Origin of the sequence: Halorubrum persicum, assembly GCF_002727125.1 — an archaeon.
Classification (GTDB): domain Archaea; phylum Halobacteriota; class Halobacteria; order Halobacteriales; family Haloferacaceae; genus Halorubrum; species Halorubrum persicum.
This window is the reverse complement of sequence record NZ_NHOA01000017.1, coordinates 56857-101266: the sequence shown is the minus strand read 5'-3', so window position 1 is coordinate 101266 and position 44410 is coordinate 56857. Positions and strand designations below refer to the sequence as shown.

Here is a 44410-nt window from a genome sequence, read left to right as displayed (position 1 = left end):
CCGTCAACGCTCCCCGACTCCCCCCGCCTCGAGTAGCCCCAAGGCCTGCCTCCACCCGTGCGCTCCCCCAGGGTTCCCTCCACTATCAACAATCTGGTAGTACCTCTATCGCTTTCGCTCCCGCTCCACCCCTCTCCGCCGCCTCCAACTCGGCTCTGCCTGAATCGCCCGCCACGCGACTACCCACTGGAACTTCAACTCCCCTGAACCCTAATTGTGTGAATTCGGCTGAACATCGACAAGGCGAACAGAGTCCCTTATAGACCCTATAAAGCAACCTGAGGGCGTGGCTGAACGTCGACGCTTGGTTTTCGGGTCGGTGAGTTAAACAGTATCCCCCGAAATCGTACCGCCGTATGGTAATTACGAGACGTGGCAGTTTGAATACATAAATAAACACAGATGCGCCGTATTCTACCGCCGTATGGTAATTATGTGAAAATAGAAGCCGGTCTAAGAGCTAAACACGGGCACGCTGAATCCCCACGCTGTCTGGTAATTACGGCGCTAAACACGCTCCCCTCGAATTCGGCCGCAGTCTGGTAATTAGAGTGGTGAGATAATTCTTTGAGAGTGCTGTGGATAGCTAAACACGACACCCCGTAATCCAGTTGCCGTCTGGTAATTACGCGATTAAACACATATGGCCCATATTACGACGCCATCTGGTAATTACGCGATTTGGCGGCTGCGGAGTGGCTGTGTTCTGTCAGTAAACACTCCACCCCTGAATTCGGCTGCCGTCTGGTAATTAAGGTACTAAACACTCACCCCTTAAAATCCGCTGGCGTCTAGTAATTATAGTCCGAGTCACCCGCCGTTAGTATAATTAGCGTGATATGGAGATGGTTATCTGGAGTGGAACAGTGCTTGAGCAACGGTCGGCGCTGGTTCAGTCTCATAATCACGCGAGGAGCGCGCCACCAGCTACGCCGTATCGAACCGGCCCTCGAGTCTGTCGTTTGTGTGCCGAAGCGGAGGCGTTTCCCAACCGTTGCGAACAAAATCTGCGAAGACTGCGAGGGAATCGCGGGCAGATTCTGCGAAGATTGCGAAAACGCCGGGGGTGGTAGGCACCAGCGGTCGCGTGCCGAGGCCGGGTTGACGGCTATGGCGGTGCGGTGGCTACCGGCACCCGAGTTCCTGGCGTGTCCGAAAAGAATGCCTGTTGTGGAGTGTCGCTGAGCTTCGCGTCCACAGAGTTCGAGCAGATGCTGGCCGAACTGTGGAGCCAGCGCAACGACTCTGGTTACGCTTCCGCTCCGTCAGCTTCCTCGTCTGCCCCGTCGTGCGCTACCGGAGAAATCCCGCCCTCTTGGTTGAGGTCAATGACGAGCGAGCCTGGGATTTTCTCGTTGCCGATGTCTTCGTCCCACTCAGGCGAGTACCGAATTGTCTGGTCTGGCGCAATACTGTTGTGCTTGAGGAACCCGCTTACTGCAATGGTGACGCGGTTTTCTGACCACTGGAGCGAATAGACATCCATCCGGTCGTAATCCTCCAGCGGGATGATCGCGATCTCGTTCGCGCCTTCGTTGTACGCGAGGATGACGGCCTTCTTCCCCTTGAGGAATTGCTTGGACACTGTGGAGTTCGCCGCCATCTGGCCGTTCTCTCGAAGCGAAGACGAACTCCCGCCCGTGGAAAACTCCGTAGCCTTCGTCACTATGCGTGTCCGAGATTTCGTCGATGAACTCGTTTCCCTGTTCAGAATCTTCGGGAGGCCTCTCGGGTTCACGTGGCTGTCGGAAAGACTCTGACTCCTTCGTTGGTTGCTCTATACGTTCACCGTCATCATCGCAACTTGCCCCTGTGTCTTCTACGATACTCACAGGAGACTAGCTTATGTTTTCCCGTACGCCAACGGCGTGAATAGCCTGCGTTAGAGTCTATCTGCCGGCGGTTTCGATATCTACTGGGAGAGTGTTGGGCCTCGGGCGAAGGAAAAGTGTGGGAACTGATGGAAAATCAGTAGCTCGAAAGCAAAGAAGCCCTTACTCAATCCGCTTTCGAAGCGAATTCAGCGTGTGGACTTCTGCGATGCCTTCATCGTTGAGTTGTTCGTTGATTTTCTCGAGGTTATCGCTTCGACCGGAGGGCAACCCGTCGACTTTCTCATCTAGCTTTTTGAGAAGTGTCTTGAGCGCGTCGTGGTTCTCCACGACCCAGACCACGTCACCGTAGCCCTCTTTGAGGGCCTCGTAGTCCTCGTGGACGTGGCCCTTCTTCTCTGGGCTGGTCTCGACTTCGACGAGCTGCTTGGACTTCGTGGGGGACTCTTTTGTATCATCTGCGAACACGTCGACCTTGTTTTGTCCATTGTTGATGTCGCCGTACAGTTCGACATCGTAGCCCTGTTGTTCGTAGTACGCACCTGCGAGCCGTGCTCCGAGATGGTGTTCTGGGCTTTCGTATCCTAGCTCTCCACCTTCGTCTGGGGAGAGAGATTTGTCGTCGGTGATGAATTCTCCTTTCTCCGTAGGGATGTAGTAGGTCTTGTTCTGTCCGATCGAGACCTTCTCAACGAATCCTGCGTCCTCGAGTTCACTTGCGTACTCGTTGTTGTGGAGCTTCGTCATCGGCATGCTGAGGTCGTACAACTCCACATCTCCACTAAGTGCGTCGAAGATTGTTTTCAGCAGCGTACGGTGCTCGTCTTCAAGCATACTGGTGTCGATGTCAGAGTCGTCCTTGTCGCTATCGTCATCACTGCTATTGTCGTCTGAGCTGAAGTCTGCCCCTGCTGTGGAGTTGATGTACTCGGACTCCCGGTTGAGCGTGTGGTGGGCGCGACTCTCTTCCCTAACCGATTCGGACATCGGGGACACGTCGAATGGTCCCTCGCTGTGCCCCGGCGGAATCGGGAGTGGTTTCAGCGTGAGAATCTCTGGCTTCTGTTTGTGGAAGCCCGTCGACGGCAGCTGCACCACCCATTCCCCACGCCGGAGACCCGCGATTCTGTCCTTGATCTCGTCCGTGTCGAGGTCTTCGTGGAACAGCGACTCTGCCAACATATCGTCGGTCGCGATGTTCCCGATGATCTTCGTGTTGACGTTGTTCAGGATCTCCTGGTACGCTCGCCGGTTGCCCTGTGGGTCTTCGCCCAGCACCTGCTCGGGATACTGCATGATGAGTCCCAGCGAGAGATTGAACTCGCGGCCTTTCGGCAGCAGTTCGTTGTAGACGATTTCGTTCCGTGCGATGTTCGCTGACTCCTCGATGATGACGTTCGCGATGTAGTCATCATCGTTAGGCGTCCACAGCGACTGCACGGACGTCCACAGGTGCGAGAGGAACAGCACAGCGAATATTTCGCTGCTTTCCCCGTGGAGATTCCCGGTGTCGAGCAGGAGAACCTTGTCGCCGTTGAGGATGTTCTTCAGGTCCAGCATCGGGACATCCGCTCGTTCGTACCAGCCTTTCTGGTCGTTCCAGTGCTCTTCAGGAATCTCGAACGACAGCATATCCCAGATGAAGTCCCGCTCCTTGAGCTTCCGAATCCGGTTCATGACTGCGTCCGTCGTGTTCATGAACTGCCGCTCTTCCTTCTCCAGGTGAGACTTCAGGAACCCGCGAACCTGCTCGTCCTCGACCGGCGGCAGTGCCTTGTCGATCTGTTCCTGGCTGGTTTCCTCGAGGTTTTCGATAGACCGCCCGTAGTGCTGGAAGTTCTGAGCAGCGTCGAGAAGGTCGCCGACCGTGAAGTAGTCCGAGCCGTTCTTCTCGTCGAACAGCGCCTTGATGAGGTTCGTGAGAATCTCGTTCGCGACGAACGCTTGGTCGACTGAATCCCGACCGAGGACGAACCGTAGCAGCTGGAAGTAGTGATCGATGATGTCTTGGATGGCTGTTTCACGCTCACGGCCAGCCGAGCGCACCAGCGGTCGTAGGTCGAAGAACGGAATGCCGGGAATGTTTCCACCTTCCTCAGGCACCTTCAGGTACTCGACGTCCTCGAGGTCTCCGAAGAGCGTGCGGTGACACCGCAGGTAGTTCCGACACATTTCCCCGCCCTTCGGGTCGATGAGGATGGTCGGCCCTTCCAGATTCTCGTGCGTCGTGAGCATATCGTTCAGGGTCGCGACCGTCTTCCCGCTCCCAGTTGTCGCGGCGCGGATGTAGTGGTGCGTTAGATCTCCAGCAGAGAGTGCCAGCGCGTCCCGCTTGTTGAGTTCAGTCCACCACTCGTTCACGCTCTCGATCGCGCTGATTTCTTCCGTATTCTCCGTGTCTTCGCGTAGGGCTGTGACAGCGTGGCCGATGGTCATCCCTTCCGAGAACTCACGGAACACTTCCTCGTTCGGTGAGGTCAGTGCGGACTGCGCCTTCGGCTTCCCGCCGGTCCCGCCTCGGCTGGCCTTCGGGAGCGCGTCGATAGATGGGACCGTGATGAAGCTGGCGAGCTCCTCGATGTTACAGACGAGCATTGGTTTCCGTCGAGTCACCATCTCCCAGCCGTTCGGGTACGTGATGCCGTGGTGCAGCATCCGCTCGTACTCGTTTTTGTTCTCGCCGAGGTATTTCCCGTCGACGGAGTAGAACTGCCCACTCATCTGGTTGAGTGAGTCCTGTAGATTTTCCGCGACTCGCTGGGACTGGGCTGCCGCGCGCAGTGACACGTTGTACGTGTGGCTCGGGTTCTTCAGGTCGATCTGAGCCATGCGACTCTGTCCGGCGCGTTGCCCATCGACCTGCGAGTCCATGATGGTGCCACCGACTTCCTCCGGCGTGTCTCCCCGATGCCGCTCACGTTTCTCTTCATCAGACACCCCCATTGCTGCGTCGAGGACACTCCGAATGACCATCCCGGCCGTTGTGTGAACACCGCGCTTGAGACGGCCTTTCTGCCGTTGGGCTTTCGGTGACCAGTCGGCACGCGGCTCGAACACGACCTGGAAGAGCACAGCGCCGTCAGCTTGGATAATCGTCTCAAGCAGGTTCGACAGCGGGGACCGGTCGATAGTCTCGGTGTCGAAGCGAGTGAGAACCGTCATCCAGTCCTTCCGACGTTCCTCGACGCCTTCGTACCGAACCATGTGCGGGACGTCGTCGAAGACTTCCGTGATGTCGAACTGCTTCCGGTCGAACTCGAAGTTCTCCGGGTACTGTGAGCGCGTCGTACTCTCGAGGCGGTCACAGTTCGCGTCACCGCGTTCACCCGGCCCGAGGAAGAACTTGAACTGAGCTGCATCCTCCGGCTTGTAGATGATGAACTCGAAGTTCGACACGCCTTCGATGCTGTCGATGTGGAGCTCCATGTCCAGCGGGAGTTTCCGCCCTGTGCCGTACTGGTGAAGACCGTACAGTTCTCGCGTAACTGTCTTCGAGTTTACCTGCTCTCGAACTGGCGTGATCTGGATATACTCCTGACTGGTTTCGATTTCTTCAATGACGTTCTCTGGGCATTCCGCCCCTCCATCTATATTTTTACCCCTGTCTGGGGGGCTTCCATCGGAGCCATCAGATTTATTTGTAGAATTTTGCATAACCACCGGTAAGAAATCCAAAGTAATGAAATTATCTTCGTTTTCAAATAAATATTGTAATTTATATTACGATATTGGAAATTTGGCGGCGTCATAGTGAGGACTTGTATAGCCCTATATTCAATTCGCCAACGCCGCTGGCCGTCTCCCACCGTGGCTGGGCGGCCGGCCGCGACGCCGACGCGGAGGCCGAGTGATGCAGCAGACCCTCGTCGGCTGTGCGTTCTGCGACGCCCCGCCCGGTACCGAGACTGGCGATGCCCACACCTGGGGGCAAGACGAGCGGGTCACTCACCCGATCTGCGTCGACTGCGCGATTCAGACGGAGCCGGATCCCGACGAGCGCGATCACGTCGCCTGTGACGGCTGTGGACTAGTCGTCGACACGCTCGCGGCACTCACCCGATTCCGGGTCGAACTCGGGCATCTGGAAGGCCCGTTGCAGCTCTGCGCCCGCTGCAGTCCGGGTGGGCTTGCGACGTACTGGACGCGCGACCTCGAGGAGCATCTCGTCGCGACGCCGGCGGAGTGACCCAAACACTCTTTACTGTTTCGCTGTAAATTGTAATCAAGAACGCCCGTGTCACGCACCTCAAACCGCGCCGACGGCGACATCGTCCAGGACTTCCTCTCGGTCGCCGATCTCCTCGAGGAGCCACAGCTCGCCCAGCTGTACGCGTACCTTGCTCGGGAGGGGGAGGCGACCGTCCAGGACGTGATGGACGACCTCGAACTCGCCCAGGGGACGGCCTACAGCTACGTCAACCGGCTCGTCGACGCCGGCGTCGTCGACGTCACCGACGACGAGCAGCCACGCCGGTACGCCGCCCGGGAGATTGACCTGACCGTGACGACGGCCGCCGGCGACCGCGAATACACGATCACGCCGGCGCTCATCGACGCCGTCGGCCGCCGCGAGACGGACGCCGACATCGACACGTACATCGACCGCCACGGCGTCGCCGGCCTCGCGACGGCGCTCACCTACGCCGTCGCTCGGGAGCGTGGGGAAGTAACCCACCGGCTGATGGCCGAGGACCTCGACATCTCGCCGCTGGCTGCGGAGATGATCCTCCAGGCGCTCCGGCCCGTCGTCCACGAGCACTACGACATCGAGGAGTCAGGGACGGGACTCGACGAGCTGGATATCGACGACGGCGACGGCGCTGACGACGCGTGAGCCGGCTCCACATCGCCGACACTGGCCTGTTCGTTGCGATGGGACAGCCCTCGAACAGCCGGTACCAGGCCGTTCGGCGGTTCGCTCGCCGAAACGACGTCACCTTCGTCCTGCCCGAACGGGTGTACGAGGAGCTGACCGTCGACGAACCCGACGTCGAGGCGCCACCCATCGACACCGCGATCGACGAGGGCTGGGTGACGGTTGCGACACCGTTGGAGTTCTCGGACCCGGTCGTCTCGCGGGTGATGGATGGCGTCCAGCGGTACATCGCGAACGCCGACGATCGACCCGCCGACGAGGTCGAACGCGCCGACGCTGCCCTCGCCGCCCTCGCTGCCCAACACCTCAGCGCGGGGACGACGACCGAGGTCTACATCTACACGACCGACATCGCTGCCGGCGAGGGGGCCGAAACCGTCCTCGCGAGTGAGGGGTACGGGGACTCGGTGACGTACGTGAACGGGTTTCGGTTCATCGAGGATCTAATTGCCGGTGACAGCTGACGCTATTCGGAATCGAGGTCACGAGCGTCGAGGTCGCCGGCGAGATACTGCTCTCCCGTTCGCGTGATATCGTAAACGCCGTTGCCGAGATGGACGAGGAGTCCGTATTCGACCAGTGTTTTGCAGCGGGCATTGATGTGTTGGCGGGAAAAGCGAACCCGATCGCTGTCCGCCATCTCCTTTGGGGTATCGGGGCCGGCTTCGGAGAGATGCTCTAGAATGCGGTCATCGGCGCGAGACATCCAGTCGGCGTCAAAGCGCATAATCGCTTGTGGTTGCGCCGACGCTATCCCGAACGCGCTAAGTCAAATGAAGAAGCGATAAGCTTCTGTAGTTGACTCCTAACGTTTTAAACGTCTGTCACCCAAAGCCCCGAGTGTTCAGATGCATACCCCTCCAGCGGACAGTTCGGGCGGACCGAATGACCTCGTCGTCGAGATCATCGAGACACTGGAGACATGCGGGCTCGAAGACGACGGCTATCAACTCCACGATTACGTGGACGTCGATGCGCTCGAACAGTTGCTTGCCTCATCCGATGGGGACATCGCCGTCCAGTTTACTATCGAAGGGATTCCACTCGAGGTCTCACCGGACGGTGTCGACGTCATCGTCGAGGATGAGTCCGAGTGCGTCAACGAATAACGACGTTCGTTGCGGAGACAGGGAGTGTTCTCGAAAGCCCTCGGCCGCTCGACGTCCCGCGACCGCGCGAGACTGCGTCTCGCTGGCCCTCGTTCGCTCCGCTCACGAGGACGCCGCTACGCGCCTCGTACCTGCGGTGCTTGCGGGGTCGGGGGGCGACCGAGACGGCCGCGCCCTTTCTGAGTCCGCCAGGGTAGCTGGGTCGCCGAGTGTCGCGGCCGGCTGGATAGGTGTGTACGTACTGGTCCGCGCCGACCACCGGTATCTAGCCTTGAACTGACACTCTATTGAGTAGTATTGGACGCCTATTCCATCTGTCCACATACTGTGGGGCTCCTGCATATGAGGGTGCGACTGGTTTGAGGGAAACGTTCTTTTTGTTCGTCTTAGAAGGCACATGACACTCAGATGGCGGGAGACACTCCACATTCCGTTGTTCAGGTCTCTAACCTCCAGAAAAAATACGGATCGACCACCGCCGTCGACGACGTTTCGTTCGAAATCCACACCGACGAGATCTTTGGTCTGCTCGGTCCAAACGGCGCTGGCAAGACGACGCTAGTCGAACTTCTCCAAGGTCTTCGCACACCCACAGCTGGTGCGGCAACCGTCCTCGGCTACGATATCCAAGACGACCTCTACGCTGTCAAAGACCGGATTGGAGTTGTCCCACAATCATTCCATACCTTCGAGCGACTATCCGTCCGCGAAAATATCGCTCTGATGCGTGATCTCTACTCCGATCCCCTAGCAGTTGAGACGGTCCTCGATCGATTGGATCTTGATGACTACGCGGACACGGCTTTTGGGTCGCTTTCGGGGGGATTTCAGCGCCGCACGGGCATCGCGATGGCGCTGGTGAGCGATCCCGACGTCCTCTTTTTAGATGAGCCGACTACAGGCCTTGACCCAGCCGCCAGACGTGGCACCTGGCAACAGATCGACCAGCTGCCCGCTCTGGGGACGACCGTCGTGTTGACAACTCACTATATGGACGAAATTGAGGCCCTCGCTGACCGCGTCGCACTCATGGTCGATGGTGGCATCAGGGCTATCGACACAGTTGCAGCGCTGGTCGAACGGTATGCAGGGACTGTCAAAATCAACGTCACTCTCCCCAAATCCACCGCCGACGGCGATGACCAGATCATGACGACCCTTCGCCAGCGGGCTCGGGAAACGCATCAACCGGACAGTCAGGAAATGGTTGGTATCTTCGACGACCAGCAAACCGCCCAAAAGACCTTCAGCGATCTTCACGGAATCGACCCCAACTACTCGATCGAACTGGTGAGCGCGGGGATGGAAGACGTCTTCCTCGAAGTCGCAGGGAGTACCCTCGATACAGCGGGGAATCGACGATGAAACGATTGGCGAGTCTCACGACGACGCTGCTCCGTGATTGGTTCCGGAATCGGGAGGCAGTCTTTTTCGCGTTGGTCTTTCCGCTAATCTTGCTGCTCATCTTTAGCACGGTCTTCGCGGGTGGCGCGGCCGAGTTCGACCTCGGCGTCCAGAACAACGATGTCAACGAAACTGGAGCTCCGACGCCACTGTCGGCGACATTCGTGGATGCGCTCGAGCGTGCGGAGCCCCTCAACGTTGCGCACATTGATTCGGATCAGGATCTCTCCAACGCTGACCAAATAGCGGAAGCGACCGGCCATCAGCGCGTGCTCGTTATCCCGAACGGATTTGCCGACCGGGTCCGGGCTCAAAGCGGACGGGTCCGTATGGCCGTAATTCGAGATACGATTACACGTACCAGGGGCAACTTGACTGACGACCAGCAAACGGCACTCGACCAGCTGCAAGCAAATATGACTGCACAGGCCGGGTCCGGGGACTCGGGCTCGGTTGAAGTGACCCTTTTGTTGACACCTGATGATGACGCTGCTGGCGCCGTCGAAAGCATTCTTGATAGCGTCGTTGGGACATTCAACGACCGCTCAATCGGTGTCGAGGAACCGACAACGAGGATTCAGACTGAGGAACGAGGGGCGGAGGGAATCAGTGCAGTGGGGTACTTTCTGCCAGCGTTCATCGTCGCCATGATTCTCATTAATGGGGTGATGACTGTCCCGTCGGCCGTCGCGTCGTTCAAACGGGACGGGACACTAAAACGACTCGCCGCAACGCCGTTACGGAAGCACGAGTGGATTCTGGCGAACGTAATCCAGCAATCGATTCTGGCCGTAGGGATTACGGGCGTGATGCTTGTCGTAGCCTGGGCCGTTTTCGGGGTTCGGGTCGTGCCGGGACCGTTGTCGATTGCGTTGATCGTCCTCGGGGCGATTGCATTCACCGCCCTCGGGATGATGATCGGTGGAATTATCCGTGACTCGGGCTCGGCGATCAGTCTTGGCGGGGCGATTGCGCTCCCACTTATGTTCATTTCAGGCATCTTTTGGGAACTGGATCTTATGCCAACGAAGCTTCAGCAGGTTGCCGAATTCAGTCCCGTGACACATTATCATCGCAGCCTCCGACAGCTGCTGATTTTGGACTCGACTGCTGGGGTGGCAGGCACGTTCGGTCTCCTCCTCGGTTTGGCAGTGATATTCTTTGTAGGCGCGCTCTTTGTGACCCGTTGGCAGGAATTCGATTGACGCTATCGATATATTGTCAACCATTCCTCAAACAGATTGAATCTCTCATCGTCCGTGCTGTCTGCTTGATTCACATTCTCGTGTTCAACGGCCCGCCCCGCTCGCCGCTGCCGCCCTCCGCGTCGCTCGCGACCGACCATTCCGGGCGTGCGGACGCTCTCCGCACCGCCCGCGCCCGTTCCGGGCTAAAGTAAATGTGCCCTCGACGCCAGCGCTTCACCCGTTCGGGTCCTGCGGACCTCGGCGAAGCCGACCGCGACGGACGTGGTTGCGTCGCGGCGAACGGGGAATGCGCTGGCCGCTCGCTCCGGGCGGGTCGGCGCGCGGTGCTGGTTGGGGCCACCTCATGCAGGCGCGCTCTCGCTCGCGCCCGGTAGGGCGCTCGCGAAGGCGCGAGCGAGAGCGCGCAGATGGGTCTGTCGGTCGGTGTCGTCGGAAAACCGCGATGTAGCAGCATCGCGGAGTCGGCGCGTGAGCGCCTTCGGAACTTGGTGAAGTTCCAATGTCAAGTAACAGCTCTAGTAGCAAGGTCGTTTCGGTCGATGAACAGGCATTCGAGAAAGCGGGCGGTCAGGCGGTCGATGAAGACGGCTTCCCGGTCGTCGACGAGACGCCGGAGTTCGAGGCGGCGGTCGAGCAGGAGACGCAGGCGAAGGTGGATGCAAACCACCCGGACGGGATCGCGGACACGAGCCAGGATCGGATTCACGGTGTCACCCTCGAACAGGAAGAGCGCATTCGGGCGCGGGAAGCCGAACTGGAGCGCATCAGTGCCCAGGCCGAGCTGGGAACGCAGGACGGTCGTGAGCAGCGCACGCGAGAGGTCGTCAGCGAGCAGTGTGGTCGTGACGAGCCGGCGCCGGCGGAGCGAACGGATCCCCGGGAGAAGCTGACGCAAGACGAACTCGCGGCGGTCAACGAGCAGGCGATGCGGATCAGCGACGAAGTGCAGGGCGGCTGGTCGAGAGCGGTCGTCGCGAAGCAGCTGGCTGAGAAGGTGCAGCGCGGGCGGGACGTCACGAAGGCGGTGCTGGAGACCCTCGAGGAGTTGAAGGCGGCGCCGGGGGCGATCGTGCCCATCGCGGACGTGCCGGACGTCCCGGTAGGTGAGGTGACGGTCGAGGGTGAAATCACGCAACTCTGGGATCCGTGTGACACGTCGATTTCTCAGGTCGGGTTGATCGAGGACGATAGCGGGAAGATCAAGTTCACCATCTGGGAGGCCTCTCGGAAGACGGTCGTGAGCGAAGGTGAGACGGTCCGGTTCCGGGCCGTCAAGAAGAACTGGTACCAGGGGCGGTGCAGCATCGCCATCACGGGCTGGAGCAGGATCGAATTCCCAGAGCGCGGCCGGTGGTGGGAAGAGTAGGCGAGCGCGTCGCCCTTCTTTTTTGGTGTGTGCCGGACCGACCCTGACCCCGCCGCCCCACCCTCCGCTCCGTGCTCGCTTCGCTGCGCGCGCAGCCACGACCTCACGCACCGGTCCAACAGTTATCCTACAAGCCGAGGGAGCGCGTGTGCGACCCGAGGAAGTTTATCGGCCCCCAGAGGGGTGTGGACGCGCGAGTGCTCCGGTGAAACCTTCCAGAAAGTGTCGGTCAGTCCCTATGGGTTTTGACCCACATCATCCCCATCGTTGAAAGGGACGTTTCGTGCCGATTTCCCTTTTCGTCGCGATCTAAGTACCCGCGCTCATCGAGATTTGACGCATTGTACTGAACGCGGCTGCGAAACGAGTCATTGTACTCCTCACCGAGGTCGGCCGCCAGCTGCTCTGCAAGCTGTGATGTGGACTCCATCGCCCCTTCTCGGTACAGGAATTCCAAGATAGATTCTTCAAAATCCTGCAGCTCGCGCCCAGGTGATGCTGGGAACTCAACGTACATGTCGCCGTCTTCGATCTCACGAACACCCTCTGTTACGCCCACACGGTCGATCTTTTCGCGGATCTCCTTGAGCTCGTGGAGACGTTCCGGCATCCGAATGTCCTCCAGTTTCTCCAAGAACTCGATCTGATTGTCGATCGCCTCGATCATGTCCAAGACCAGGTATTCATCCGGTGCGGCGTAGTACGTATGAACCTGGTCGCGGTATTTTGGGTCTTTTTCGGCAATGATCGAGTCGGCCGCAGTGGCGAACGCGAACGCCACTGTCCGCGGCATCGAAGAAATGTTCACGTACACTTCGTTTCCCTTCTGCAGCTCCGTCCAGAGGTAATCGTAGGCGCGTGGGTACAGGTTTTCGTAACTGTACAGCTGCTCGTACTCGATTTGCTCGTGGTCGACGTCGACGTCGATGAGTTCGAACGATTCCTCCAGTCGTTGCACCATATTCCCGGCAAGGTCTCCAGCCCGGCTGTCAACGTCATCAGTATCCGTGTCTATCAGGACAACGCGGTCCGCAGGTAGGTCGCCTTTTGAGATTGGGTAGATAAGCCGGTGAAAGTCAAACCCGACCGGGATGAAATGAATGCGGTCAGTCATCAGTCACCACTCTCGGAGTGTTCACAAAAAATGCTTCGTAGTTCCACGGCCTCGGTTTTGTTGTCTCTCCGACAGAGTCCGTTTGAAGAATAATATTCACACACTACCCCACTTCCGGACCCTATTAGTCGGTAGCATTAAGTTGCCGTGCGAGAAAGTATTGGTTAGGTGCCCCGGAAGCACAACAGCACCACCACAACAGCGCATGTCGGAAGAGAGATTCCCTCACGGACCGATCCCCAAGTTCTCACCCCGCAACAGTCGACACCGGCGGTTGTTCTCGAGCCACGATGCCGCACCGTACCTGCTGACCACGTTCACGAACGCGGTGTGGCTGGAGAAGCGGCCCGACGAGCTCGACGCATTACTGGGGCCTCACCAGGAGCTGGTCCTGGCGAACGTAGAGGCTGACAAGTACCTGGTCGGGCGGACGCCGGACGATGAGATGGAGCGGGTTGAGAAGTTACAGCCAGCGTACTACATCCCGAGTGACCGGTGGGTGTACGAGGACACGATGACGGATGCTGAGCAGTTGGAAGAGATCGACCGTTGTATGGACGGGACTCGTGAGGTGTTCAACCGAATCGAGGCCCGTGATGACCTGCCGACGCAGGTGATCCCGATCGCGAAGGGGTGGAAGCACTGGCATTTTGAACGGTGCCGGCGTACGTTCGAGGATCTCGGCTTGTCGTACTGTGCGTTCGATGTGACGCAGTACAACAGCATCAATATGGTTCTCGAGGACGTTCACCGGTTGATCGAGGTCATCGGTCCTGACGGGGTCTTGTTAATCGGGAAGCTGTCCCCCGATCATCTCCGACGATGCCCGCCTGAAGTGGTGGCTGCTACCGGGGTCGATCACTGGCGGAAGAACAGCCAGACGGAGTCAGGCCGGTTCAGTCGTGAGCTGTATCGTTTCTGGGCGGTGCGGGCGTACGCCGCCATCAGCAGTGCACAGACCAGATTAGACCATTTCGGAAGCCAATCCAATGTTCGTATTCATGGGTAACCGTGTTGGCAGTCCGCCGTCCAGTTCGGGCGGTGGAGGCGAGGAACAGCCCGAGGAACAGCCAGAGGAGGAAACGGACGGTGACGAGGACGAGACGGTGCAGACCGGTATCACGGGCGGAGTGGCGGGTGCTGCGGCAGCTGCCGCCGGTGCTGCGTCGGGGAATGGTTCGCCGCCTGTAGATGGTGAGACACCTGACGAGGACGCGGAGGATGGTGACGATGTCAGTCCCCACGATAACGACGAGGGCAGCAAGGAAGACCCAGAGGTTCCGGAGGAGATCCCGGAGGATCCGCCCGTTGAGCCGGAGCAGCCGACCGACGGTGACGGGTTTGAGCCTGCGGAGCCGGCAGAGAAACCCACCGAATCTGACAGTGAGGAGAAGACTGAGAACCAGGAGGCCCCTGAGGACGAGGATGACCTCGACGATGACGATGAGGATTCCCGGTTCGTGTACGGCGATATCGTGTTCGATCGGGACAGCGTCGACGAGGATGAGGTCGACGAGGCGGACACCGAGTTGTCCGTAGTTGTGAACCTCCCGGACGCGAGTATCCATGAGTGGGAGTGCGGCGAGGATGAGACCGTAGCGGATCGGGACTCGCATTACCCACCGGCTGATGACGTTGTTCTGGTCGTTGAGCGGGGGGTGCTGGACGCGGTGGCGCCTGCGTGGGATGAGCGCGAGGCCGAAATCCTGATCGAGGAGTTGGATGCTGTCGGTGTAGAGTATACAGCCTATCCGTCGCTTCGGCTAGGGCTGTATGAGCCGTCGCATCTCCGGGAATAAGAACGCGTAGATAATTCCGCTTGGAGTACGTTACCTACGCCGGTTTAGGAGCAAACACTGTATTCAGTGCCACAACCCCCAGGACCGAATTCCGTACTCGATAGCGTTTATTTACCCCTGAATGGGTGAGGGGCTCGCTGTACTGGCGAGTTCCCTGAACACGGTGAGAACGATGGCAACTAGAGACATCTACGAGAGCGGATTCGACGAAGACGTCCGAACGGAATCGAGTGCGAACCAGTGTCCCGAGTGCGACGGCCGAGTCACCACGAACGCGGTCGAAACGGTCTGCGAGGACTGTGGCCTGGTCATCGACGAACAGCGCATCGATCACGGGCCGGAGTGGCGTACGTACGACGACGAGGAGCGTGAGCGAACGGGCGCCCCACTCACTGCAGCCCGCCATGATCGCGGCCTGTCGACGGAGATCGGTCGCGGCACCGACGCGAAGGGGAACGAGATCTCTGGGCAGAAGCGACGGCGACTCGCGCGGATGCGCCGTGAGCAGACCCGGGGTCGCTGGCGGTCGAAAGCAGAACGGAATCTCGCCCACGGGCTGGGCGAGGTGCGCCGGTTGGCGAGTGCGCTCGAGCTCTCCGATTCGGTCCGCGACCAGGCGTGTCAGCTCTTCCGGAGCGCCCAGAACGAGGATCTGCTTCGTGGCAGATCCATCGAGGCCATCGCCGCGGCCAGCGTCTACGGGGCCTGTCGGTGTAACGGTCTTTCGCGGTTGGTGGACGACGTCAGCGAGATGGCCCGCGTCGCGGAGTCACGAGTCACGAACGCGTACAAAACGCTGAACGAAGAGCTGGGGCTCCCTGCCGAGCCCGTCTCCCCCAGCATGTTCGTGCCGCGCCTCGCCTCGGACCTCGAGTGTCCGGACGAAATCCGACAGCGGGCCCGAACCCTGGCGGAGCAGGCCGAGGAGCGCGGCGTCACGACGGGCGTTCATCCGGCCGGGTTCGCCGCGGCCTGCCTCTACAAGGCCGGTCGCGAAGAGGGCCGATGGTTGACGCAATCCGAGGCCGCGGACGTAGCGAACGCCTCGAAGGCGACTGTTCGGGCGCACCGGGATACGTTGGAGGAGCAGGTCGCCTGAGGCTGATCACGGTCTCTCCGTCTGTACTGCACATCGGTCTATCCACGCTACGATTTAAACACGAAGACGAGCGAAGTTCTCTGTAGACTACTCTGTAAGCTAGCCCACCTAAAGAGGTGGACTTTCACCATGGACTCCCGCTCTAACCGAATCTGGTACGGGTTTGACCCCGTTCGCGTTCAGCATCCCGATGTTCAAGCGCACGCCTACGGGTGCGCCTCCTTCGCCGCCAGTTTGGTTGCGAAGGAGTCGATAGCCGATGTTCTTCGCTGCGTTGTAGTCCGCGTGGTTCTCGTATCCACAGGACTGACAGCGGAAGGTGTCCTGCGACGGGCGGTTGTCCTCGTGGGTGAACCCACACGACGAACACCGTCGGGACGTGTTCTTCGGGTTTACCTGCTCAACCTGAATCCCGCGTCCCTCGGCCTTGTACGAGACGTAGTCGTACAGACGATTGAATGCCCACTCGTGGAACTTGCGGGTGTCGGGCATCCGATCGCGGATATCCGTCAGGTCCTCGAAGGCGATAACCGTACAACCACACTCGCTCGCTTCAGCGATGATGTCGTTCGCGATACGGTGAAGATACTGCTCGAAGCGCCCCGTCTCCTTGCGTCCGACCGCTTGGACGTTCTCGTGGGCCCACCGCGAACCACACTCCTGCAGCGACTTGCGGCGCTGGACGTACTCTGTTCGCCAGTGGTTGAGTTCGTCGGCAGACCAGAACGCCCCAGTCGAGGTGACGGCGATGTTCTCGATCCCGAGGTCCACACCGAGAACCGTTCCGTTCTCGGCCGGTTTGGGATCGTCTACGTCCGCCTTTGTTCGGACGTGGAGGTAGAAGTCACCACGGCGATAGTGGAGTGTCGCGCCTGTCGTCTCCCATCGTTCAGAACGCAGGTACTTCGAGTGGGGCGTGTCACGAGTCTTGTCGGGCAAGACGTACTCGGCGGTGACACGCCCATCGACGGTAGACAACACGGCGTGGTCGTCGTGGAACGTGGCGTTGCGCTGGTTGTATTCGCAGAACGGCGAGGAGAATGTCGGAATCGAAGCGTACTCGCCGTTCTTCCACTCGGCGACGACGCTCTTGAGCGCGTCAACAGCACGGTTGCGAGCCGATTGGACGTGGTTGCTGTGGAGTCGCGTCTGCTCGCGAACCTCGTCGTAGGTCATCTCATGCAGGACGGACGAACGGGTTTCTGCCCACTCGCCGTCCCACGCGGAGCCCACGACGTAATTGGCCGCCCACAGGAACTCATCAATCGTCTCGTGGAGCAGGTCCGCCTGCTCGTCGGTCACGTCGAGTTTGACCGGGACAGTTCGACGGACCTCCATACAACTCACAACTCGATCTATGCTTAAATGTATTAATATAGTCAGGTGGGGGATGCTGCCCTCCACCGGCAACGGCGGTAGCGTAGGCAAGCGAACACATTCGTTCCCTCAGCTGCGGGGATCGGTTTCGACAGGGTGGTATCTATGAACGGTCGTTACTCCGACTTTGAGGAACTGCGGCCGACCGGCGAGGCGTCCCACATTCCGGACACGAGGCTGGACGACGGGTGTGAGGGTGCCCCCCGGCGGCAACGCGTCGCGACGAGCGCTGGTGGCTACCCTGATGCGCCGACGGCCGCCGACGGCGAGTGCAAGTCGTGTGGGGCGTCAGTCCCAGACGGCCAGACGAAATGCCGGTTCTGTCTCACTAACCATCTCGGAAGTGACGCCACTCGCACGGACGAGGCCGCGTCGACGACGTTCCTCGGCATCGTCCACCTGGTCGTCGAGTCGACCACGTTCTACGGCGCCGTCGCGAAGGGCGGCGCCGCGGCGAACCTCCTCTCCGCTAACGAGGCGGAGCCGGCCGTCGACGACTACACGCTCATCTACGATCTCGACGAGGCGCCGGCGCGCCAGCTGGCCGAGCAATGGCCCTCACTTCCCGACGCCGTACAGGTGTCGTCAGCGGAGGGAGAGCGGCTTCTCAGTGCCGCCCGTGACCGGGCTGGGTGGCACGGGCAGGAAGCGTCGGAGCGTCCGGAACAGGCCCCGACGCGCCTCTACGACCAGCGTGGGGACGGCATCCGCGCCGCGTCGCGTCTCGACGCGGTCCTCGACGACGCCGACGATGCGGTGTGGCTGGTTCCAGCGATGGCGCTGACCGAATCCGCTGGCGAAGCTGGGGCTGATCGGCAGGAGTCGTCGGTACCGACGACGCAGGAACTCGACTGTCAAACCTGTGGACGGGCGACCGACCATCGGTTCAAGACCCACGAGTCGGTCCCGGATGAGGCGTGGACGGGGCAACCAATCTGGGAGTGCCGGGAGTGTGGCTCGGCTCGCTACGGCCCCAATCTCGAGTAAGGCCAATGCTGGGCATCGATTAACCAACAGCCTGCGAGTGCCGTCGAGATTCGTTGGTTAAGACCGGGATCTCCTGCAAGTCCGACGCCAGTCTCGATGGTGGGTCTTTCCGCGCCGGCGAGCGGTGAGGCGCTTCCGATGGAGCAAGAGTTCAAACAGGGCTACCGGATGCATCGTGTACTCAGCAATCTCAACCGACTCGACGTCGACCGATTGGACGACGCGGATCGAGAGCGAGTCGAGACCGCGAGAGACCTCCTGGAGGAGGTGAGCCTTCTCACGCGGCCGGGCGACGGTGCCGGGGCGGACGCCCACGCAGATTCCTAACTGGAGTCGCCGGCCACGCCCAGGGAGGCACCTTTCACGTTGGTTTATCGCCCCCGACAGGGGTGCGGGGGCGACCCCGTGAAGTCCAGACATGGCGACACTGCAAGCTGCGACCACGTCGACTGGCGCGATCGTATCGGATCCCCGGACAGTCCGCGAGCTCTGTGAGAACTACTGCTTCGGGACGCTCAACTGGGAGGTGACCGAAGACGGAGAGCTCACCATCTGGGGGTACGACGACTTCGAGGTGTACGAGGCGCGGGAGAACAGCCTGCCGGACTACGAAGGCGGGATCGTGACCCACGAATTCCTGCGAGAACTCGCCGACCACCTCGAAGCCGACGAAGAGTTCGATATCCAGACGGCGGGATTCACCAAATGCCGCTTCCCAGTCCTGGCCAAGCGGTACGTCGTTCGCGATGGCGAAGTCCTCCACGCGGACCTCAGTTCCCCCGACCCGATCGACGAGTAGCGTTGTTCGTCCCCCGAGAGGGGTGCGGGGCGATCCAGTCGCGGTCGCCCCGTGAGGTGATTGCTCGATGGGACACCGCGCACTCGTTGCGTACGAACGCACAGACGGACAGTACACGCTCCACTACAGCCATTGGGGTGCAGCAAACCTCAAGCTCAAGCGCCGAATTTCGGCTGAATCGCCGTTCGGTGGCGACGACACCGACTCCAAGTGGGCGAAACAGCTGCTGGCGGAACTGGCCGATGGCCTCGAGGCAGAAGCGGTCGACGGCTACCTCGCCGGCGAGGATCGACCGTCGACGGTCGTCGAGCCGAAGCCCCGCGCCACAGAGCTCAGCCTCGACGAGATCGTCGCTGACCATCTCGACTACCTCCACCACGAGGCGTTCTTCGTGGTCTCGACGACGTTCGAGGTGACCGCCTATCGGACGCTGTGGTTTGGGCTCCAGTACGACTCGGAGACAGTCGAACAGGGAGAGACGGTCGGGAACGGCGCGCTCGCGACGGTGCGCTGGTACGACGGCGAGCCGGTCGGTGACGGCCACCTGCAGGGACAGTCCGCGGCCCTCAAAGACGTCGTCGGCGATATGCTCGACAAGGGCGTCTTCACGCCGTCGACGGCGAGGCAGTACCTGAAACGGAAGCTGGCCGAGCGAGTCGGCGACCGACAGGAGCTGCTCATTCCGACCGGAGAGTCACCCTTCGAGACGGCGAGTCTCAGCAAGCCGTAACACCAATCCCTTAGTGGATATCGGGGGACGCCTAAGTATGGCAAATCAGTCTGAAGATGACGTTCGTGTTTGGCTTGTCGAACGGACGTACTCCGATGACGAGCAGAACCTGATCATCCTCACCTACGCAACACCCGATGGAGAACAGTACTATCGGAAGGAACGCGCACTCACGTCCTTCACCGACGTCCGAGACACGACAGCAGCAGTCGATGCTGAACCCGGCAATCTTGGCATAGTCGATGACCCCGACCTCCAAGAGCAATACGCGGCCGAAGCACAGCGAATGCAGGAAGTCCACGACCCTGACGACGTAATCTGAGGTCCACTAGTCGACAACGCTGCAGGCCATGGGTTATGTCGTAGCAGGCCTTAGTCGGGGTATGCGCGAACTCGTCTTCGCTCTCGAATACGAGCCCGGCTGCAACCGGGTGGCGGACGCCCTCGCAGACCACTCCGACGCTCGCGTTCGTTCACTCTCGCTGCACGCCACTGCCGACCAGCTCTGGCGAGTCGACCATGCCACCGGCACTCCGGACGCACTCGACGCCATCGAGGACGCGTTTCGCAACAGCGACTACTACGCCGACTGTCTCGCCACCGAGGACTGCGGCGCAACCCAGACTACCCGTGTCCTCGACCGCACGGACGACACGCTCATCCTTTACTCCGACTGGGAGCGCACTCCGACCTGCGCCTCAGTTCCCCACATCGCTCGCGATCACCTCGGCGACGGCGTCTTATTCGAGACCCGTCACGAGGGGCGCCACTACACGTGGCGGCTCATTCACGCCGGCGAGGGCGATGTGGCGGCGTTCTTCGATTCCCTCGGGGTTGCCGTCGGGGAATGCGCCCAGATGGAGATGCTCCGCACAGCGGACACGACGACAGGAGCTGGGGGACGCGACGGGAAACCGAGCGGCCTCCCGCCAGCCCAGGAGGCCGCACTCCAGGCCGCGGTCGAACACGGCTACTACGAGTCACCCCGCGAGGTCGACGTCGGCGAGCTCGCCGAGCATCTCGACGTGCCACGGTCAACACTCACCTACCGACTCCGTCGGGCGGAAGAACATTTGGCGAAGCAACATGTTGCCGGCGAACAGGTAGCGGAAGAACGGCTGGCATCGCACTGACGCCCTCGATTGGAATATTCCAACAAAGACATATCGAACTCCCGCTCCTACCGTGACGTGATGACAGAGAATCCGGACGCAGCCGGGGGAACGAGCGGCGGCGGACAGCGACGTGAGCTGACCGCCCGCCTCGCCGTCCCCGAAATGGACTGTCCCTCTTGCGCCCAAAAGGTGGACAAGAGCCTCCAGCGTGTCGACGGCATTACTGACGCCACGCTCCAGCCGACCACCGGCACGGCCAACGTCACGTACGACCCTGATCGGACCAGCGAAGCCGACGTAGTCAAGGCGATTGAAGGCGCCGGCTACGAGGTCGTCGGGGGCTCGGACGCCGAGAGCGATGATGAGGACAACCAGGCGACCGATGGCGTCGACATCGCGCCCCCATCGGAGGTCTGGACGAGTCCTCGCGCGAAGAAGACGTGGCTCGGTGCGGCGTTCGTCACGCTCGGCCTCCTCTTCGAGTTCCTCCTCACCGGGCAGAACATTACGGTGGCAAGCGTCCTCGAGTACCCGCTCCACATCGCGGATGTCCTGTTCCTCGGCGCCGTCGCGGCCAGTGGCATCCCGGTCGTCCGTAGCGGATACTACTCCGCGAAGAACCGAAGCCTGGACATCGACCTCCTGATGGGGACGGCGATCATCGCGGCGACCGGTATCGGCTACTTCGTCGAGGCCGCCACGCTGGCCGTCCTGTTCAGCATCGCCGAACTGCTCGAGGACTACGCGATGGACAGGGCACGGGACTCCCTGCGCGAGCTGATGGAACTCTCGCCCGACGAGGCGACCGTCCTTCGGGATGGTGAGGAAGTGACCGTTCCCGCCGAGGAGGTCGACGTTGGCGAGACCGTCGTCGTCCGCCCCGGCGACAAGATTCCGCTCGACGGGACGGTCATCGACGGCGAGAGTGCAGTCGACCAGTCGCCGATCACGGGCGAGAGCGTCCCCGTCGACAAGACCGCCGGCGACGAGGTCTACGCCGGCGCGATCAACGAAGAGGGGTACCTCGAGGTAGAGGTCACCTCGACCGCTGGCGATTCGACGCTCTCGCGCATCATCGAGATGGTACAGGGCGCACAGGCGAAGAAAACCGAGTCCGAGCAGTTCGTCGACCGCTTCTCCGGCTACTACACACCCCTCGTCGTCGTGCTGGCAATCCTGACCGCCGCTATCCCGCCGCTGGTTATCGCTGATCCGGTGTCGGTGGACCTAGCCGGATACGGGTTCACCTTCGCGAGCGACTGGCAGACGTGGTTCATCCGGGGGCTCACCCTGCTGGTGATCGCCTGCCCGTGTGCGTTCGTCATCTCCACACCCGTCTCGGTGGTGTCGGGCATCACCAGCGCCGCGAAGAACGGCGTCCTGATCAAGGGCGGCAACTATCTGGAAGCGATGGGTGGGGTCGACGCAGTCGCCGTCGACAAGACCGGGACGCTCACCAAGGGCGAACTCGCCGTCACCGACGTCGTTCCGGTCGGTGACACCACGGCTGACGATCTGCTCCGTCGCGCCGCCGGACTGGAGCGGCGGAGCGAACACCCCATCGCAGCAGCTATTCTCGCCCGTGCTGAGGAGGCGGGCGTGGGCAACCTGCCCGACCCGACGGGTTTCGAGAGCCTCACCGGGAAGGGCATCCGCGGCGAGATCGACGGCGAGACGTACTATGCGGGCAAGCCCGCGCTCTTCGAGGAGCTGGGCTTCGATCTCTCACGGGCACGCCGTGAGACGGACGGCGGCGTCATGGCGGAAGAGGCAGCCGAGTCCGACGACGGGGCGTTCGCCGAGAATGCACTCACCGCGCTGGAGCAGGAGGGCAAGACGGTCGTTATCGTCGGGACGGAGTCGGAACTGCTGGGTGCGATCGCCATCGCCGACGAGGTGCGCCCGGCCTCGAAGCGGGCCGTCGAACGCCTGCACGAGCTGGGCGTCGAGCGCGTCGTGATGCTGACCGGCGACAACGAGGGCACCGCCCGCGCCATCGCCGAGCAGGTCGGTGTCGATGAGTATCGCGCAGAACTCCTGCCCGACGAGAAGGTCGACGCTGTCGAGGAGTTACAGGCGGAGTACGGGGAGGTCGCGATGGTCGGTGACGGCATCAACGACGCGCCCGCGCTCGCCACCGCGGAGGTCGGCATTGCGATGGGCGCGGCCGGTACCGACACCGCTCTCGAGACAGCCGATATTGCGTTGATGGGCGACGACGTCGGGAAACTCCCGTACCTGTACGACCTGTCGCATACGGCCAACGGCGTGATCCGGCAGAACATTTGGGCGAGTCTCGGCGTGAAGGCGCTGCTTGCCGTCGGCGTGCCGATTGGGCTCGTCAGTGTCGCCGTCGCTGTCGTCGTCGGAGATATGGGGATGAGCCTCGGCGTCACCGGCAACGCGATGCGGCTGTCGCGAATCGCGCCTGAACGCATGGGCGGTGAGACTGGCCAAGAAACGAGTGCATGAACGTTACCGAAGAAGACAGTGTCACCCCAGAACTGTATCACGCGTCGACCGTGAGAGCAACGAGCTCTTTGAACCCCTTCGGGCGGGTCCAACGTATAAGTCGAACTGCTCGAATCCCGTCTCCCGAGAGCGGGGACAAGAATAACGGTTACTCCGTTTGAAATCTTCCACAATAATGAACCCCTTCAATGCGATCCGCGAGTTCGAAGCCGATGGAACGGCCTACAAGATGGCCGACCTCACCGTCCTCGAAGAGCAAGGCCTCTGTGACCTCGACAACCTACCGGTCAGCATCCGTGTCCTCCTCGAATCCGTGCTCCGAAATGCCGACGGGGAGGACATCACCGAGGAAGACATCCGTGACCTCGCTGGCTGGCAACCGGACGTGCCCGACGCCGACATCCCGTTCCAACCGTCCCGGGTCATCCTGCAAGACCTCACCGGCGTCCCGGCCGTCGTTGACCTGGCCGCTCTACGGTCGGCCGTCGACCGCCAGGATCGAGACCCGAGTCTCGTCGAACCGGAGGTCCCCATCGACCTGGTCATCGACCACAGCGTCCAAGTGGACTATTTCGGCAACGAGGAGGCCTACGAGAAGAACGTCGAACTCGAATACGAACGCAACGGGGAACGGTACCGCGCACTGAAGTGGGCACAAAACGCCTTTGATGACTTCAGTGTCGTGCCACCCGGGACGGGTATCGTTCACCAGGTGAACCTAGAGCACCTCGGACGGGTCGTCCACGAGCGCGAGCATGACGGTGAGAACTGGCTGTTCCCGGACACGCTCGTCGGGACAGACAGCCACACCCCGATGGTCGGGGGCATCGGCGTCGTCGGCTGGGGCGTCGGCGGCATCGAAGCCGAGGCCGCGATGCTCGGCCAGCCCATCACGATGAACGTCCCCGAAGTCGTCGGCGTTCGACTCACCGGCGAACTCCCTGAGGGCGCGACAGCGACCGACCTCGTACTGCACGTCACCGAACTGCTCCGTGACGTCGGTGTCGTCGACCGGTTCGTCGAGTTCTACGGGCCAGCCGTGGAGACGCTGACCGTCCCTGACCGGGCAACGATCGCGAATATGGCGCCCGAGCAAGGTTCGACCATCAGCATGTTCCCCGTCGACGAGGCCACCCTCGATTACCTCAAACTGACGGGGCGCGACGAGGACCACATCGAACTCGTGCGAGAGTACCTCGATGCCCAAGGGCTGTTCGGCGAGCAGAATCCCGAATACACCGAGACTGTCGAACTGGATCTCTCGACGGTGACACCGAGTCTTGCCGGGCCGAAGAAGCCGCAGTCACGTGTCGAGATGGGCGACATGCGGAGCCATTTCCGGGAGTTGCTTCACGGCGAGTTCGAGGAGGACCTCGGCGACGTGGACCAGGAGGCCATCGACCGCTGGATCGCAGAGGGCGGCAACACCCAGACCGAGTTGACCGGTGAACCAACCGACGTCGAACGAACAAACGGCGGCGTTCAGCAAGAGGCCCAGACTGAGAAACCGGACCTGGGACCGCTCACGGAGCGTGCGACAGTAACGGTTGATGGGACCGACGTCGAGATCGGGCACGGGAGCGTCGTCGTTAGCGCGATCACCAGCTGTACGAACACATCGAATCCCTCCGTGATGCTGGCAGCCGGGCTCCTGGCGAAAAATGCTGTCGAGCGGGGCCTCGACGTCCCGGACTACGTCAAGACGAGCCTCGCACCTGGCAGCCGCGTCGTAACCCAGTATCTCGAAGCGTCGGGACTGCTTCCGTATCTTGAGAAACTCGGCTACAACGTCGTGGGCTACGGCTGTACGACCTGTATCGGGAACGCAGGGCCGCTCCCAGAACCCATCGAGGCAGCCATCGACGAGCACGACCTCTGGACGACGAGCGTCCTTTCCGGGAACCGGAACTTCGAGGCGCGCATTCATCCGAAGGTGCGTGCGAACTACCTTGCCAGTCCGCCGCTCGTGGTCGCCTACGGGCTCGCCGGGCGGATGGACATCGACATGGAACACGACCCCCTTGGGTACGACGAGAACGGTAACCCGGTCTATCTCGCAGACCTCTGGCCGGGTAGTGACGAGATTCACGAAGCGGTTCACGACTTCGTTGACCCGTCGATGTTTGAGGAGAAGTACGCCGAAGTGTTCGAGGGTGACGAGCGGTGGGACGCACTGGATGCGCCGACGGGCGAGGTCTACGAGTGGGACGAGGACTCCACGTATATTCGGGAACCGCCGTTCTTCAAGGACTTCCCGCTGGAGAAACCTGGTGTCTCCAACGTCGAGGATGCACGGTGTCTGCTAACGCTGGGTGACACGGTTACGACCGACCACATCAGTCCTGCTGGACCGTTTAGTACGAATCAGCCGGCCGGCCAGTGGCTCATGGATCACGGCGTTGAGCCCCACGAGTTCAACACGTACGGTGCTCGTCGAGGGAACCACGAGGTGATGATGCGGGGCACGTTCGCCAACGTCCGCATCGAGAATCAGATGCTCGACGACGTCGAAGGCGGCTACACTATCCATCACCCAACGGATGAGCAGACGACCGTTTTCGAGGCCAGCCAGCGCTACCGCGACGAGGGAACACCCCTCGTCGTGATGGCTGGCGAGGAGTTCGGGACCGGATCGAGTCGTGACTGGGCGGCGAAGGGGACCGACCTCCTCGGTGTGCGTGCGACCATCGCTGAGAGCTACGAGCGAATTTATCGGGACAATCTCGTTGGGATGGGCGTGCTGCCGTTACAGTTCCAGGACGGGGACTCCTGGGAGGCGCTTGGTTTAGACGGCTCGGAGGTCTACACGATCTACGGGTTGGACGACGGGCTGACGCCGATGGCTGAGTTGACCGTGACTGCCGAGCGGCCAGACGGGTCATCGGTTGAATTCCCAGTGACAGCCCAAGTCGGGACGCCCGCCGGAGTGCGATATATTGAGCACGGCGGCATCTTACATTACGTACTTCGACAGCTATTGACGGAATCGTAACTCATTCCGAGTGAAATCACGGAGAGATGGCTGCTTTCGGATACCTGATTCCCTATTCGGAACCATCTGGAATCTGAAACAGCAGTTTCTGTGTTGAAGAGGTGCCAGATTTGGTTGAGGTTCTCGGTTTATTCCAAAGACGATTGGCCGCTATAGTACCATTCTAAACCAACTAATCACGCTACCAATTACACTCAAGCCACCCATACTGCGTTCGGCCATTCACACAGTCCCAGACACCAATCAACAGTTATGGGTTCTCAACAGAGCCATCGTGTTTGTTATTGCGCCGGCGATGGGTGCCGGCGCAGCAGGAGCGAGCAACGACCCCCGGTGCGTCGGCGTTTCGAGGTGTTCGAGATGCACATGGTGATTTACGCTCTGGTAGAAGAATCGACCCACGACGACGCACTGGCCACCGGAAAGACGGTGTTCGACCGCCTGGTCGGCGCGGACCCACACGCCGGCGCCGTCTTCGATTACTATGTGACCTTCGACGAGGAGGACACGTCCGTTGCGGGGACGGCGCGATGGGGTGAGCTGCCGACTGCAGCCCCCGTCGACTCCGATGACGGCGAAGACCTGCTCGAGCGTGGCTGGGAGGCGACGAAGGAGGAATTCGAGCGTAATCTCGACCGGGCGAAGGAGGCCATCAACGAGCTCTCCGACGAGGAAATCATGCGCGACGAGGACCTCGCCCGACACGCCTTCCACCAGGTCGGTGCGTACGACGGCCCGACGATCTTCCTGTACACCGAACACGGAACCGGCATTCGCCACCGTGGACAACTGGACCGACTCCTCGAGGAGAGTGAAGAGCTCTGGATCGTACCCGCTGACGTCCACTTCTAACTAATGCCTCGCATCACCAACTGGCGACGCGAGAGCCGCTCGCCGACGCTTGCGTATCGGAACACCGAGACCGGTGCGCGAGCCGTCCTGCATCGAGCCCCGGATTCCTACCGGTACAAGTGGCGCGGAGCAATCCTCGTCGACGGCTACCCGGTGTGGTCGCGGGGGTACGAGACGAAGGACGCGACGTCGTTCCGTGACGAACTCCGGGAGCGGCCGGCACCGGACCTCAGCTGCCCGGAGTGTCCGAACAACGACGTTCGCGTCGGCGAGAAGGCAGCAGACGGGGCGAAAATCCAGCGATGGTACGACTGCCCCGACTGTGGGTACGAAGCCCCCTCACGCATCGTCTACGGTGCCGAACGGTGAGTGAGTGAGCGGTGGGCGCTGTTTTTCGGCCGGGCACGAGGTGTTGGCCCGGTACGACCGGGTGAGTCAACCAATGAGTCTCGAAGTACTTGACCGACACAGCGAGGCACTGTTCGAGTTCCTCTGGTGTCCCGTCTGCGGGCAGGAGGTCTTCACCCACATCCCGTTCGAGGGGGTGTTCTGCAAGAACTGCAACACCCAGGTCGAACTCCAGGAATCCCGAGAGACGCGCGGCTACGAGGAGGCCGTGCTCGCCTGCTTCGATTCAACCACGACCTGGAACCTCCACGTCGACGAGAAACTGCGGCGCGACCTGCCTGATGGGTCGGCCCGCGTGAAAATCTTCGGCGCACCGGGCGCCTACAAGGTCGACTGGTGGAGTCCAGAGCCGGGGGAGGACTGGGAACCTGTCGAGCGCGGCGAGTTCGACGACGTCGAGGAACCATCAGAGGTGTCGCATCTGGCGTAGAGCACGCGTTAAGGCGGTAAATTTACGCCTGACACACGTCGCAGGACCCGCATCCACGAGGGGTTCGCTCGTCGAAGTAGAGACGGCGCCATCGAGCAAACTGATCCGCATACGTGTCCTTGCTGTACGGGAATTGGTACAGATTGACCCCGTCCGGCAGGTCTGTGATTTCGGGCGCGTCTACGCCGGGAAATCCGTTACGAAACACGAGATCTTCTGTTTTGGACACCAGCTCAGGAGCAACTGTGGATGGGTCCGAGGCCTTCAAGAAGTAGAGTGATGGGATGAACTCTTTCGGGTCGAAGAATCCGTTGGCGTGCAGAATCCACCCACAGAGCCACAGATACGCCTTCTCACTGGAGAAGAAGACTCCGTAGTGGTTGTCCGATTGCCGGCGTTTGTACACGAACACGGGGAGACCATAGCTGAAGCCGACCCGCGTTGGTTCTGCGTGGATATAGCAGTCCTCACGGTCGATATAGTGGACCAGTGGAGCTTGACACAGCTTGCCCGGGTGCTCACCAGTACCGATCTGCTCCCACAGCTCCGAAACGGAGGCCACGTCGGCGCTCTCGTCCTCGAGAGTCGTATCATCGATTGCACGATGGACGGGCGCAGCAGACTGAATCTCCTCGGGGAGATCGTCGCTGGACAGCTTCGCCGTCTCTCGGTCAGGGAGTGTCCGATAGAAGTGTTTATAGAAGCCCTCACGACGCCGTTTATCGGCGAGTGTTTCACACCGGGCGCAGTCCTCGATGAACATCGCTGGTACCACCCGGTCTGGATTCTCGGCGGCCTCCTCGTACAGACTAAGCTGCCGTTCGGCCCGACTGGCAATCTCATCTGGATCGGGGAGTGGTGAGCCCCTCTCAGACTCCGATGACATACGCATACCTTTGGGCTGGAACAGCATCAGTTTCCGAGCAAGGACCCCGCCCGACCGCTGTCTTGCGAATCTCAGAATTCATTTTTAACCGGGTTTAAGTTGTCCAGTGACAGCCATTCGGCGAGACTCCAGCGACTCCACTCGATTCAGGAGAAGTTGTTTCTGCGCCGGCGATGGGTGCCGGCGCACACGCGTCGGCGGTGATCGATGTCGACACGAAGTCAACTCCGATTCATCCAACGGAGCGAGCCCGCAGACGAACAGTCCGAAACCGACCGCATCGCACAGATCTACCGTCACTCGGATGGCTATCCCGACAGCGTCCTCCGTGACCTTGTCCAGATGAAGGAGCTGCTCGACGAGACACGAACAGAGCGCGGGCCTGCGTACGCCGCTGCCCAGTTCCTCTTCCTCGACACGCTATCGACGATGACCCTCTACGTGGACGAAGGGCGTGATCGGAGCATCCACGCTGACCACCCCTCGGATCTCCTCGAGCCGGACAATATGGAGCACCTCGACCAGCCGATGTTCCTGCTCGGACACGGCGTCGAGAACCCAGCCGACGGCATTCACGGCGACGAGGAGTATCTCTACGTCGTCGAGCTCCCGACCCGGAACCCGTTCGAGGAGCCGTTCGAGTGGACCGTCAAGGTGAGTGGTCACTCCGCCTTCCCGCGCTGGGATGGTCCGACCGAGAAAGCCTTCGAGCGGGCCAGCTGGCAGTTCCACGGCCCGCTTGAGCAGGCGCTCGAAGAGATAGTCGCTGAGCCGGCGTGAACGCTTAGCCCGCTCAGATGATGCCGCCGATGACGAGTAGTCCGACGACGACCAGCAGCGTCGCGACAACGCTTCCCCCGGCCAGCCACTTGTTCTCCATCGCCTTCTCGTGAAGCGGCATCGCGGCGTACTCCTCACGGAACGCTTCGAGGTTCTCCTCGTCGTAGAAGTACTTCGTCTTCAGCGCGAACCGTTCCGTCACCGCACAGCCCGTACAGACCGGCTCGCCTTCCAGCCGCTCCGTTTTGATGTGGCTGGAGCAGGCGATTGCCCCGCAGTTCGAACAGTAGGTGTACGTCTCGTCGCCGCCGCTCGTGTCACAGTGGACGCAGCGGTGGATGCCGTCCTCGGCTGTTACTCGTGACGGGCCTGCCGCGTAGTACTCGTAGGGGTAGGTGTACTCCTGGAGGTCGGTCGTGTGCCGAACCTCGGGGAGGTACACTGGTTCGATCGATTGGACGGAGATGTCCGAGCGGTTCGGCTCGCAGGTCTTGTCGTACGTGACGTTGTTGTCGCCGGTGTAGGTGACCGTCGTCGTGTGGTGTTGCTGGAGGCGCTCGACGGCCCACTCCTTGTACTCCGTTTGGGTCTGTCCGAACCGGCGCTCCTCGACGTCGTCGAACACCTCTCCGAACTGCTCGGCATCGAGGTCGACCGTCGCGTAGAGATTCTCGGTGACCAGCGTCCCGACGTCCTCCTCGACGACCTGCGGCTGCCCGCGTTCGGCGTGGGCGACGAATCGGGTCCGGTCGTTGATCCGGTGGACGACGCCCACCGACGTCTCGAAGACAGCGTTCGTGTCCGCGGTGACCGCGACCACCGGGCGGAACGTCACCGATGAGTGTGGGTCTGGGAGGTCGGCGGCCTCGATGTTCTCGATGTCGCGGAACGCCTCCGTGACTGGCGCGTCGACGTCGGCGGCCGGATCGTACGGGCGGAGCGTCTCGTCGCAGAGAATCTCGATGCGACCGTTGTAGAGGTCGAGGCCGATCTCGTCGGCGATCTCCCGGAGGTCCTCGCCATCGAGCAGCTCGATCGGGTGTGGGTCGTCGTTCTGCTGGAGGCGGTTTGCGTACTCCTGAGCAGGGTTCGTAAACCGGCCGGTCGTGACGACCATTCCGCGTTTCGCGCCGTCGAAGTCGAATGTCGCGATGGCGGAGTGGAGCTTCTGGACGACCGGCCGCCCGACCGTCCCCGTGTGCTTGCACTCGACGATGATCGCGCGCCGCGTGCCGTCGACGACCTCCTCCATAATGACGTCGCGACCCTCGTCAGCCGTGCGGTCGGCCTGGCGGACGTTCTCGTAGCCGAGGTTGCGGAACACGTCCTCCATCACGTCCTCGAACTCGAACCCCGAGAGATCGTCCAGTACAGCCATCCTCAATTATGTGGACAGTACGTTGCAACTGCCAAATACGTTGCCGAACGCTACGCCGTCCTGTTTGTGGAACCCCTGAGAGGGGTGCGGGGGTCACCGAACCGCCCGCGAGCAACGATGAACGGAAATGTACCTATGGCCAGTTCGGAATCGGTTCCAGTCGCATCGCCCGGTCAGTCCCACCGAGACACAGTCGAGTACGTCGGCTTCCGCGTCGACGGCCAAGCCGTCGTGCTGAACCTCTCGGAGCATCGGCGACTCTCCCTCGAGCGCAGTCTGGACCTGGTCAACCACAGTTCGAGAGACTACTCAAATCGAGTTACGAGAGGAAAGTTCTAGAGGAGTTCTCCAGACGAGATGGTTGATTAGTCAGTAGAGATTGCTTCATGCCAGATCACACTCAGATATAGAACGAAGAATCCACTAAAAGTACTACACTTTAAGTTGGTCTTGGACTCGGTCTGTAGACAGACCAAATTCAAGCAGACTCGCTCTTTTTTCCTCTAATTCCTCTGCCCACTCTGAATCACCCTCGAAGAAACGCAGTACATGGGGGTTGTTCCTAAAGAAGAGGCCTGCAACCTCTCCAAAGTCAGATAAAGCACCTTCAGGAGAGTCTATTTTGAATAATTTCCGGCGCTTCGACATTCTCTTCAGAGGGTTTGGATTCCGCAATTCACGGTTTACGTGACGGTCAATGAAATCATCAAGAGTTCCATATGAACGGAGTGCCCCATCTAAGTGGAAACATCGCTCACACTCCTCATCTACAATCGCATGTAGATATCGGGTATAATACTTCAACATTTCATCAGCAAGACTCGTATGTAATGAGTGCCGGATTCCTGTTCGCGGCATCAGTTCCTCAATCTGCAGATGCCACTTACCATCTCTTTTTTCAAAATAGAACTCAGTTCGGTCTTGTAATCCGTGATCATAGCTCTCAGTCCCCTTCTGAATGAAGAACTCGTGCCCAGATCTATCTTGAAGCTCTTGTAAAGTTTCAGGGCCACGCCAATGAGCGGCTAGTTTCGATTGACGAGTAGTGTCTGGTAGACCGATTTTTGAATATGTGATTGGAACGGCGAGATTAACAGCCTCTGCTCGGGCTTGGTTCAGTTTTCCAACCAAGCGATAGTTCTGGGAAAGTCGGGAACAAAGAATTAGATAGTGATTCTTGTATTCGAAGCTATTCTTATTCATATCAGCCTCGGGAGAGACTTCGATTAAGTCCCCAGAATTTCCACCAGTGAATTCGGGATAGGTCTCTTTCAGAATCCCTCGTTTTTGTGCAACAGCGATATCCCAAAGGTAGTAGCGACACTCTCTAGTTTCATCAATCTCGATTTGCTTTGCCAATTCTCGCTCAACTTTGACTCTGGAAATGGCCTCGTGGTCAGCCACGATTGATTTCAGAGATTCATACTCTTCCATCAGCTCTTCAGACGCAAAATTCCCGAAGCTCAAGCTTTTCACACGTATATTTTCTTCCTCACATAGAGAAGCCACAGTCCCCATTTGCTCCAATAAATCCGGAGGGACTTCGTCAGTAGGCATTATTGTGGCTAACTTTCGGGCACATATGAATTTTGCCACCATAGACCGGTTGTAGGCCTCTAACCAGCTGTTTCCTCAACTCGAAGAGAATAGAGGGCGTTTTACTGAATCCAGTTTGTGGATGGTAGTTTCATAAACACCTCAGAATATGATGGCCCTGAGATTCAAGTACGATTTCGGGTCGATAGTGTTTATTTCCCCCGAGAGGGGTGCGGGGGAACTCACTCCCCATCACCGAGTTATGACTGATTCAGAGTACCCCTAGCGAGACGAATCGCTCCGTTGTAACCCCAACTGGAAGCAGGAGTTGAGGATAGGGTCGAGAGTTTATAACCCATTACGGGGGAACCGCGGAGGGAGGTGACGTAGCGTTGACCGACCACATCTGTGACTACTGTGGCGAGGCATTTGCGACTTCCAACGAGTTGGGTGGCCACGTAACCGCGGTCCATCGTCGCGACCAGATCGTAACGGACGCAGACGTAATCCTTGACGATATTCGGCGTGTCGCAGACAAATTAGGGAAACCGCCGACAGCAAAGGAGATGAGCGAGCACGGAGAATACTCCCAGCGCGTCTGCCAGAATAAATTCGGGAGTTGGAACGAGGCGCTTCGTGAGGCTGGCTACGCTCCAAATCGGAAATTCCGACTCACCGATCAGGACCTGGTGGACGAGATTGACCGGCTTGCGGAGCAGCTCGGTCGCCCACCATCAAGCGGGGAGATGGATCGGATTGGGAAGTATCACAGATGGACGTATGACCACCGGTTTGGCGGGTGGGAAGAGGCACTCACCGAAGCTGGCTTCTCACAACCACGGTCCTATCAAGAACGTTTAGAGATCCCGTACGGGCCAAATTGGCCGGAGCAACGGCGGCAAGCATTGGAACGTGATGACTTCCGGTGCCAAACGCCGTGGTGTGAGATGACTCAAGCGGATCATCAAGAGCAGGTCGGAAAGGACATCTCTGTCCACCATTTGATTCCGCGGAAGTTCTTCGTCGGCCCGGACGGGCAGTTTGACCATGAACAGGCGAATCGAGTCTCGAATCTCGTGACGGTCTGCTCGAAGCATCATCTCATCTGGGAAGCCGTCGCCCCGCAGCGGTTGGATACGATTGTCGACGCCACACAGCCACCAGAGCGAGGTGGGCCGGACGGCGTTGCTCTCGCCCTACGAGGGGATGAGGGGTAACCCCCTCGTGATTCAAATGCGAGAGACAGACGAGTCTATCCCGACGCCCAATACAGACGGTCTCACGAACAGAGAACGGCTCCGGTGGCACCTCACTAGTGCCCTCGCAAGCGCCGAGTCGGCGGGAACGATAACCCACCTCCGAGGAGCCCTTGCAACGTATCGGAATCTTCCGCCGTCACCACTCGTCGAGTGTCCGCTCTGTGGGAAAGTCGGGCTTCCAGAGCGAATCCAAATTCACGAATGTCGACAGGCGTAGCGTCGTTTTTTGCGCCTCGATGGGTGGAGGCGCAGATCAGAACGCTTCGCGCCTTCGGAGGATGCTATGAAAGACCCAGAGGAAGCTACGGTCTTCGCAGGCCTCGATGGGCGAACCGAGACTGAACTACCCGAGTGGTACGCCGATCAACACGGAGGTCCCGAACCAATCAGCTTCAGTGAGGCGATTCGAAACCTCCCGCAGGCAGTCAATACAGCGGTCGCGTATCGCAACCCGTACAACGACGAATGGATTGAAACGGAGCGATTCAACGCCATCGTCGAGCCGTCGCGCTTGCAAGCAGAAGCGGATGGGAACACCGAGGCGGAGTCACTATTTCACATCCCGACTGACTCCTACTCGATCATCAACCCGGTCGACGTCTACGGGCCGCTAGAGGAGGTCCTCCGCGAGGAGACCATCGACGGGACCCCGCTGGGCGAGGTGATGTTCGGCGAGATTCGGCGCTACCGGGGCGGCGGCGAGGTCCACATGGACATCATGTTCGACGGCCTCGAGGTGCGCCTGCCCGGCCGGTCGGACCCGATCACGATGGGCGTCACGTCGGGCTACGACTTCTTCGGCGAGCACGCCGTCTACGTGGAGGGGTTCGCCCAGGATGGCTACTGCTCGAACACGATGCGCTCGCTCACCGATAAGGAAGTCATCAAGCACGTCGGCGACGTGCGGAACTTCCGAACCTGGTGGGAGGAACTCCTCGCACAGGTCGAGCTCGTCGCCGACGACCTCTTCGAATTCATCCGGGACGCCCAGGACATCGACCTCGATTTCTCGGAGCTCCCGTTTACCGTCACGGAGTTCTACACCCTGCTGGGCTTCCCGGACTACCTGGCCGAGCGTGCCGCCGGCGATGCAGAAGCCAACGCCGCGTCACCGTTCGAGATCGATATGTGGACGCTGCATTCCGGCGCGACGTACGCTCTCACCCACTTCTTCCAGGGGAAAGAGGGGGCATCCCTCGATCAGTACGTTCGGATCGCCAACGACATCCTGTTCAATCCGGAAGGCACGATTGAGCGCGTCGAGCAGTCGTACGAGCAGCAGCTAGAGGCGGACGGTGACGACGGGTCACAGGCGTCGCTGGCCGGTGAACGAGCGCTGGCGAGCATCGAGCGCGTCAGCGACGACCTGCAGGAGAAAGTCGAGCAGTTCGAAGAACGCGAGGACGCGCTGCGTGAGCGGTTCCAAGAGGCGATGGGCTAAGAGCAGTCGGAGAGAAGACTCGCCAGGCGTGCTTCCGTTCTAGCGGCTGGAATCCACTGCTGACAGTATTAAGTGAGTAGGGGCGTACCCAGAGACCATGTCTATTGAGCATAATCCGACTCTCGACGCGCGAGAGCCACAGCAGGGGGATATAGAGACTTTTGAAGAGTTGGAGTCTGGTGACTCGGTCAAATTCTTTGAATGGCCCGTCGAGCCGTTGACCGTGATCGACTGGGAAGAAGACGATAATGTCGGGAAGCGAGTACGAGTGGAAGCAGAAGGCGGCGAGTCGTTTCTCTACCAGGTAGACGGCCACCTCTGGCATTACGTCCCTGAGGACGAGTTCGCAGGAGAAAGGAATCCCTTCCCAGTCCAGAATCTCACAGTACTCGAATCCCCAGAGGCCTAACCAGACTTGAGGGGAGTCCGTGGAGAATTGGTTCCTCTTTTGGAATGGCTTGGTTTACGCATTTCCGCTATTTTCTGTCGCCCACTCGAGTAACGGTTCCAGTCGCGTTCGAACCTCGTCGCCATCGTCGGTCAACGCATATTCGACACGCGGCGGGATTTCATTATACTGCGTCCGTGAGACGATCCCTGCCTCCTCAAATTCGTCGAGGCGTTTCGAGATTGTCGAGGTACTCGCCGTTGGGAGGTGCTCCTCGATCTCCGCGAACCGCAGTGAGTCGTGTGCGCCGATGATGCTGACGAGTTGCATCGCGTATTTCCGGCTCAACGTGTCGATAACTCCTGTGAGCGGACAGTAGCACGTCCCCTCGACATCGCACGCGGGCGCTGATGAAGTAGTATCTGCCATAGCTTCGTAGCCTCCAACCTACTCTATGGCTTTGGACTCTGGAGTATAAGAACTTCCCGTCGTAAAGTATAGACACAGATGGCCCAGACGTCCGACTATGATCTCGTGATTCTCGGCGGTGGCGCCGCAGCCTTCGCCGCGATCACTGAAGCGAGCCGGCGGGACCTCTCGACTGCGATGGTGAACACCGGCCTTCCCATCGGCGGGACGTGCGTGAACGTCGGCTGTGTCCCGAGCAAGCATCTGCTCGCCGTCGCCGAGAGCGGCGCTGCAGAGTCGGAGAGCCCCTTCGACGCCGTTCGATACCCTGAGGAACCGACTGTCGACTGGGCCGACGCACTCGACGGCACCGACGAACTCGTCGAACGGTTCCGGCAGGAGAACTACGTCGACGTCGCAGAGCATTTCGAGACCGACATCTACGAGGGCTACGGCCAGCTGGTCGGCGACACAACCATCGAGGTCGTCGACTGCGACGACGAGGGCGTACGCATCACTGGGGAGAAGGCGCTCGTCGCGACCGGAAGTTCACCGTGGGCGCCATCCATCGACGGCCTCGGCGGCGTTGACTACTACACGAGCGAGACCATCCTCGAGGAGCGCGACCTCCCCGAGAGCATCGTGATGCTTGGTGGCGGATACATCGCGCTGGAGTGGGGCCAGATCCTCCACCGTGTCGGCGTCGATGTGACGGTTCTCCAGCGCTCCGGTCACGTGCTCTCAGATATGGAAGGTCAACTCGGCCGGGAGATGCAACGAGCCTTCCGCGAGGAAGGAATCGACGTCGTGACCAGTAACGACTTCCAGCAGGTTCAGGATGTGGCTACCGACAGTGGTGCTGACCCTGGTCAGAAGGGCGTCGCTGTGGAGACTGTCATCGAGGGCGAGGAGCGAGCGTTCACCGCAGAGGCGTTATTCGTCGCGACCGGCGTCCAGCCCAACAGCGAGGACATCGGCTTGGAAGCAGTCGGCGTCGAGACCGAATCCGATGGTGCGATTCGTGTCGACGAACATTTCCAGACGACCAATCCCGACATCTACGCGGCGGGCGACGTGATCGGCGAACCCGAACTGGAGACGGTCGCCGCCAAGGAGGGCAATCACGCCGTCAAGAACGCCTTCGGGGACGAGGGCGTCAGCATCGATTACGACGCGGTGCCAGCAGTCGTGTTCACCAGCCCGGAAGTCGCCGCGGTCGGGACGACCGAACTGGAGTACATGGACGAGCACGGAACCTGTTCGTGCCGAACCGTCCAGATGGCGGATGTCCCGCGAGCGAAAGCCGTCGAGAACACGGATGGCCTCGTCCAGGTCGTCAAACACCACGAGACCGACGAAATCGTCGGCGTCCACATGGTTGGCCCCCGTGCCGCTGACATGATCATGGAAGCGACGCTGGCGGTGAAGTTCGGCCTCACCGTCGACGACATCATCGATACCGTCCACCCGTTCCCCACATTCAGTGAGGCGTTCAAACACGCCTGTCAGGCGTTTCGGCGGGATACGTCAACGATGAGCTGCTGTATCGAATGAAACCGGCTCATGGCCACTGGTAGCGATATAAAGTGATTCGAAGTCACATGGGAAGAGGATTTTCTGATCCGGGATTCCAGCAAGGGATCATCGCTCGGCAGCCACCCTTTGTTGGAAGACCTGGCGACGCTGTATAGAGTGTCGTTTTTGTGGCCCTCAAGGGGTGGAGGGCACCGATATGGAGAGAACAGACGACGCCGAAAATGACGAATTCCCGCCAGAAAAGCGGCTTGAAGCACCGAACACGCGCCTGATCAAGGCAGGGATCGCGACGATTCCGGATATGGAAACCCTCCAGGAGTGTGTTGCCTACGAGAACGCCCACCAGAATCGAACGCAGATTCTGCGCCGGCTCAAGTGGAAGGCTGAAGAGCTGCGTGAGAACGAAGAATAAGCTCTATTCTTAACCAACACACTCCGCGTGAGTTTCCCTATTGTTGGTTAACTGCCTGAGTCTCGGTTTTTCGGGCCCCTGAGAGGGTGCGGGGCAGCCAGCAGCGGCCTCGCGAGCCTAATCATGTCCCTCAAGCTGGGCTCCAGCGCCAGCACCGCCCGCGAAATCGCCGCCGCCAGACAGGCAGACTACGTGGCGTTTCTGCATCGAGCGCCGTTTGTCGTCGACGCTGTCGACCTCGGCTTCCTTCCCGGCTTTCGCGAGGACTGTGGGTACCAGGAGACGCAGTATCAGAACCTCAGCCTCCCCGTTGGGATGCTCGACAACGATTTCCGGAATCCCGATCTGGAGCGGTTCGTCGACCGTTTCTTCGAGTACGAACCTCAGGTCGGGGTCATCGGGGACGTCGACGAAATCGACAACGTCGACGCCCACGTCGCTGCGGCTCGTGAGATACAAGCGAGCTATCCAGAGGCCGAGCTCATCGTCGTTCCGAAGTCGCGGGCGGTGATCGACGCGATTCCCGAGACCCTCGTCCTCGGGTATTCACGAGGATACGCCGACCGCCTGGCCCACGAGTTCTCCGACCCAGCCGATTGGAGAGGGCGGCGCGTCCACATCCTCGGCGGGAGTCCGCCCAAGCAGCTCGACGCCATTCGACAGCTGACCAGACCGACACTCACCGACGAGCCACCAGCCGACATCATCGGCGTCGACTGGAACGGGCTGCATCACGGCGCACAGTTCGGTGAGTTCTGGACGGCCGACGGCTGGGACGACAGCGGTCGCGACGCCGACCACGTCACCGTGCGAAAGACGGTGCGCCACAGCCTCGCTCGCGTCCGTGAGTTTTGGAGAGCCCACGGAATCTGGCCCGAAACGACACCGCAAAAAGAGGGGCTCAACGTCGAGTACGAGGGTCCGAGTCCTGCCGATCTCGAGGACGCCGCCTGTACCGAGTGCGGGACGAACGTCTGGCGAACTCGCCGCGGCCCGTACGTCGCCGAATACGATACCGGCGCAATCTGTGGATACTGCAGTTACGAGTGCTACTTCAGCCACCGTCACCGGAACAATCTGGAGGAGATCGCCGGCGAACAGAGCGTCTACCTCCCGCCGGCGTGACTTCGCGACCTGTTTTTCGTGCCCCCGAGAGGGCGAGGGCTCCTTCGAAAGCTCTCAGAGGTGACTTCCAGTGAGTCAACAACAGCGTCCCGACAACGTCTCGATCGACGATATTCCCGTCGATATCGACAACACGCAATCAGCGGAGGTCGATCCCGCCGACGTCCCCGACGAAATCGAATCCATCACCCGTGGGCTCGCCGGTGAGCAGCCGACGACGAATCCCATAGTGGTTCTCAAGGCGGCCCGGTGGTGGTACATTCACGGCAAGGGCGGCACGGATCCCGCCTTCCAGTGGGCCATCGAGTGGGCGCGTCATCTTGCGACCGACACGCCCAGTGACGTCGAGCGGTTCGACGAGTTCCTCGATTACCTCGTCACGGTCGGCTTTGCAGACGAACGCCACGAGCTCCGCTGACCGACAGAGCGGTTTTTTGTGCGCCCCAGAGGGGTGCGGCGCGGTCTAAACAGACGCAGTCGCCGTAAACTTGATTCGGTGAACACAATGGCTACGACCAGTGATTCGTCGGTCTCCTTCGACCAGACCGACACGCGATCCGACGAGATGCACAGCACCATCGAACAGTGGATCGACGACCTCGTCGCCGGCGTCGACGACGCGCAGGCCAGCGACGAGTTCCAAGAGTGGCTCGATGTCCAGAGTCGTTTCCACGACTACTCCTACCGGAACGCGCTCCTCATCAAGCGGCAGTGTCCCGAGGCGAGCCGGGTGGCGGGCTATCGGACGTGGCAGGAGGAGTTCGACCGCCACGTCACGGAGGGCGAGTCGGCCATCTGGATCTGGGCGCCGATCATCACCAAGCAGTGCCCGGAATGCGAGAACTCGCCGAGCTACCACGAGGACAGCGACTGTGAGTACGACGAGACGCCACCCGAGGAGTGGTCCGAGGGCCTGGTCGGGTTCAAGCCCGCGCCGGTGTTCGACGTCTCCCAGACCGAAGGTGAGCCGCTTCCCGACCTGGACACGGAAGCGACCGGGGACCCCGACGACCTCGTCGAACAGTTGACTGCCGCCGCTGACGACCTCGGCGTGACGGTGCGAATCGTTCCAGCCGAGGAGTGGCCCCACGGTGAGGCGAAGGGCATCTGCGAGCAGCTGAGCCTCGTCGACGTTCAGCCGCTCGTCGAGGTGCGTGATCGTGAGAACGAGGCCGACCTCGCGCGGACGCTGATTCACGAGTACGCGCACGCTCTGCTTCACTTCGACGTCGACGACGACACAGAGCGGGCAAAACGCGAAGTCGAGGCCGAAGCCGTCGCGTACGTCGTCGGGCGCTACTGCGGGCTCGACACGAGCAGGTCAGCGTTCTACCTCGCTGCGTGGGAGTCCGACGATCCCGAGATCATTCGCGAGCGCCTCGGCCGGATCAGTCGGACGGCAGAGAAAATCATCGACCTCCTCGAGGAATAATTCTCTCGCCCATTCGATTAACCAACAGAGGGACACGTAGTTTTGTATTGTTGGTTAATGTGATGTCGCCATTCTTTCTGGCAATTCCACGTCCTAATCAGGAGGTTAAATTCGGGGACTGGTTCCTGTTATTGTTCAATGAGCTGTTTTTGCTCTTCGAGTGTTTCCTCGTGGTCTTCAACAGCATCGTCCCGAGCCTCTGCATCACCACTGAGCCGGTCTGACAATTCTTTGAGACGGTCTTGTTTCCCATAGAGGACGAGCGTGTCGTCCGGTTTCGTCTCCGTATCTGGTTGTGGCGCACCAATATATGAATCATCACGACGAATGCCGAGTATCAACACCCCTTCGCGTGGTAAATCCAGCTCCGAAATCGATCCCCCTGCCAGCCAATCGCCCTCGCTGATTTCCACCTCCGCCACACGATATTCGCGTTGCAATCCGAGTAACTGAGCATAATCCGAGATCTCCAACTCTGTCGTCTCATTCAGCGCCCACTCAATAAGCGGCGTCACAAGGCGGTTGAACCACCGACTCCGTGCGAACAGAATAATTACACCGGCGCCACCGAGAATGTACAGTAAGTTCAACAGGTCGTCGCCACCAGTTCGCGTGAACGAAAGGATAAGTGACGAAATTGCACCGAGGAGTCCAATACTGCCGAGCCGAATGAGCGCCTTCACTGTTTTACGGCGGCCGACGGTGGTGATAGCCTGTTCTGCCTCTTCGGTCGTATATCCGGCTCCAGAGAACGCTGACGTGGCTTGGAAGGAGGCCACATCTGGTGACAGGCCCGTCATCTCCAGTGCAATCGAGCCGGTACGCACAATCAACAACGACAGCGCGAAGATGATCAGCAGTGACAGTATCGAGTACGTGGCAACCATACCTAGTGGAGCGTTCCCATATCTGTAAATAGCACCGCCTACGCGAACACTACACCCTTAGTGTCTATAAGCAGTCATTCTGAGTGAAAAACAGTCCATCAGCTACACGGGAGTTTTTCTGCGCCCGCGGAGGGGCGGAGGCGCGTTCTGACCTCCGTCGAATGATGACTGAACCCTATCTCACGACGGTCCTCGAGGAAGCCGAGCACGTTGCCGAGCAGCATGACCAGGTCGCTCGAACGACAGACAACCAAGCCCACGAGTACCTTCGATACGCCGTCCTCCGGGTGCTCGAAGGCGAGGCGGAACACCTCCCGGCGGACTGGACGCCGATCGACGGCGTGACCGTCGGCTACGGGAGCGACGAGGCGATGTACAATAGCTGGGGCTCCAGCGAAGACTGGTGGGAGATCGTCCCGCCGCAGGTGGCGTGTACCCGCTTCCGGGTGTTCTTCCCGGACGACCACCAGACGGTTCCCCGCGACATCGTCGACGTGATGGCCGCGCTCGGTGCCTGGCGCGTCTGGACTGGGTGCGCAGCGGCGTGCGGCTCCTACGACCATCGCGAGCGCCGCGAGGTCCACTACCTGTGGCCGGAAGGCCATCCGGTGGAGGGACTGCTCCACGAGCGGCTCAGTGGCCCTGTGGAAGCCGTCGCTCCGGACGGGGGTCGAACGGGCGACGTTCGCGACCGACTGGTCGTCGATGAGAACGCACAGTCGAATGACGAGCTCGAGCCCCGCACGAAGCGTGCTGTCGCCGAAGCGATGGACGTCTCACTCCTCTCGAAAGGTGGCCGCTACGAGGTGCAGTCTGCGTCCGGGAACCGGTACGAAGTCGACGTCATCGACGAATCGTGTACCTGTCCCGACTGGCAGCAGCGCTCACCCGAAGGCGGCTGCAAACACCTGCGCCGCGTCGACCACGAGATCAAACGGGGGCGCGTTCCCCGACCAGCCGGCCGGCTCCCAGCTGACTCGAACTAAACCTGAGTAACCAACAGGGCTCTCAAGACCACGCTTGCGTTGGGTGACTCAGTCAGTATCAGCTTACCCGCCGTTACGGCAGCTCGTCAGTCACGTCAACGAGATCCTCCTCGGTTCGCCAGCGATAGAGCCGTGCTTCCTGGTCAAATAGTTCGAAGACGCCGTCCTGCATCCACCCAAATGGGTGTTCTTCGTCCTCGTACTCTCGCTTGAGGACGTGACTTTTCGCGAAGAACTCCGTCGTGCCGACGAGCAGTCCCTGTTCAACGAGGAAGTCACTTGGCTCTTTCTCGGCGACACCGACGAGGTACGTCACGATGTCCGCGATGAGACAGAACTTCTGGATGCTGTTGTCCCACTCGCCACGGATATCGACCATTCGGAACGCGTACGCGTTGGTGCGCCGGTTGAGGCGGTCCACCACCAGGTTCAGCCGTTGAATCGGCTCCCGGTCATAGTTTCCGAGGACGAAATACGACCGGTCGTTCTCATAGACTGGGGTTAACTCGCTCAAGGCGTGGAGGACTTCCTCGTTGTCGGCCAGCGTTATCTCCTCCTCGTCAAGCTGGTCTTTGGCACTTTTGAGAACGTCATCGGGAACAGGAGACTCCTCCTCGGTCATTATGTGAGTGTCTCGTGGCGGGGAGATATGGTTTACGGAGTAAATCACCTGCTCAAGTAAATGTAGTTTACTGTGGAGTGATTTACTCAGGGGTAAACTACTTGGCGCCCCACCGTGTACGATACAGTATGAGCACCGAACTGGGGACTGCTGAGGGGATGGAATCCCGCGAACTCGTCCACTTCGTCACCCAACAGACGCGATTCGCGCTAATCAACAACATCCTCCAGCACCCCGAGCAGCTCCCCTCGATGTACGAGCTCGAGGAGCTCAACCCCAGCGTCAGCGACGCGACCGTCTACAAACACATCCAGAAGCTCATCGATGCCGGCATCGTCAAAGAAGTCGCCCTCGACGATGACCAGCGTCGACAAGGCTACCCCCGGAAGTTCTACGGGCTCACCGAGAAGGGACGGGCGTTCCTCGACGACCACAACCTCCTCGCAGCCGAGGAGACGCTCCAGCAGATCTACGAGACGATTTCCGACAAGCCCGAGAAGATGGTCAAGTACGAGAACGCGCCCCGTCCGGAAGAAGCGTAACTGCCGAGCGTTCGGTCCAAATTAGCACTCAGGGTTCGGTTTTGTGGTCTGCCACGAGCTCCTGAAACTCGTCCCACTCCGGGAGCCGGTCGTTGTCGGCCTTGCCGTGCGTCTCGAGGTAGCGCAGCAAGACGTCGATTTCGTCTTCGAGGCCATACTTCACCGACTGCTCTCGGAGGTCCGCCCCGTCGACGTCGACGTGGCTGAGCAGGAGGAGACAGTACGACCGGTGGCGGCTGCCGTCGTCGATCAGCAGCGTGTGACAGCAGAGCTCCGCCGGCGAGACTTCGTCAAGTTCCTCGGAGTAGACGTAGTAGCGGTTGCCGGTAAGCAGGAACTGGAGGTCGAAGGCCGCGAATCGAGCGAGGCCGGTTTCGTGGAACGCCGCCGCGTCGATCTCCGTCTCGGCCTGGGCGAGGAATTCGTCGTAGTCCTCCCAGAGAATCGTGCCCTTCGGGGCAACGGCTTCGAGGCGCTGGCGATGCAGATGGTGTGCGAGTTCACGGGCGAACTCGTGGAGGCGGTCGAAGTCGGCGTTGAATTCATAGCGGCCGTCGGCCGTCCCGACGAGCCCACGGTCGCGAAACCGCTTGAGGACGCGGTTGACCGTATTGCGGTAGTTGTCGCTCCGGTCGGCGATCTCGGAGACGGTTCGCGGCTGGTCGAGGTAGTACAGCACCTCGAGTGCCTTGCCGGTCAGTAGATCGGGGAAGTCAATGTGGGAGTGTTGGCGGACGAGGTCCTGATAGAGCTCGACGGCGCGAGCATCCGACGGGACGACGCGTTTTCGACGGCCGTCGCGTTCCGTGTAGACGAGCCCCTT

The 44410-nt window shown here is 60.3% G+C and carries 44 protein-coding genes (1 of these 44 cut by a window edge); 32 read left to right on the top strand and 12 right to left on the bottom strand.

The genetic code is table 11. The annotated features are described in order from the left end of the window. Window positions 1-1249: 1249 nt before the first annotated feature. Entirely contained in the window at window positions 1250-1666 is a 417-nt protein-coding gene (locus tag DJ69_RS02950) for a hypothetical protein (RefSeq protein WP_180271703.1), read from the bottom strand. A gap of 328 nt (window positions 1667-1994) precedes the next feature. After that, a complete protein-coding gene (locus DJ69_RS02945; protein ID WP_245851457.1) occupies window positions 1995-5258 on the bottom strand; it encodes an ATP-binding protein in 3264 nt (1087 codons plus the stop codon). Between the two features lie 424 nt (window positions 5259-5682). On the opposite strand from DJ69_RS02945, the gene DJ69_RS02940 reads away from it, so the two are divergent. From DJ69_RS02940 to DJ69_RS02930, 3 genes are read left to right on the top strand one after another with little or no spacing between them, the layout of a single operon-like run. Next, entirely contained in the window at window positions 5683-6018 is a 336-nt protein-coding gene (locus DJ69_RS02940; protein WP_099254212.1) for a DUF7558 family protein, read from the top strand. A gap of 48 nt (window positions 6019-6066) precedes the next feature. Next, window positions 6067-6666: a DUF7437 domain-containing protein gene (locus DJ69_RS02935; RefSeq protein ID WP_099254211.1), complete on the top strand. Its 600-nt coding sequence runs from the start codon at window positions 6067-6069 to the stop codon at window positions 6664-6666. Continuing rightward, on the top strand, window positions 6663-7172 hold the full coding sequence (locus DJ69_RS02930) for a hypothetical protein (RefSeq protein WP_099254210.1): 510 nt from the start codon (window positions 6663-6665) through the stop codon (window positions 7170-7172). Before DJ69_RS02935 ends, DJ69_RS02930 begins: the two co-directional genes overlap by 4 nt. Window positions 7173-7174: 2 nt before the next feature. Here DJ69_RS02930 and DJ69_RS02925 read toward each other — a convergent pair whose 3' ends face one another. After that, window positions 7175-7435, bottom strand: a complete 261-nt coding sequence (locus DJ69_RS02925) for a MarR family transcriptional regulator (protein WP_099254209.1) — start codon at window positions 7433-7435, stop codon at window positions 7175-7177. A gap of 121 nt (window positions 7436-7556) precedes the next feature. On the opposite strand from DJ69_RS02925, the gene DJ69_RS02920 reads away from it, so the two are divergent. The 4 genes from DJ69_RS02920 to DJ69_RS02900 all read left to right on the top strand — a co-directional run bounded on the left by DJ69_RS02920 (window position 7557) and on the right by DJ69_RS02900 (window position 11795). Then, the gene (locus tag DJ69_RS02920; RefSeq protein ID WP_099254208.1) at window positions 7557-7817 is read left to right on the top strand and encodes a HalOD1 output domain-containing protein; all 261 of its coding nucleotides are present in this window, start codon (window positions 7557-7559) and stop codon (window positions 7815-7817) included. Window positions 7818-8225: 408 nt separating this feature from the next. After that, complete coding sequence (locus DJ69_RS02915) at window positions 8226-9182, top strand: ABC transporter ATP-binding protein (RefSeq protein ID WP_099254207.1); 957 nt, start codon at window positions 8226-8228, stop codon at window positions 9180-9182. Continuing rightward, a complete protein-coding gene (locus DJ69_RS02910; protein ID WP_099254206.1) occupies window positions 9179-10426 on the top strand; it encodes an ABC transporter permease in 1248 nt (415 codons plus the stop codon). The genes DJ69_RS02915 and DJ69_RS02910 overlap by 4 nt, the downstream gene beginning before the upstream one ends. Window positions 10427-10928: 502 nt before the next feature. Continuing rightward, window positions 10929-11795: a DNA-binding protein gene (locus DJ69_RS02900; protein WP_099254205.1), complete on the top strand. Its 867-nt coding sequence runs from the start codon at window positions 10929-10931 to the stop codon at window positions 11793-11795. Between the two features lie 229 nt (window positions 11796-12024). Here the strand turns inward: DJ69_RS02900 and DJ69_RS02895 are convergent, their stop codons facing one another. Next, window positions 12025-12909, bottom strand: coding sequence for an HFX_2341 family transcriptional regulator domain-containing protein (locus DJ69_RS02895; protein ID WP_099254204.1), 885 nt, complete (start codon window positions 12907-12909; stop codon window positions 12025-12027). A 274-nt stretch (window positions 12910-13183) separates the two neighbouring features. Between DJ69_RS02895 and DJ69_RS02890 the strand changes: the two genes are divergently transcribed. The 3 genes from DJ69_RS02890 (at window position 13184) to DJ69_RS02880 (ending at window position 15807) form a co-directional block, all read left to right on the top strand. Next, window positions 13184-13918, top strand: coding sequence for a hypothetical protein (locus DJ69_RS02890; RefSeq protein ID WP_099254203.1), 735 nt, complete (start codon window positions 13184-13186; stop codon window positions 13916-13918). Then, window positions 13911-14708 carry a hypothetical protein gene (locus DJ69_RS02885; RefSeq protein WP_144050373.1) on the top strand — a complete coding sequence of 266 codons (798 nt, stop codon included), beginning with the start codon at window positions 13911-13913 and terminating at the stop codon, window positions 14706-14708. The genes DJ69_RS02890 and DJ69_RS02885 overlap by 8 nt, the downstream gene beginning before the upstream one ends. A gap of 172 nt (window positions 14709-14880) precedes the next feature. Beyond that, window positions 14881-15807, top strand: coding sequence for a transcription initiation factor IIB (locus DJ69_RS02880; protein ID WP_099254218.1), 927 nt, complete (start codon window positions 14881-14883; stop codon window positions 15805-15807). A 108-nt stretch (window positions 15808-15915) separates the two neighbouring features. On the opposite strand, the gene DJ69_RS02875 is transcribed toward DJ69_RS02880, so the two are convergent. Beyond that, on the bottom strand, window positions 15916-17145 hold the full coding sequence (locus tag DJ69_RS02875) for an RNA-guided endonuclease InsQ/TnpB family protein (protein ID WP_099254201.1): 1230 nt from the start codon (window positions 17143-17145) through the stop codon (window positions 15916-15918). Between the two features lie 144 nt (window positions 17146-17289). Here DJ69_RS02875 and DJ69_RS02870 point away from each other — a divergent pair, with 144 nt between their 5' ends. From DJ69_RS02870 to DJ69_RS02820, 11 genes are all read left to right on the top strand, one after another. After that, window positions 17290-18171, top strand: a complete 882-nt coding sequence (locus DJ69_RS02870; protein WP_099254200.1) for a biosurfactant protein 1 — start codon at window positions 17290-17292, stop codon at window positions 18169-18171. 138 nt (window positions 18172-18309) lie between these two features. After that, on the top strand, window positions 18310-18498 hold the full coding sequence (locus tag DJ69_RS02865; protein WP_099254199.1) for a hypothetical protein: 189 nt from the start codon (window positions 18310-18312) through the stop codon (window positions 18496-18498). A 91-nt stretch (window positions 18499-18589) separates the two neighbouring features. Then, window positions 18590-18970: a hypothetical protein gene (locus DJ69_RS02860; RefSeq protein WP_099254198.1), complete on the top strand. Its 381-nt coding sequence runs from the start codon at window positions 18590-18592 to the stop codon at window positions 18968-18970. A 67-nt stretch (window positions 18971-19037) separates the two neighbouring features. Continuing rightward, a complete protein-coding gene (locus DJ69_RS02855) occupies window positions 19038-19700 on the top strand; it encodes a DUF6735 family protein (protein WP_099254197.1) in 663 nt (220 codons plus the stop codon). 37 nt (window positions 19701-19737) lie between these two features. Further along, window positions 19738-20022, top strand: coding sequence for a hypothetical protein (locus DJ69_RS02850; RefSeq protein ID WP_082226590.1), 285 nt, complete (start codon window positions 19738-19740; stop codon window positions 20020-20022). Window positions 20023-20083: 61 nt separating this feature from the next. Continuing rightward, window positions 20084-20833, top strand: a complete 750-nt coding sequence (locus DJ69_RS02845) for a helix-turn-helix domain-containing protein (RefSeq protein WP_008364314.1) — start codon at window positions 20084-20086, stop codon at window positions 20831-20833. Between the two features lie 60 nt (window positions 20834-20893). Further along, window positions 20894-23287, top strand: coding sequence for a heavy metal translocating P-type ATPase (locus DJ69_RS02840; RefSeq protein WP_180271702.1), 2394 nt, complete (start codon window positions 20894-20896; stop codon window positions 23285-23287). Between the two features lie 175 nt (window positions 23288-23462). After that, on the top strand, window positions 23463-26279 hold the full coding sequence (locus DJ69_RS02835) for an aconitate hydratase (protein WP_099254196.1): 2817 nt from the start codon (window positions 23463-23465) through the stop codon (window positions 26277-26279). A gap of 360 nt (window positions 26280-26639) precedes the next feature. Next, window positions 26640-27131: a hypothetical protein gene (locus DJ69_RS02830; RefSeq protein WP_008364318.1), complete on the top strand. Its 492-nt coding sequence runs from the start codon at window positions 26640-26642 to the stop codon at window positions 27129-27131. Window positions 27132-27134: 3 nt separating this feature from the next. Beyond that, a complete protein-coding gene (locus DJ69_RS02825; RefSeq protein WP_008526065.1) occupies window positions 27135-27500 on the top strand; it encodes a DUF7568 family protein in 366 nt (121 codons plus the stop codon). Window positions 27501-27573: 73 nt separating this feature from the next. Then, window positions 27574-27969 carry a DUF7567 family protein gene (locus tag DJ69_RS02820; RefSeq protein ID WP_008364319.1) on the top strand — a complete coding sequence of 132 codons (396 nt, stop codon included), beginning with the start codon at window positions 27574-27576 and terminating at the stop codon, window positions 27967-27969. Window positions 27970-27991: 22 nt separating this feature from the next. On the opposite strand, the gene DJ69_RS02815 is transcribed toward DJ69_RS02820, so the two are convergent. Further along, window positions 27992-28855, bottom strand: a complete 864-nt coding sequence (locus tag DJ69_RS02815; RefSeq protein ID WP_239638541.1) for a hypothetical protein — start codon at window positions 28853-28855, stop codon at window positions 27992-27994. 207 nt (window positions 28856-29062) lie between these two features. Between DJ69_RS02815 and DJ69_RS02810 the strand changes: the two genes are divergently transcribed. Continuing rightward, window positions 29063-29635 carry a hypothetical protein gene (locus DJ69_RS02810; protein WP_049908450.1) on the top strand — a complete coding sequence of 191 codons (573 nt, stop codon included), beginning with the start codon at window positions 29063-29065 and terminating at the stop codon, window positions 29633-29635. A gap of 13 nt (window positions 29636-29648) precedes the next feature. On the opposite strand, the gene DJ69_RS02805 is transcribed toward DJ69_RS02810, so the two are convergent. Together DJ69_RS02805 and DJ69_RS17730 are read right to left on the bottom strand one after the other, a co-directional pair. Then, a complete protein-coding gene (locus tag DJ69_RS02805) occupies window positions 29649-31013 on the bottom strand; it encodes a restriction endonuclease (RefSeq protein WP_008364322.1) in 1365 nt (454 codons plus the stop codon). A gap of 432 nt (window positions 31014-31445) precedes the next feature. Next, on the bottom strand, window positions 31446-32570 hold the full coding sequence (locus DJ69_RS17730; RefSeq protein WP_144050372.1) for a hypothetical protein: 1125 nt from the start codon (window positions 32568-32570) through the stop codon (window positions 31446-31448). Window positions 32571-32941: 371 nt separating this feature from the next. On the opposite strand from DJ69_RS17730, the gene DJ69_RS18185 reads away from it, so the two are divergent. The 3 genes from DJ69_RS18185 to DJ69_RS02775 all read left to right on the top strand — a co-directional run bounded on the left by DJ69_RS18185 (window position 32942) and on the right by DJ69_RS02775 (window position 35658). Continuing rightward, on the top strand, window positions 32942-33766 hold the full coding sequence (locus tag DJ69_RS18185) for a homing endonuclease associated repeat-containing protein (RefSeq protein ID WP_160162934.1): 825 nt from the start codon (window positions 32942-32944) through the stop codon (window positions 33764-33766). A gap of 325 nt (window positions 33767-34091) precedes the next feature. Continuing rightward, window positions 34092-35249 carry a hypothetical protein gene (locus DJ69_RS02780; RefSeq protein ID WP_049908451.1) on the top strand — a complete coding sequence of 386 codons (1158 nt, stop codon included), beginning with the start codon at window positions 34092-34094 and terminating at the stop codon, window positions 35247-35249. A 97-nt stretch (window positions 35250-35346) separates the two neighbouring features. Then, the gene (locus tag DJ69_RS02775) at window positions 35347-35658 is read left to right on the top strand and encodes a hypothetical protein (RefSeq protein ID WP_049908452.1); all 312 of its coding nucleotides are present in this window, start codon (window positions 35347-35349) and stop codon (window positions 35656-35658) included. 54 nt (window positions 35659-35712) lie between these two features. Here DJ69_RS02775 and DJ69_RS02770 read toward each other — a convergent pair whose 3' ends face one another. Beyond that, window positions 35713-36066, bottom strand: coding sequence for a winged helix-turn-helix transcriptional regulator (locus tag DJ69_RS02770; RefSeq protein WP_082226606.1), 354 nt, complete (start codon window positions 36064-36066; stop codon window positions 35713-35715). Between the two features lie 78 nt (window positions 36067-36144). On the opposite strand from DJ69_RS02770, the gene merA reads away from it, so the two are divergent. The 5 genes from merA to DJ69_RS02745 all read left to right on the top strand — a co-directional run bounded on the left by merA (window position 36145) and on the right by DJ69_RS02745 (window position 40550). Next, window positions 36145-37599: a mercury(II) reductase gene (gene merA / locus DJ69_RS02765; RefSeq protein WP_008364327.1), complete on the top strand. Its 1455-nt coding sequence runs from the start codon at window positions 36145-36147 to the stop codon at window positions 37597-37599. A gap of 178 nt (window positions 37600-37777) precedes the next feature. Next, the gene (locus tag DJ69_RS02760) at window positions 37778-37993 is read left to right on the top strand and encodes a hypothetical protein (protein WP_049908453.1); all 216 of its coding nucleotides are present in this window, start codon (window positions 37778-37780) and stop codon (window positions 37991-37993) included. A 123-nt stretch (window positions 37994-38116) separates the two neighbouring features. Continuing rightward, complete coding sequence (locus DJ69_RS02755; protein WP_008364329.1) at window positions 38117-39118, top strand: DUF6610 family protein; 1002 nt, start codon at window positions 38117-38119, stop codon at window positions 39116-39118. A gap of 70 nt (window positions 39119-39188) precedes the next feature. Beyond that, on the top strand, window positions 39189-39536 hold the full coding sequence (locus DJ69_RS02750; RefSeq protein ID WP_008364331.1) for a hypothetical protein: 348 nt from the start codon (window positions 39189-39191) through the stop codon (window positions 39534-39536). Window positions 39537-39623: 87 nt separating this feature from the next. Beyond that, window positions 39624-40550: an ArdC-like ssDNA-binding domain-containing protein gene (locus DJ69_RS02745; protein ID WP_099254195.1), complete on the top strand. Its 927-nt coding sequence runs from the start codon at window positions 39624-39626 to the stop codon at window positions 40548-40550. Window positions 40551-40678: 128 nt separating this feature from the next. On the opposite strand, the gene DJ69_RS02740 is transcribed toward DJ69_RS02745, so the two are convergent. Beyond that, window positions 40679-41437, bottom strand: a complete 759-nt coding sequence (locus DJ69_RS02740; protein WP_008364334.1) for a potassium channel family protein — start codon at window positions 41435-41437, stop codon at window positions 40679-40681. Between the two features lie 164 nt (window positions 41438-41601). Here DJ69_RS02740 and DJ69_RS02735 point away from each other — a divergent pair, with 164 nt between their 5' ends. Further along, entirely contained in the window at window positions 41602-42423 is an 822-nt protein-coding gene (locus DJ69_RS02735) for a hypothetical protein (protein ID WP_099254216.1), read from the top strand. A gap of 73 nt (window positions 42424-42496) precedes the next feature. Here the strand turns inward: DJ69_RS02735 and DJ69_RS02730 are convergent, their stop codons facing one another. Next, complete coding sequence (locus tag DJ69_RS02730; protein ID WP_099254194.1) at window positions 42497-43045, bottom strand: hypothetical protein; 549 nt, start codon at window positions 43043-43045, stop codon at window positions 42497-42499. Between the two features lie 128 nt (window positions 43046-43173). Between DJ69_RS02730 and DJ69_RS02725 the strand changes: the two genes are divergently transcribed. Further along, window positions 43174-43587, top strand: coding sequence for a helix-turn-helix transcriptional regulator (locus DJ69_RS02725; protein WP_099254193.1), 414 nt, complete (start codon window positions 43174-43176; stop codon window positions 43585-43587). Between the two features lie 28 nt (window positions 43588-43615). On the opposite strand, the gene DJ69_RS02720 is transcribed toward DJ69_RS02725, so the two are convergent. Beyond that, window positions 43616-44410: the 3' portion of a helix-turn-helix transcriptional regulator gene (locus DJ69_RS02720; RefSeq protein WP_099254192.1), read on the bottom strand. It continues 126 nt past the right edge of the window; only the last 795 of its 921 coding nucleotides appear in the window; its start codon lies beyond the right edge, outside the window — the gene reads right to left on this strand; its stop codon occupies window positions 43616-43618.

Excerpts from the sequence above, each read along its gene's own strand:
- DJ69_RS02880 (WP_099254218.1), top strand. The coding sequence starts at position 14,881 with ATGGCAACTAGAGACATCTACGAGAGCGGATTCGACGAAGACGTCCGA.
- DJ69_RS02770 (WP_082226606.1), bottom strand. The coding sequence starts at position 36,066 with ATGGCAGATACTACTTCATCAGCGCCCGCGTGCGATGTCGAGGGGACG.
- DJ69_RS02870 (WP_099254200.1), top strand. The coding sequence starts at position 17,290 with ATGAACGGTCGTTACTCCGACTTTGAGGAACTGCGGCCGACCGGCGAG.
- DJ69_RS02755 (WP_008364329.1), top strand. The coding sequence starts at position 38,117 with ATGTCCCTCAAGCTGGGCTCCAGCGCCAGCACCGCCCGCGAAATCGCC.
- DJ69_RS02815 (WP_239638541.1), bottom strand. The coding sequence starts at position 28,855 with ATGTCATCGGAGTCTGAGAGGGGCTCACCACTCCCCGATCCAGATGAG.
- DJ69_RS02830 (WP_008364318.1), top strand. The coding sequence starts at position 26,640 with ATGCACATGGTGATTTACGCTCTGGTAGAAGAATCGACCCACGACGAC.
- DJ69_RS02740 (WP_008364334.1), bottom strand. The coding sequence starts at position 41,437 with ATGGTTGCCACGTACTCGATACTGTCACTGCTGATCATCTTCGCGCTG.
- DJ69_RS02860 (WP_099254198.1), top strand. The coding sequence starts at position 18,590 with ATGGCGACACTGCAAGCTGCGACCACGTCGACTGGCGCGATCGTATCG.
- DJ69_RS02940 (WP_099254212.1), top strand. The coding sequence starts at position 5,683 with ATGCAGCAGACCCTCGTCGGCTGTGCGTTCTGCGACGCCCCGCCCGGT.
- DJ69_RS02805 (WP_008364322.1), bottom strand. The coding sequence starts at position 31,013 with ATGGCTGTACTGGACGATCTCTCGGGGTTCGAGTTCGAGGACGTGATG.
- DJ69_RS02925 (WP_099254209.1), bottom strand. The coding sequence starts at position 7,435 with ATGCGCTTTGACGCCGACTGGATGTCTCGCGCCGATGACCGCATTCTA.
- DJ69_RS02735 (WP_099254216.1), top strand. The coding sequence starts at position 41,602 with ATGACTGAACCCTATCTCACGACGGTCCTCGAGGAAGCCGAGCACGTT.
- DJ69_RS02910 (WP_099254206.1), top strand. The coding sequence starts at position 9,179 with ATGAAACGATTGGCGAGTCTCACGACGACGCTGCTCCGTGATTGGTTC.
- DJ69_RS02730 (WP_099254194.1), bottom strand. The coding sequence starts at position 43,045 with ATGACCGAGGAGGAGTCTCCTGTTCCCGATGACGTTCTCAAAAGTGCC.
- DJ69_RS02725 (WP_099254193.1), top strand. The coding sequence starts at position 43,174 with ATGAGCACCGAACTGGGGACTGCTGAGGGGATGGAATCCCGCGAACTC.
- DJ69_RS02745 (WP_099254195.1), top strand. The coding sequence starts at position 39,624 with ATGGCTACGACCAGTGATTCGTCGGTCTCCTTCGACCAGACCGACACG.
- DJ69_RS02820 (WP_008364319.1), top strand. The coding sequence starts at position 27,574 with ATGAGTCTCGAAGTACTTGACCGACACAGCGAGGCACTGTTCGAGTTC.
- DJ69_RS17730 (WP_144050372.1), bottom strand. The coding sequence starts at position 32,570 with ATGCCTACTGACGAAGTCCCTCCGGATTTATTGGAGCAAATGGGGACT.
- DJ69_RS02840 (WP_180271702.1), top strand. The coding sequence starts at position 20,894 with ATGACAGAGAATCCGGACGCAGCCGGGGGAACGAGCGGCGGCGGACAG.
- DJ69_RS02775 (WP_049908452.1), top strand. The coding sequence starts at position 35,347 with ATGTCTATTGAGCATAATCCGACTCTCGACGCGCGAGAGCCACAGCAG.
- DJ69_RS02915 (WP_099254207.1), top strand. The coding sequence starts at position 8,226 with ATGGCGGGAGACACTCCACATTCCGTTGTTCAGGTCTCTAACCTCCAG.
- DJ69_RS02835 (WP_099254196.1), top strand. The coding sequence starts at position 23,463 with ATGAACCCCTTCAATGCGATCCGCGAGTTCGAAGCCGATGGAACGGCC.
- DJ69_RS02825 (WP_008526065.1), top strand. The coding sequence starts at position 27,135 with ATGCCTCGCATCACCAACTGGCGACGCGAGAGCCGCTCGCCGACGCTT.
- DJ69_RS02760 (WP_049908453.1), top strand. The coding sequence starts at position 37,778 with ATGGAGAGAACAGACGACGCCGAAAATGACGAATTCCCGCCAGAAAAG.
- DJ69_RS02845 (WP_008364314.1), top strand. The coding sequence starts at position 20,084 with ATGCGCGAACTCGTCTTCGCTCTCGAATACGAGCCCGGCTGCAACCGG.
- DJ69_RS02810 (WP_049908450.1), top strand. The coding sequence starts at position 29,063 with ATGTCGACACGAAGTCAACTCCGATTCATCCAACGGAGCGAGCCCGCA.
- DJ69_RS02895 (WP_099254204.1), bottom strand. The coding sequence starts at position 12,909 with ATGACTGACCGCATTCATTTCATCCCGGTCGGGTTTGACTTTCACCGG.
- DJ69_RS02885 (WP_144050373.1), top strand. The coding sequence starts at position 13,911 with ATGGGTAACCGTGTTGGCAGTCCGCCGTCCAGTTCGGGCGGTGGAGGC.
- DJ69_RS02900 (WP_099254205.1), top strand. The coding sequence starts at position 10,929 with ATGTCAAGTAACAGCTCTAGTAGCAAGGTCGTTTCGGTCGATGAACAG.
- DJ69_RS02920 (WP_099254208.1), top strand. The coding sequence starts at position 7,557 with ATGCATACCCCTCCAGCGGACAGTTCGGGCGGACCGAATGACCTCGTC.
- DJ69_RS02855 (WP_099254197.1), top strand. The coding sequence starts at position 19,038 with ATGGGACACCGCGCACTCGTTGCGTACGAACGCACAGACGGACAGTAC.
- DJ69_RS02945 (WP_245851457.1), bottom strand. The coding sequence starts at position 5,258 with ATGGAGCTCCACATCGACAGCATCGAAGGCGTGTCGAACTTCGAGTTC.
- DJ69_RS02865 (WP_099254199.1), top strand. The coding sequence starts at position 18,310 with ATGGAGCAAGAGTTCAAACAGGGCTACCGGATGCATCGTGTACTCAGC.
- DJ69_RS02850 (WP_082226590.1), top strand. The coding sequence starts at position 19,738 with ATGGCAAATCAGTCTGAAGATGACGTTCGTGTTTGGCTTGTCGAACGG.
- merA (WP_008364327.1), top strand. The coding sequence starts at position 36,145 with ATGGCCCAGACGTCCGACTATGATCTCGTGATTCTCGGCGGTGGCGCC.
- DJ69_RS02780 (WP_049908451.1), top strand. The coding sequence starts at position 34,092 with ATGAAAGACCCAGAGGAAGCTACGGTCTTCGCAGGCCTCGATGGGCGA.
- DJ69_RS02875 (WP_099254201.1), bottom strand. The coding sequence starts at position 17,145 with ATGGAGGTCCGTCGAACTGTCCCGGTCAAACTCGACGTGACCGACGAG.